At 39.1% G+C, this 44610-nt stretch carries 48 protein-coding genes and 1 riboswitch; of the genes, 32 read left to right on the top strand and 16 right to left on the bottom strand.

What is annotated here, in order from left to right:
* Window positions 1-219 precede the first annotated feature (219 nt).
* The 4 genes from ACE198_RS25910 to ACE198_RS25895 are packed head-to-tail and all read left to right on the top strand — an operon-like array spanning window position 220 to window position 3091.
* Window positions 220-882 carry a sensor histidine kinase gene (locus ACE198_RS25910; protein WP_375377549.1) on the top strand — a complete coding sequence of 221 codons (663 nt, stop codon included), beginning with the start codon at window positions 220-222 and terminating at the stop codon, window positions 880-882.
* Between the two features lie 13 nt (window positions 883-895).
* Window positions 896-1549 carry a response regulator gene (locus ACE198_RS25905; RefSeq protein ID WP_375377548.1) on the top strand — a complete coding sequence of 218 codons (654 nt, stop codon included), beginning with the start codon at window positions 896-898 and terminating at the stop codon, window positions 1547-1549.
* Between the two features lie 14 nt (window positions 1550-1563).
* Window positions 1564-2013: a GAF domain-containing protein gene (locus ACE198_RS25900; RefSeq protein ID WP_375377547.1), complete on the top strand. Its 450-nt coding sequence runs from the start codon at window positions 1564-1566 to the stop codon at window positions 2011-2013.
* 19 nt (window positions 2014-2032) lie between these two features.
* A complete protein-coding gene (locus ACE198_RS25895) occupies window positions 2033-3091 on the top strand; it encodes a PAS domain-containing sensor histidine kinase (protein ID WP_375377546.1) in 1059 nt (352 codons plus the stop codon).
* 50 nt (window positions 3092-3141) lie between these two features.
* Here ACE198_RS25895 and ACE198_RS25890 read toward each other — a convergent pair whose 3' ends face one another.
* Complete coding sequence (locus ACE198_RS25890) at window positions 3142-3282, bottom strand: hypothetical protein (protein ID WP_375377545.1); 141 nt, start codon at window positions 3280-3282, stop codon at window positions 3142-3144.
* A gap of 16 nt (window positions 3283-3298) precedes the next feature.
* Window positions 3299-4954 (bottom strand): glutamine--tRNA ligase/YqeY domain fusion protein, encoded by a 1656-nt coding sequence (locus ACE198_RS25885; RefSeq protein WP_375377544.1) that lies wholly within the window; start codon window positions 4952-4954, stop codon window positions 3299-3301.
* A gap of 203 nt (window positions 4955-5157) precedes the next feature.
* On the opposite strand from ACE198_RS25885, the gene ACE198_RS25880 reads away from it, so the two are divergent.
* From ACE198_RS25880 to kynB, 4 genes are all read left to right on the top strand, one after another.
* Window positions 5158-6144 (top strand): Gfo/Idh/MocA family protein, encoded by a 987-nt coding sequence (locus ACE198_RS25880; RefSeq protein WP_375377543.1) that lies wholly within the window; start codon window positions 5158-5160, stop codon window positions 6142-6144.
* 187 nt (window positions 6145-6331) lie between these two features.
* On the top strand, window positions 6332-7345 hold the full coding sequence (locus ACE198_RS25875) for a 4Fe-4S binding protein (protein ID WP_375377542.1): 1014 nt from the start codon (window positions 6332-6334) through the stop codon (window positions 7343-7345).
* A 166-nt stretch (window positions 7346-7511) separates the two neighbouring features.
* Entirely contained in the window at window positions 7512-9491 is a 1980-nt protein-coding gene (locus ACE198_RS25870; RefSeq protein WP_375377541.1) for a WG repeat-containing protein, read from the top strand.
* 111 nt (window positions 9492-9602) lie between these two features.
* A complete protein-coding gene (kynB, locus tag ACE198_RS25865; protein ID WP_098575727.1) occupies window positions 9603-10220 on the top strand; it encodes an arylformamidase in 618 nt (205 codons plus the stop codon).
* Between the two features lie 72 nt (window positions 10221-10292).
* Here kynB and ACE198_RS25860 read toward each other — a convergent pair whose 3' ends face one another.
* A complete protein-coding gene (locus tag ACE198_RS25860) occupies window positions 10293-10643 on the bottom strand; it encodes a hypothetical protein (protein ID WP_375377540.1) in 351 nt (116 codons plus the stop codon).
* 281 nt (window positions 10644-10924) lie between these two features.
* Here ACE198_RS25860 and ACE198_RS25855 point away from each other — a divergent pair, with 281 nt between their 5' ends.
* Complete coding sequence (locus ACE198_RS25855) at window positions 10925-11176, top strand: amino acid decarboxylase (protein WP_098575725.1); 252 nt, start codon at window positions 10925-10927, stop codon at window positions 11174-11176.
* Here ACE198_RS25855 and ACE198_RS25850 read toward each other — a convergent pair.
* Window positions 11169-11873, bottom strand: coding sequence for a Crp/Fnr family transcriptional regulator (locus tag ACE198_RS25850; protein ID WP_098575724.1), 705 nt, complete (start codon window positions 11871-11873; stop codon window positions 11169-11171). The genes ACE198_RS25855 and ACE198_RS25850 overlap by 8 nt on opposite strands.
* Before the next feature lie 164 nt (window positions 11874-12037).
* Between ACE198_RS25850 and ACE198_RS25845 the strand changes: the two genes are divergently transcribed.
* The 6 genes from ACE198_RS25845 to ACE198_RS25820 all read left to right on the top strand — a co-directional run bounded on the left by ACE198_RS25845 (window position 12038) and on the right by ACE198_RS25820 (window position 16727).
* Window positions 12038-12247 (top strand): hypothetical protein, encoded by a 210-nt coding sequence (locus tag ACE198_RS25845; protein WP_098575723.1) that lies wholly within the window; start codon window positions 12038-12040, stop codon window positions 12245-12247.
* Between the two features lie 160 nt (window positions 12248-12407).
* On the top strand, window positions 12408-13256 hold the full coding sequence (locus ACE198_RS25840) for an MBL fold metallo-hydrolase (protein ID WP_375377539.1): 849 nt from the start codon (window positions 12408-12410) through the stop codon (window positions 13254-13256).
* Between the two features lie 152 nt (window positions 13257-13408).
* Window positions 13409-13708: a DUF5658 family protein gene (locus ACE198_RS25835; RefSeq protein ID WP_375377538.1), complete on the top strand. Its 300-nt coding sequence runs from the start codon at window positions 13409-13411 to the stop codon at window positions 13706-13708.
* A gap of 105 nt (window positions 13709-13813) precedes the next feature.
* Entirely contained in the window at window positions 13814-14959 is a 1146-nt protein-coding gene (locus ACE198_RS25830; RefSeq protein ID WP_375377537.1) for a DEAD/DEAH box helicase, read from the top strand.
* A gap of 108 nt (window positions 14960-15067) precedes the next feature.
* The gene (locus tag ACE198_RS25825) at window positions 15068-16537 is read left to right on the top strand and encodes an amidase family protein (protein ID WP_375377536.1); all 1470 of its coding nucleotides are present in this window, start codon (window positions 15068-15070) and stop codon (window positions 16535-16537) included.
* Window positions 16538-16592: 55 nt separating this feature from the next.
* Entirely contained in the window at window positions 16593-16727 is a 135-nt protein-coding gene (locus ACE198_RS25820) for a hypothetical protein (protein ID WP_257148580.1), read from the top strand.
* A 135-nt stretch (window positions 16728-16862) separates the two neighbouring features.
* Here the strand turns inward: ACE198_RS25820 and ACE198_RS25815 are convergent, their stop codons facing one another.
* The 4 genes from ACE198_RS25815 to ACE198_RS25800 form a co-directional block, all read right to left on the bottom strand.
* Entirely contained in the window at window positions 16863-18392 is a 1530-nt protein-coding gene (locus ACE198_RS25815; RefSeq protein WP_375377535.1) for an FAD-dependent oxidoreductase, read from the bottom strand.
* A 69-nt stretch (window positions 18393-18461) separates the two neighbouring features.
* The gene (locus ACE198_RS25810) at window positions 18462-18668 is read right to left on the bottom strand and encodes a hypothetical protein (RefSeq protein ID WP_251459245.1); all 207 of its coding nucleotides are present in this window, start codon (window positions 18666-18668) and stop codon (window positions 18462-18464) included.
* A 37-nt stretch (window positions 18669-18705) separates the two neighbouring features.
* Window positions 18706-18852: a hypothetical protein gene (locus ACE198_RS25805; protein ID WP_251459243.1), complete on the bottom strand. Its 147-nt coding sequence runs from the start codon at window positions 18850-18852 to the stop codon at window positions 18706-18708.
* A 94-nt stretch (window positions 18853-18946) separates the two neighbouring features.
* On the bottom strand, window positions 18947-19321 hold the full coding sequence (locus ACE198_RS25800) for a DUF1360 domain-containing protein (RefSeq protein WP_098575717.1): 375 nt from the start codon (window positions 19319-19321) through the stop codon (window positions 18947-18949).
* Window positions 19322-19438: 117 nt separating this feature from the next.
* Between ACE198_RS25800 and safA the strand changes: the two genes are divergently transcribed.
* The 12 genes from safA (at window position 19439) to ACE198_RS25740 (ending at window position 31673) form a co-directional block, all read left to right on the top strand.
* Entirely contained in the window at window positions 19439-20053 is a 615-nt protein-coding gene (gene safA / locus ACE198_RS25795) for a SafA/ExsA family spore coat assembly protein (RefSeq protein ID WP_375377534.1), read from the top strand.
* 150 nt (window positions 20054-20203) lie between these two features.
* The gene (locus ACE198_RS25790) at window positions 20204-20551 is read left to right on the top strand and encodes a lmo0954 family membrane protein (protein ID WP_098575715.1); all 348 of its coding nucleotides are present in this window, start codon (window positions 20204-20206) and stop codon (window positions 20549-20551) included.
* 21 nt (window positions 20552-20572) lie between these two features.
* Entirely contained in the window at window positions 20573-21217 is a 645-nt protein-coding gene (locus ACE198_RS25785; RefSeq protein ID WP_375377533.1) for a PspA/IM30 family protein, read from the top strand.
* Window positions 21218-21355: 138 nt separating this feature from the next.
* A complete protein-coding gene (liaF, locus tag ACE198_RS25780; protein WP_098575713.1) occupies window positions 21356-22090 on the top strand; it encodes a cell wall-active antibiotics response protein LiaF in 735 nt (244 codons plus the stop codon).
* On the top strand, window positions 22087-23142 hold the full coding sequence (locus ACE198_RS25775; RefSeq protein WP_375377532.1) for a sensor histidine kinase: 1056 nt from the start codon (window positions 22087-22089) through the stop codon (window positions 23140-23142). The genes liaF and ACE198_RS25775 overlap by 4 nt, the downstream gene beginning before the upstream one ends.
* A complete protein-coding gene (locus ACE198_RS25770) occupies window positions 23135-23767 on the top strand; it encodes a response regulator transcription factor (protein ID WP_098575711.1) in 633 nt (210 codons plus the stop codon). Before ACE198_RS25775 ends, ACE198_RS25770 begins: the two co-directional genes overlap by 8 nt.
* A 142-nt stretch (window positions 23768-23909) precedes the next feature.
* Entirely contained in the window at window positions 23910-24761 is an 852-nt protein-coding gene (gene efeO / locus ACE198_RS25765) for an iron uptake system protein EfeO (RefSeq protein WP_375377531.1), read from the top strand.
* Window positions 24762-26054 (top strand): iron uptake transporter deferrochelatase/peroxidase subunit, encoded by a 1293-nt coding sequence (efeB, locus tag ACE198_RS25760; RefSeq protein WP_375377530.1) that lies wholly within the window; start codon window positions 24762-24764, stop codon window positions 26052-26054.
* A gap of 30 nt (window positions 26055-26084) precedes the next feature.
* Window positions 26085-27839: an FTR1 family iron permease gene (locus ACE198_RS25755; protein ID WP_375377529.1), complete on the top strand. Its 1755-nt coding sequence runs from the start codon at window positions 26085-26087 to the stop codon at window positions 27837-27839.
* Between the two features lie 105 nt (window positions 27840-27944).
* Window positions 27945-29279 carry a polysaccharide biosynthesis protein gene (locus ACE198_RS25750; RefSeq protein WP_375377528.1) on the top strand — a complete coding sequence of 445 codons (1335 nt, stop codon included), beginning with the start codon at window positions 27945-27947 and terminating at the stop codon, window positions 29277-29279.
* Window positions 29280-29373: 94 nt separating this feature from the next.
* On the top strand, window positions 29374-29892 hold the full coding sequence (locus ACE198_RS25745) for an RNA polymerase sigma factor (RefSeq protein WP_251459237.1): 519 nt from the start codon (window positions 29374-29376) through the stop codon (window positions 29890-29892).
* Window positions 29893-29930: 38 nt separating this feature from the next.
* Window positions 29931-31673 (top strand): aromatic amino acid hydroxylase, encoded by a 1743-nt coding sequence (locus ACE198_RS25740; protein WP_375377527.1) that lies wholly within the window; start codon window positions 29931-29933, stop codon window positions 31671-31673.
* Between the two features lie 71 nt (window positions 31674-31744).
* Here ACE198_RS25740 and ACE198_RS25735 read toward each other — a convergent pair whose 3' ends face one another.
* From ACE198_RS25735 to ACE198_RS25715, 5 genes are all read right to left on the bottom strand, one after another.
* Window positions 31745-32380 carry a Bax inhibitor-1/YccA family protein gene (locus tag ACE198_RS25735; protein ID WP_251459233.1) on the bottom strand — a complete coding sequence of 212 codons (636 nt, stop codon included), beginning with the start codon at window positions 32378-32380 and terminating at the stop codon, window positions 31745-31747.
* 49 nt (window positions 32381-32429) lie between these two features.
* Window positions 32430-32819, bottom strand: coding sequence for a large-conductance mechanosensitive channel protein MscL (mscL, locus tag ACE198_RS25730; RefSeq protein ID WP_098575703.1), 390 nt, complete (start codon window positions 32817-32819; stop codon window positions 32430-32432).
* 144 nt (window positions 32820-32963) lie between these two features.
* The gene (locus ACE198_RS25725) at window positions 32964-34196 is read right to left on the bottom strand and encodes an aminopeptidase (protein ID WP_375377526.1); all 1233 of its coding nucleotides are present in this window, start codon (window positions 34194-34196) and stop codon (window positions 32964-32966) included.
* Window positions 34197-34534: 338 nt separating this feature from the next.
* Window positions 34535-35803 (bottom strand): MDR family MFS transporter, encoded by a 1269-nt coding sequence (locus ACE198_RS25720; protein WP_375377525.1) that lies wholly within the window; start codon window positions 35801-35803, stop codon window positions 34535-34537.
* A gap of 106 nt (window positions 35804-35909) precedes the next feature.
* Entirely contained in the window at window positions 35910-37997 is a 2088-nt protein-coding gene (locus ACE198_RS25715; RefSeq protein ID WP_375377524.1) for a DNA topoisomerase III, read from the bottom strand.
* Between the two features lie 323 nt (window positions 37998-38320).
* Between ACE198_RS25715 and hutH the strand changes: the two genes are divergently transcribed.
* Window positions 38321-39847, top strand: a complete 1527-nt coding sequence (hutH, locus tag ACE198_RS25710; protein ID WP_375377523.1) for a histidine ammonia-lyase — start codon at window positions 38321-38323, stop codon at window positions 39845-39847.
* 233 nt (window positions 39848-40080) lie between these two features.
* On the opposite strand, the gene ACE198_RS25705 is transcribed toward hutH, so the two are convergent.
* Entirely contained in the window at window positions 40081-40284 is a 204-nt protein-coding gene (locus ACE198_RS25705; RefSeq protein WP_098575698.1) for a hypothetical protein, read from the bottom strand.
* Window positions 40285-40900: 616 nt separating this feature from the next.
* A riboswitch (cyclic di-GMP riboswitch) is annotated at window positions 40901-40988 on the top strand.
* A gap of 30 nt (window positions 40989-41018) precedes the next feature.
* Between ACE198_RS25705 and ACE198_RS25700 the strand changes: the two genes are divergently transcribed.
* Window positions 41019-41141, top strand: a complete 123-nt coding sequence (locus tag ACE198_RS25700) for an anti-repressor SinI family protein (protein ID WP_098575697.1) — start codon at window positions 41019-41021, stop codon at window positions 41139-41141.
* A gap of 89 nt (window positions 41142-41230) precedes the next feature.
* On the opposite strand, the gene ACE198_RS25695 is transcribed toward ACE198_RS25700, so the two are convergent.
* Window positions 41231-41557 (bottom strand): helix-turn-helix domain-containing protein, encoded by a 327-nt coding sequence (locus ACE198_RS25695; RefSeq protein WP_026564443.1) that lies wholly within the window; start codon window positions 41555-41557, stop codon window positions 41231-41233.
* Window positions 41558-41827: 270 nt separating this feature from the next.
* Here ACE198_RS25695 and map point away from each other — a divergent pair, with 270 nt between their 5' ends.
* Window positions 41828-42577, top strand: coding sequence for a type I methionyl aminopeptidase (gene map, locus ACE198_RS25690; protein WP_375377522.1), 750 nt, complete (start codon window positions 41828-41830; stop codon window positions 42575-42577).
* A gap of 39 nt (window positions 42578-42616) precedes the next feature.
* Here map and ACE198_RS25685 read toward each other — a convergent pair whose 3' ends face one another.
* The gene (locus ACE198_RS25685; protein ID WP_098575695.1) at window positions 42617-42841 is read right to left on the bottom strand and encodes a DUF1128 domain-containing protein; all 225 of its coding nucleotides are present in this window, start codon (window positions 42839-42841) and stop codon (window positions 42617-42619) included.
* Window positions 42842-43034: 193 nt separating this feature from the next.
* On the opposite strand from ACE198_RS25685, the gene ACE198_RS25680 reads away from it, so the two are divergent.
* Together ACE198_RS25680 and ACE198_RS25675 are read left to right on the top strand one after the other, a co-directional pair.
* The gene (locus ACE198_RS25680; protein WP_375377521.1) at window positions 43035-43406 is read left to right on the top strand and encodes a YtxH domain-containing protein; all 372 of its coding nucleotides are present in this window, start codon (window positions 43035-43037) and stop codon (window positions 43404-43406) included.
* Between the two features lie 13 nt (window positions 43407-43419).
* Window positions 43420-44256, top strand: a complete 837-nt coding sequence (locus tag ACE198_RS25675) for a YihY/virulence factor BrkB family protein (protein ID WP_375377520.1) — start codon at window positions 43420-43422, stop codon at window positions 44254-44256.
* Window positions 44257-44610: the final 354 nt, after the last annotated feature.

The raw sequence follows: 44610 nt of genomic DNA, 5'->3' as shown, positions 1-44610 counted from the left end.
TACCTATCTAACCAAGTAAGCGAAGAAGCGAAAATAGCTTCTCTTCTTAGAGTTGGTCAAAAATAAACCAAAACCGAGTTTAAGTAGGGAGCCTTGACAGTTTCGTTCATATCAGGAGGCTCCCCGGACCGCCCGCGAACCGCACGCGCCTGGAGCGGAGATCAACAGGCCAGGTTTACAGAGCCTTTATATAAATTAATAAAATATTGGAGGGGCAATATGGATGAATTAAATTCAAAACAGCAGATTAGCTCTTATATAATTCATTCCCAAGAAGAAGAGATCAAACGGATTGCCCTAGAACTTCATGAAGGTGTCGGACAAAATCTTTATAGTATATTAACAGGCTTACAGTTTATTGAATCAGGCGCTAAAGAACCACACATGAAACATTATGTTCGCGAAATGTCGGAGTTGATTGAAAAGACCATTCAAGAAATTAGGCTCCTATCTGTTGAATTACATCCGCCTACACTGACAACCCTTGGTTTACTTCCAGCCATGAGGAGTTATATTAACTTATATACATCAACGTTTGGAATCCTGGTAGATTTAGAAACAACGGGTGACGAAAAATGGATACCTGAAAAACATAGTATTACCGTATTTCGTGTCTGCCAGGAGGCACTTGCCAATATTGCCAAGTATGCGGATACTTCCAACATCTCTATTCATTTTAATTGGACGGAGGAAGAATTGACCATTACCATTTATGATTTTGGCAAAGGATTTCAACCAGAGGAATACAATAACCTTAATCCACTATCAGGGCTTGCCGCAATGAAAGAACGAATGCTTCTGACTGGCGGTCAGTGCAAGATTTCCTCTAAAATAGGGGAAGGAACTTCCATAGAAATATCTCTTCCGTTAAACCGGGATTAAAGGAGAGTTAAGAGTGATAAAAATCCTTTTGGTCGATGACCATGCAGTGGTTAGAATGGGACTTAAAATGCTGTTAAACACAAATCCAGAAATGGAGGTAATTGGTGAAGCATCGGAAGGAAATGAAGGAATTAAACAAGCGTTAAAGTTAAAACCTGATGTTGTGGTTATGGATCTAAGCATGCCGCATGGAAAAGACGGTCTATCCGCTACAGTGGAATTGAAAAAGTTAATGCCTCAAGTGAATATCTTAATCCTAACGATGCATGATGATGAGGAGTACCTTTTTCGTGCCATTCAAGGGGGAGCATCTGGCTGTATCTTAAAAAGTGCCCCACATGCTGAATTAATGTCAGCGATCGAATCAGTGGCGGTAGGAGATGCCTATTTACATCCCTCTGCACAGAAGCGATTGATGGAAGAATATTTGAGCAGCGTAAAACAAGACGGGAATGATACGTACAATCTTTTATCTGATCGGGAAAAAGAAGTGCTGACACTTATTGCTAAAGGGTATTCCAATAAGGAAATTGCTGAACAACTAGTCCTTAGTGTTAAAACCGTCGAAACCCATAAAGGTAAGTTGATGGAGAAACTACAGATGAAAACCAGACCTGAGTTGGTGGAATATGCCGTAAGAAAAGGGTTATTGGGTTATGGTATTTAAGGAGAAATTCTTAGATGAAAGAGATTAAGGAATGCCCTGTAGTAATGGAGGTTTGCGACAGTCTATTGACAGTAGTTGATTGCGAATTTGTTGCCTTGGCTCTGCAAAATGAATTGGGCCCGGATGTTAAGTGGCATTATGCTGCTGGTAATTTAAATGACAAATACAAAAGAATAACTGTCCGTTTCGGAAAAGGCATCGCAGGAAAAATAATCTCAAGTGGAAGTCCAATGATGCTCACTGATTTTCCAAACGGAATTATCGGAAAAGTTACGGATCATCCAATTATGCTTGCTGAAAAACTTGTTTCGACATATGCTGTCCCTTTATTTTTTCATAGTGTACCTAAAGGGGTATTACTTATTGGTAATCGGAAAATCAAAGCGTACACAGAAAAGGATCAGCAGTATGTAATGAAAGCTGCTAAAGACTTAGAAAAAATATTGACGGAACAGATACTTTGATAGATTCAGGGAGGAGCTAATGGACAAGGAAATGGACCAGCCTGCAAAATTCGCGAATCTTGAGTTAGAATTAAAAAAGTCAATGCAGGAATTAGTAGATATAAAGTTTGCGCTTGATGAATCTTCAATTGTAGCCATCACCGATTCTCGGGGCGCGATTACATATGTGAATGATCAATTTTGCCATATTTCGAAATACTCCAGAGAGGAACTCCTAGGGCAAGATCATCGAATTATCAACTCCCAGTACCATTCAAAAGAATTTTTTCGGAAAATGTGGAAAACAATCGGTTCCGGTGAGGTTTGGAAGGGGGAAATCTGCAATAGGGCAAAAGATGGGACCCTTTATTGGATGGATACAACGATTGTTCCTTTTTTAAATGAAAAGGGAAAACCGTATCAATACTTAGCGATTCGTTATGAAATTACCGAGCGAAAGCGAGTCGAACGAGAGCTTCAAAAAATGATGACTACTATCATTAATGTTCAAGAAGAGGAACGAAAACGCTTGTCACGTAATTTACACGATGGGATTGGACAAAACCTCTATAGTCATTTGATTACGATTAATCGTCTCTTAGCCGAAATGGACCATCCTCTACTGCAGCAGATGCAAACCGAGGCAACCGAATTGATTGAAGAAATCCGCGAGATCTCATGGGAACTTCGGCCCTCCGTACTTGATGATTTAGGATTAGTGCCAGCTATTCGTTCGTTTCTATCCCGTTACTCTGACCATTACAATATTGATGTCTTTTTTGAATGCGTGTTAAATCGGCGCTTGGACATCAGCATTGAACTAACAATTTACCGGATAATTCAGGAAGCACTCACGAATATACGGAAATATGCAGAAGTTAATGAAGCGACGGTTTCAGTTAGAGAAATAGAGGATGTTATTCGAGTGATGATTGAGGATAAAGGAAAGGGATTTGATGTGAAGAATCAAACCTTTGGTGTTGGTTTGTTTAGTATGGATGAGCGAGCACGTTCGGTGGGCGGAGAGTTATTAATCAGCTCTTCACCTGGGAAGGGGACTAAACTGATTTTAGAAGTACCGAGTTCTATTGTGGAATAGCAAAGAACCAGGCGACGTAATGCGCCTGGTTCTTTCTTTTAAAATTTTGGTTAAACTTCTGTTGATTTCCGTTCCAGGCACTTCGCTTTCCGCGGGCGTGCCGGGGAGCCTCCTCGTCGCTTTGCTCCTGCGGGGTCTCCCCTGCCCCGTACTCCCGCAGGAGTCTTCGTGCCTTCCACTCCAATCAACATTAACCTTTAACACAGCCTAAATTTTAAATGAACTTTTCAGAGAAACAATTCGATTAAATACGAGCTTTTCGACTGTGGTATGTTTAGGGTCGACGTTAAAGTATCCATGTCTAAAGAATTGGAATTTCTCCTGCGGTCTGCTTTCCTTCATGTTAGGCTCGACAAAGCCTTGTAACACCTGAATTGAATTTGGATTAACATTGTCCAAGAATGTCTTTTCTGTACCGCTGTTATCGTCTGTCTCGTCCAAAATCAGTGGTTCATAAAGACGGAATTCAGCAGGAACGGCATGGGCTGCTTCCACCCAATGGATTGTTCCCTTCACTTTTCTACCTGTAAACCCTGTGCCGCTTTTCGTCTCTGGGTCGTAAGTACAGTGCAGTTCAACTACTTTACCGGTTGAATCTTTTATCACTTCTTCACATTTAATGAAATAGGCATTTTTGAGACGGACCTCATTACCGGGGAACAGACGGAAATACTTTTTAGGCGGCTCTTCCATAAAGTCGTCTTGTTCAATATAAATTTCCCGCGAGAATGGAATTTTTCTCGTGCCCATTTCTGGATTCTCAGGATTGATTTCAGCATCTAGCAATTCAATTTGCCCTTCTGGATAATTCGTAATAACAACCTTTAAGGGATCGATGACACCCATTGTTCGTGGTGCTTTTAATTTTAAATCCTCACGGACGAAGTGTTCAAGCATTTGTGAATCAACTGCTCCAGAACCTTTGTGAATGCCAGTTTCTCGGACAAACGAAACAATCGATTCTGGCGTGAATCCTTTTCTTCTCATCCCGGAAATGGTTGGCATACGAGGATCATCCCAGCCATCCACAAATCCTTCATCTACTAATTGCTTCAGCTTCCGTTTACTCATGACCGTATTCGTTACATTTAGGCGGCCAAATTCTATTTGCTGTGGAGTGCTCTCCATTTCACAATGTTCGACAACCCAATTATAGAGGGGACGTTGGTCTTCAAATTCTATCGTACAAATGGAATGGGTTACTCCTTCAATTGCATCCTCAAGCGGATGAGCAAAAGCATACATCGGATATATGCACCATTTGTCACCGGTATTATGATGGGATGCATGGGCAATCCGGTAGATAACAGGGTCACGTAAGTTTATATTCGGTGATGACATATCAATTTTCGCTCGAAGGACCTTTTGGCCGTTTTCATAGACACCTTCCCGCATCTTTTCAAATAACTCAAGGTTCTCTTCAATCGAACGGGTCCGGTAAGGGCTATCCTTTCCAGGTTCCGTTAGTGTCCCACGGTACTGGCGGATTTCGTCAGCTGATAAGTCATCAACATAGGCTAATCCTTTATTAATCAATAGCACCGCACGTTTATACATTTCCTCAAAGTAATTGGAAGCAAATAATAAGTTATCCCATTCAAAGCCTAACCACTTTACATCTTCTTTGATTGAGTTTACATATTCGATATCTTCTTTTAACGGATTGGTATCGTCAAAGCGTAAATTGGTCAGCCCGTTAAACTCGTCGGCTAAGCCGAAGTTGATGACAATCGATTTTGCATGTCCAATATGTAAATAACCGTTAGGCTCTGGCGGGAATCGAGTGACGATTTTATTGTGCTTTCCAGATTCAAGATCTTTAATCATAATATCCTTAATAAAATTAGATGTGTTATTGTCCACCCTTTTCAACCTCTTTCATTCTTAACTCTACATTATAAATAACATAAATACAGATATTTTTCCATTGTTCCCAACAATTCATGTATAAAACACTCGGGAAATGGAAAATTTATTTATTTTTTAAGCATTCTGGAATTGGCAAGTGTGTATGAAAAAGACTACAATAGTTTCTTGAAGTAATATAAAGGAAGGGGAACTACAAATTGATTAACTTTGGAACAGTCGGAACAGGATGGATCACTGAATCCTTTATCAAAGCTGCAGAGCTCAGCGGTCAATTGCAATTAACAAGTGTCTATTCCAGAACAGAGGATAAAGCGAAACAATTAGCCGATACATATAACGCTCCATATTTTTACACTGACATTGAGGAGATGGCAAAGAGTTCAGAAATACAAGCGGTATATATTGCATCACCGAATTCTGTCCATTTTGAACAAACACTTACATTTTTGAAAAATAAGAAACATGTTATCTGTGAAAAACCGATTTTCTCAACGAGTGCGGAATTACATACAGCCTATCAGACAGCTGAGGAAAATGGCGTATATCTGTTTGAAGCGATTCGTAATATCCATACCCCCAATTTTAAAATACTAAAAGACAACCTCCAACGGGCTGGGAAGCTTCGTAGTACCATATTGCCTTATATCCAATATTCCTCTCGCTATGATTTATTTTTAAAAGGGGAGGAGCCCAATATTTTCTCGGCTCAATATTCTGGTGGCGCGCTTGTTGATTTAGGTGTCTATCCGCTCTATTTAGCAGTCGGATTGTTTGGTGCTCCTAAGCAGGTCAACTATCATCCAGTGGTTCTTCGGAGCGGTGTGGATGGAAGTGGAACCTTGGTGTTAACGTATGATGATTTTATTTGTACGATCCTTTGTTCAAAAATTTCTCATTCCGAATTACCGTGTGAAATTCACGGGGAAGGTGGAACATTTTTCCTTGAAGATGCAGCCCCGATTTCAACTATTACCTTCGTGGACAACCGAGGAAAAGAGAGAGAAACCATTAGCGTCACCCAAGAAGAAGAAAATATGGTATATGAATGTGAAAACATTGCTAAGATTATTGAGACGAAAAATGATCAAGAATATTTGCGGTTAAAAAATTGGAGTGAAATCGTACTCCAAATTACCGAAGAAGCTAGGAAACAGAATAAGATCTTATTTGCAGCAGAAAAATAAAACAAGGCCAGGAGGATACGTTCTCCTGGCTTTATTTCATGAGGTTATCTTCCCAAAAAAAGCTTATTTAACATTTTATGAAGGGGTATGTGAATTCTTTATGAATTCAATATTCTCAATGACTTTTATCACATGCCGTGTTTTGTAAGTTCATTATAGTTGAGGGAGTAAGATGGGAGGAAACCTTATGAAATCAAAAGCTTGGTACCAGAAACAGTTGAAACGTAAACCTGTCCAAATTACAAGATATACTGTTCAGGGTTTGTTTTTGTTGTTTTTACTATATGTTGGTCTGCAGTTTTATCAATTCTATTTGCATTTTGAAACACTCGGAAAATCCCCTTTTGTTGACCGTCCCTCTGCTGTTGAAGGTTTTTTGCCAATCAGCGGTTTGGTCGCCTTAAAAGTATGGCTTACAAGTGGCGAATTTGATGTCATTCATCCGGCCGGCCTCGTTTTGCTTGCATTTTTTGTAGGTGCAGGAATTATTTTACGTAAATCATTCTGCAGTTGGATTTGTCCTGTTGGAACAGTTAGTGAGTTGATTGGGTGGCTGGGCAGGAAAATTTTTAAGAGGAATTTTGAAATTCCGCGATGGTCGACCTGGATTTTAACACCAATAAAATACTTATTGATGTTATTTTTTGTTCTTATGGTTGTACAAATGCCCGTGTTTACGGCGAAAAGTTTTCTCGAGGAACCGTATAATAAAGTATCCGATGTAAAAATGCTCCTTTTATTTATCAATCTTGGCGGCTTTGCCTTGAAGTTTATCATTGTCATCTTTATCCTGTCCTTATTCTTTAGAAACTTTTGGTGCCGCTTCTTGTGTCCATATGGTGCACTGATCGGACTAGGCAGTATCTTTAGAATTACAAAGATTGAGAGAAATGAAAATACGTGTACAAACTGCGAAATGTGCACAAAGGTTTGTCCGCAAAGATTAAAGGTACATAAAGTTGAGACAGTAAATTCCCTTAATTGTTCAGCCTGTCTGTCCTGTGTAGAGGCATGTCCCGTGAAAGACACGCTAAACATGACGGTAGCTCGGAAAAAGGTAAATAAATGGTTTGTTCCAGTTACCTTCTTCGTGCTGTTCTTCGTGGTTATTACGATTGCAAAAATAACCGGCCACTGGGATACCATCATTTCCTATGAGGAATGGAAACAGCTTATCCCGGAAGTAGAAAATATAAAATAAAGAAGAGCAGAAGCAAAAAATATAAGATTAATGAACAGTTGTAATATATAAAACTATAAAAACACTGCTATTTGGGTTATCCGCAATAGTGGTGTTTTTCGTTTCGAGTGTTAACACATAGCCCACTTTTCATCATATAAATATAAAAAACTAAAATGGGTGAGTTATGATGGTTGGTAATAGCAGAGAATTAATAACTTGGGTATTGCCATATCTCCCAATGGGAGCAGAGCTGGAATACCGAAATCAACAAGCAATCCTTCAATCTATGGATATCGATGGTGATGGAATCCAGGAAATCTTTGGGGTATACCGTCTTAACCGACAGCCCTATTTATTTGTTCTTAAGCAGTACTTTGGTCAATTTAAATATTATTATCCGCTTCCCTCTGAGGTGAAGCAAGAAGTCATCCGAATGCTGTCCATTTCCAGAGAGTCAAGGGCGGTTTACCTTTTTCCTGTTGTGAGGAAGGAAATTGGCGGAAACAGTTGGGGCTATATGGATACAAAAGGTAAATGGGTTCTTCCGGCAAACTACGATCATGCAGAGGATTTCCAGGAGAATGGTTTGGCCATTGTTGGTTTAATGGACAAATCAGGTGTCATAAATTCTAGCGGTTATTATATCGTGCGGCCGAAATACGATACAATAACCCCTTTTTCTGAAGGCCGGGCCGTTGTCAATGATGCCCAGGGATTCAAGGTAATTAATGAGAATGGCAAGGAAATCACGGAAAAGGCGTATTCTATCATTGTTGGAGAGTATAAAGAGGGACGCGTTCGTGCTGTTGAAATAGATGCGAATGGGGAGTATTTATATGGGTATCTCAATAAAAGAGGGAAAGAAGTAATTCCATTAATTTATAAAACGGCAAGTGATTTTGAACAGGGGAAAGCAATTGTTAAAACTAAGGAAGGTAGGTTTCAACTTATTGATCTTACCGGAAAGGTTTTACAATCGTATCCTTATGCTTACGTCGCTAATTACGGTCAAGGATTGCTTGCATTTCGGAAGAGGAACGACGGGAAGTTGGGTTATATTAATGAACTGGGGAAAACAATCATAGAGCCGCTATTTTCGAATGGAGAGTCATTTAATGAAGGCCGGGCGATTGTCAGTTTGTCAGAGAATAATAGAGAAAACTTTGGCGTTATTGATCGGCAAGGTCATTTTGTAATTAAGCCAAACTTTAATCAAATCTTAGATTTAGGTGAAGGTCGCTTTGCTATAGGAAAGGAGATTGACCCGAAACAGCCTTGTATGCGATCCATCTATGCCTTAGCTGATTCGGATGGTCATATCCTCACAGGATTTCATTTTACAGTGATTACGAAATTTGAGGATGGTCTTGCGTCTGTCACAGATGATCAGCATACTTATTTTATTGATAAACATGGAAGGCGAAAGGAACATCTGCCAATGGTTAGTGGCTCAGGCTGGCTTAGTTTTGAGAAAACACTAATTAAGGGTCATATTGACGACCATCTTATCTATTTTAATCAAATGGGAGAGTTACTCTGGAAGCAAGCCACTATTCTCCCGCTAAATAACCAATATTCGGTGGTGGAGCATAAATATAAACCTAATAAGGATTATTTAGTCTATTATCCACAAATTGCAGGGATGAAAAATCCAGAAAGTGTAAATCGAACTTTAAAGGAGATAGCGGGCGTAAAACCCGTACCAGCACACACTCAACTGGAATCGAACTATACGGGTAATTATGAAATTCCTTATTTTAGGGAAAATTTGCTGGTCATCAACATTGTGGGCTACGACTACCCGTTTTGTGCGGCGCACGGAATGCCGGTGCAAAAATACGCTCATATTAACCTAAAAACTGGGTCGATGTACCAATTGAAAGACCTTTTTAAGCCTGACAGCCCTTATGTAAAAGTAATTAGCAATCTGATTCTTGAACAAATAAAAGGTAATAACCAATACTCATCTTACTTATTTCCTGATGATTACCATGGGATAAAGGCAGATCAACCATTTTTTATCAGTGAGGCTGGTCTGAATATCTACTTTCAACCCTATGAAATTGCAGCATTTGCAGCCGGTTTCCCTACCTTTATCATTCCTTTTGATGACATAAAAGAGCTTATTAATAGGAACAGCGAATTTTGGAAATCGTTTCACTAAGGAAGGCAGGAATTAATCCTGTCTTTTGTTTATGTAAACTAATGAAAAACTACATAGAAATATGAAATAATGGTGGTAAGTGATAAATTATTATCGAAGGAGTGCATGGCTATGAAGATTTATGATATTTCTAGAAAATTAATAAATGGGATGCCTGTTTGGCCAGGGGATACGGCCTTTCATTACGAGGTCGCATGGCCAATGGAGGAAAGTGGATCCGTTAATGTGGGTAAACTTGAATTGAGCACCCATACAGGAACACATGTGGACGCTCCCTTTCATTTTGATAACAAAGGAAAACGAATCATCGAGTTGAACCTCGACCTATACATTGGTCCGGCGAGAGTTATTGATATGCAAGGTAAGGAAAGCATTGGTGCAGCTGATTTAGAAAAGATTAATCTTGATGGATGCAAACGGGTGCTATTCCGAACCCTTTCCTGGGAAAACTCTGATGTTTTCCCTGAAAAGATTCCACATATTGAGCCAAACTTAGCTCCTTTTTTAGGAAGTAAGGGAGTTCAACTGATTGGCTTGGATATCCCATCTGTCGATCCAATTGACAGTAAAGAACTGCCTGCCCATCATAGCTTGAATGAGCATGGTATTCACATCCTAGAGTCACTGATGCTTGATGAAATCGAACCTGGAGATTACGAACTGATTGCCCTTCCATTACCACTATCAGAAGGAGACGGAAGTCCGGTTCGAGCAGTCCTGAGAAAGTAGAAGAATTTGGTGTCAGGCACCAAAAAGCGTGAATCCATTGGACTCACGCTTTTTTATCTTACTAAGGAAAAGTCACTGTTCCTTTGTCTGACTTGTATATTTTTGGCGATAAATTAACCAATAACCTCCAAAGCCAATGATAATAAGTAACCCCACCAAACCTGGAACAACATAACTTTTTAATGTTGGCTGGGCAGGCGCCAATTGTTTTTGAGCCAATTTGGCCTGTTCATTTTCTGTTGCGGTGCTTTTATTGGCTGAAACAATTTTATTATTATCTGAGGTTAACGCAGCCATTTGAGCTGTTTGGCTAACTACTGAATTATTTTGAGGAGAAGAAACTTCTATTCGAGAATCGGCAAAGACAATCGTTCCTACTAGAAAAAACAACAGTGATGTGATAAGAGCAATCTTATTAAACATCATATTCAACTCCGCTATATTGTAATCTTTCTGTTGTTTATTCTATCATCGTTAGTTGCAGGAAATATCACTTTTTCCGCAAAGTTCACAAAGCTTTCGAAATTTAAATCCTCTTAAAATTAACAAAAATTCTTCCCAAACATAGGAATCTCAGTGCACGGGGGGCTATTTCTCATCGGAAATCTTCCAAATCCAAACTTGATATAAATCAATTTCAAATGAAGAGAAGGGTGATAAACTGAAGCATAAACTTATACTCTTAACAAAGGGGAGCGAGAATTATGTTTGAAATCGTTGATAAGAAAGCAGTAATGGATATTCGGGAACGTATTGCAAAGGGCGAACATCCACGCCGCGAAATATTGAATTTTGTTAGAGAAGCACCAGTCGGTACCATTTTTGAAATTCACTTGCCACATCGAGGGGAGCCTCTAATCGCCAGTTTACAATCGTTAGGCATGAATGTAATTGTTAATGAAGTAGAGCCTATGCATTTTAGACTAATGGCCATCAAGCTTGATGAAATTAACTAATACCTGATACTTGTTTTAGTTGATCCAACTCTAGAATCTGTATTTGTCGGCGCCCGTCCATGCTAATAAGTTTCTGCGACATGAACGAAACCAGCTTCCGGCTTACCGATTCTGGGGTTGTTCCAATATAGCTGGCTAAATCCTTTTTAGTAATTGGCAAGGTAAAAGTTCCATTTTTTGCATTCATTTTATCATGGAATAGAATGAGTGCTCTTGCCAGGCGTTGTTCTACTTCCATAAAACTTAGAAAACCAACTGACTCATCAGATTCGAATAGCCGGTCGTTGACAGTTAGTAAGAACCGGTAGGATAACCCTGCGTTCCCTTCCATCGTGTTAAGAAAATCCTTTTTCTCGATATAACAAATAACCGTTGAGGTCCCCACGGTTTCTGCATTCAAATAATGATTTTCATTTCTTAATAATGAAAATAAGCCGAAGAAATCCCCTGGGAACAGCAATCTGATAATTTGTTCTTTCCCCTCTGGGGACATTTTTGTTAACTTGATCAGTCCTTCATTCACCACGAATAATGTCTCCGAACGTTCGCCATCTCGAAAAATATATTCTCCCTTACTAAAACGTTTGCTTCTGGTTACCTTTTGTAGCTGTTGAAGATCCTCTTCATTCATCCCTTTAAAAACTGGTACGGATGTAATGCATGATGATTCATGAGAGCAGCAATGGTCACAGCACATTCTTAAGTCACTCCTCCGCAGTTCTTATAACTTTATAGTATCTTCTTTGAACCTTCTTTGTAGTGATTTACATCAATTCTGTTTTTCTTGATATAAATCAATGTTAACTAGAACGATTCGCATTACAATCAAAGTATAACAAGCAGTGAAGGGGTGCTATTTAAGTGAGTATCATGGAATTAGCATTAAATGAAGTTGCCTGCTCAGGATGTATCGGAAAAATTAAAAGAGAAATGCAAAGAACATATGGAATTGAAAAAGTTAAAATCCTAACAGGTAGTGGGAAGATTCAAATAAACTTTAATGAAAGCTTTATACACTCCGAGGAAATAAATCGGAATCTTTATAAAATGGCATTGCGAATATTTGATTAATGGCTGCTCATAGTGGGCAGTTTTTTTTTTGAACATTACATCTTTATTAAGAACATAAAGTTCGTTATAATGTTGTATGTGTTACGACTGAACTCGAATAAGCGACGGTAATAATTTTCTCTTCCAGGTTAAATAATAAACAAAAATGGGAGGGATTTTTTTGGAGCATAATCAGGATAGTAAGTTTGAAGAAACTTTTCTTCCAATGACCTCGGTTGGCAATGGCGTGGGGATGGCTGTTTTACCCGATGTATATTGTTATACCGACAAAATCGTGAACCTCGTACTTGTTGGAGATCCGAATAAATCGGGGGAATTTGTGCTCATTGATACAGGTATGCCTAAGTCCGCAGAAAAAATAATGGAAATGATACAAGAACATTTTGGTGAGCGGGCCATTCCAAAAGCGATCGTTTTAACACATGGACATTTTGATCATGTCGGATCAGTGGCTGAATTGTTGGAAGAGTGGAAGATTCCGGTTTATGCTCATGAACTAGAACTTCCCTTTTTAACTGGCCAATGTGACTACCCACCTGGTGACCCAAATGTTGATAGTGGACTTGTTGCAAAATTGTCACCGATGTTCCCAAACCATGGAATTAATATAAGTGACTATGTTCATGTCCTACCTGCCGATGGGACTATTCCAAATATGCCAAATTGGAAATGGGTACATACACCAGGTCATACACCAGGACATATCAGTTTATTCCGTGAACATGATCGGGTGCTCATTGCCGGTGATGCGTTTGTGACCGTAAAACAAGAATCACTCTATAAAGTAATGACGCAAACACAGGAGATTAGCGGGCCGCCTAAATATTACACAACTGACTGGGAAGCGGCATTTGAATCCGTGAAGAAGCTAGAGGCACTCAAGCCTCAAGTAGTGGTGACCGGTCATGGGCTTCCAATGGGCGGTGAAGAACTAGCAGAAAGCCTTTGGTATTTAGTGGAGCATTTTGATGAGATTGGCCGTCCTAAGAGTGGAAGATATGTGAATTAAATATCCTGAAAAAACTTGAGCTGCCAACGCATGCAGCTCTTTTATTTGAGCATAATGTTCTCCTTTGAGAACGAATGAAAGAATTCATAGATTTCAGCATAGATACTACAAAAATAATGGAAACTAATCGAACAATTTATGAGGTGGTAATAATGAAACTCTGTATTTTCCTGCTAATTGCGGGTCTATTGGATGCTGTTCTGACACATGTTGGGATTGCCTCAGGTATCGTTTCTGAAGGGAACCCGATGATGAAACTGGTCATTGAAAAAAGCTGGTCTTATTTCTACATTATTAAAATCTTTTTGCCCCTAACCTTGCTTGGGTTGTTTTACCTGCGCCCATTAAAAGGCTGGATTCGGACGCTCTTGGTTTCTACTTGCGTTCTTTACTTCTCAGTACTGATTTATCATATGGTTTGGGTTGCCCTTTATTTTAATTCTGTATCATGACTCTACACTATTCCTAACTAGACACTCCGAGATTATTACGTTAGTATCAATACGATATGTAAAGACAAATAATAAGAAAAATGATTTTATATAAAGGAGTACACTATGTTAAATAATTTAAAACCATACTTGCAGGCAGCATGGGAAAAGTCAGGATTTCAACAGCCGACTTCCATTCAAGAAGCGGCCATTCCGATGATTCTCGAAGGCAAGGATTTAATTGCCGAGTCACCGACCGGTACTGGTAAGACGCTTGCTTATCTTCTGCCATTATTACATAAAATGGACCCTAGTCTACAATCCCTCCAAGCTATTGTATTAGCTTCTTCACAAGAGTTGGTGATGCAGGTTTATCAAGAATTTCAAAAGTGGTCTGAAGGCAGTGGAATCAGAGGCACTTCCATCATTGGCGGAGCCAATATGAAACGGCAGCTTGAGAAATTAAAGAAACGCCCTCATATCATATTTGCTACACCTGGCCGTTTACTAGAACTAATCAAACAGAAAAAAGTGAAAATGCATGAAGTAAAAATAATCGTTCTCGATGAAGGAGATCAATTACTCATTCACGAACATCTTAGTACTGTTCAAAATATTGTGAGATCAACTATGAGCGACCGCCAAGTGGTCTTGTTTTCAGCAACAATGAAACCGGCGACAGAGAAATTAGCCAAAGAAATGACGAAGGACCCAGAAGTTCTTCGCATTGAAAAGGATGAACTTGCGTCTTCTGGGGAAGTGGAGCATATTTATTTTTCCTGTGAGCCAAGAGACAAGATTAAGCTTCTTGAAAAAATCACACGTTTAGAAAATAGTAAATCGCTTGCTTTTATTAATGATATTGGCGAAATTGAAGTATTTAAAGAAAAATTACATTTTAAAGAGCTATCCATTGGAATCTTGCATAGCGACATGAAGAAGCTCGAACGACAAGCTGCATTAAAGTCTTTCCGTGATGGAAAAATGAGCATGTTGATTGCAACGGATGTAGCGGCAAGAGGACTTGATATCCAAGGAGTTACTCACGTGGTTAATATCGATTCTCCAAAGGATATCTCACAGTATGTGCACCGAGCGGGACGAACAGGCAGAATGGGTGCGAATGGGATTGTTATCTCGCTTGTTACCGAGAGGGAAGAACGAGAATTGAAACAGTATTGCCGTGAATTAAAGGTCCCGGTTAATAAGAGAGTTTTTTACAAAGGACTTATCGCTGAAGAGGGACAAAGGGAACACAAACTAAGAAGATGATAGTCGGCAATGACAGTGGAGTAAAATCCACTGTCATTTTTTTATAAGAAAGGACTTTCAATTCTATTGCTTGAATAGTTAAGAAGAAGAAACGGAGGAGAACAACCCATGGAAAATCCGAAATTAAAAAAAATGGCTGAAGAGTGGCTTGAAGAAGCAACTATCACACAGATCCAAGAAAAATTTGCGCAAGGGGAGCTTACATCGAAAGAGCTTGTCTTGATGTATCTAGATAGAATCGCTAAGTATGACAAACATTTGCATTCCATCCTTGAAGTGAATCCTGATGCATTGCAGATAGCTGAAGCGCTCGATAGCGAACGAAACGAAAAAGGACCTCGCAGTCCATTGCATGGAATTCCGATCTTACTAAAAGATAACATTGATACTCACGATAAAATGCATACAAGCGCGGGGTCTCTTGCCTTAAAAGATTCAATTGCCCTCCATGATTCATTTGTGACAGAACAATTACGCAGAGCTGGAGCAGTCATTCTTGGTAAGACAAATATGACTGAATGGGCAAATTTCATGGCAATCGGGATGAAAAGCGGGTATAGTTCACGAGGCGGACAGGTTTTAAATCCATATGGACCAAGCAAGTTTGATGTAGGTGGTTCTAGCTCAGGTTCAGGAGCAGCCGTTGCCGCTAACTTTGCCACAGTAGCGGTTGGAACGGAAACATCTGGATCCATCTTAAATCCTGCTTGTCAAAATTCCTTGGTAGGAATCAAGCCGACAGTGGGTCTTATCAGCAGACGAGGGATTATTCCAATTGCACACTCCCAGGACACAGCTGGTCCAATGGCTAGAACAGTGGAAGATGCTGCAATTCTTCTAACGGCACTATGTGGAAGCGATAAGAAAGATCCCATTACCACAACAAATCCATTTGCTCAAAAAGACTTTTCCAAACATCTATTGACGCATGGACTAAGCGGGAAAAGAATAGGCATAGCCCTAGAAGGCTTTATTGAGTTATTAAGTGAAGAAAAACAAAAGGTGATTCTTGCAGCGGTTGATAAATTAAAAACCACTGGTGCTATCGTGATTGATAACATTGAAATTCCATCTGCCAAAGCCGCTTGGAAGTATGATGTTTTAACCTATGAATTTAAACCAGATCTTAATGCGTATTTAAACAGCCTCCATCCATTGATACCTATTAGAAATATAACAGACCTTATTGATTTTAATAAGAACAATGAGGAGAAAATGCTCAAATACGGTCAGGCAGTCCTGATCGAGTCTGAAGAAACAAGCGGCTCGTTAACAGAAGCTGCTTATGTTAACGCATTGGAGTTTGACCTTTATCATTCGAAAAACCAGGGAATTGATTTTGCCTTAGAAACATCCAACCTTGATGTGATTGTTTTCCCAAGTGAAGAAGGCTCTCATATTAGTGCAAAAGCGGGTTATCCATCCATTGCTGTTCCAGCTGGTTATACAGCAGAAGGGGAGCCAGTCGGGATTACATTTGCAGGAACGGCCTACAGTGAGCCTCTTTTAATCGAAGTCGCTTATGCATTTGAACAAATGGCTAAATTTAGAAAAGCGCCGATCCTTGAAAAAGAATAAGACTATTTAGTTTCACTCATACTATCAATGTATTTCTCAAAAAGGAGCTGGTAGTATGGGAAGACAGAAGCTAGGTAATCAAAATGCACAACGAAATAATAATCGCAAAAAGCAAATGAGAGATAGTGAAGAGCTGGTTGAATTCACAACTGGTGAAGAAGTAAAACACAATCGTCCAAATAGTAAGTAATAAACGGCGCCTCCTTCACATGAGAAGAGAGGCGCTTTTTTGTTTGATAAGAAAGTGTAAGTTTTTGAACTTAGATTAAGATCTAGCTCCAGGTCATACGCCACTGTACAGGGGCTTGTGCTTTCTTAGATAAACTCACTCTTCAGCAAGTAATTTTAGTGCTTTTTTCGCAGGTCCCTCGATCACGTCGCCTGAATATGCATACCGTGAACCGTGACAAGGACAATCCCATGTTTTTTCCGCATGGTTCCATTCACATTCACAGCCAAGATGGGTGCAGGTAGTATCAACAATATAAAGTTTACCTTTTTCGTCCTTATAGGCACCCGCTCTTTTTCCGTTATACATCACAACAGAACCTTCGCCATCCGACAGATCGTCCGGATCTCCTGGAACAATTTCAAGCTTGCCCTTAATTAGATGTTTGGCAACGTCGATATTAGTGGTGGCAATACTTTTTAAATCCGGGTCAGCATGGAATCGGGACGGTGAATAAAGCTCTTTGTACGGATTCTCGTTGTTTAACACATAATCAGCTAATAAACGGCCAGCCATGGTTCCTGTTGTCATCCCCCATTTTTTAAAACCAGTTGCCACTAAAATATGCTCACGCTCAGAAGTTATCGGACCAATATATGGAAGCTTGTCCAATGTAACTAAATCCTGTGCAGACCAGCGGTAATCATATTCCTTAATTCCAAAAACCTCTTCTGCAAATGCTTCAAGATTTTCAAAATGAGCAATCGTATCAATACCTTGGCCGGTTTTATGGTTTTCACCGCCAATAATAATGAGGTTTTCTCCATTAACTGGTGTATACCGAATCGAACGGGTTGGACTGTCCGCGCTAATATACATGCCGCCAGGATATTCTTTGTCGGTTTTAATTCCAATCGCATAAGACCGGTCGGCATACATTCGTGCAAAATAAAGACCTGGCAAATCGTAAAATGGGAAATGAGAGGCAATAATCACTTTAATGCAATTTACCCTGAAACCAGATTTGGTAACAACCCTTGACTGTTGTTCATCATCTTCAATGTCAGTAGCGGTTGTATTTTCAAACACCATACATCCGGCTTTCACGGCTTCATCCAAGAGGACTTTTAAATATTTTAGCGGATGAAACTGGGCCTGATTTTGCATCATCAAGGCTGCTTTTACTTCGATATTGAATGGAATCGTATCTTTTAATGCTCCATCAATACCAAGGCGTCTATATGCTTCCCACTCCGTGACCAGCTTTTCTTTATATTCATCGGTGACTGCATAAATATAAGCATCTTGTTTGCTAAAATCACAATCAATTCCTTTTTCGTTTACATTATTTTCAACAAATTTTATAGCGTTCATATGTGATTCGAAATATAGCCTGGCCTTTTCTTCTCCGAAATGGTTAATAAATTCGTCATAAATTAAATCATGTTGGGCGGTAATCTTTGCAGTTGTATGACCAGTTGTACCATTCAAAACACTGCCGGCCTCTAATAATGCGACCTTGACGCCTTCCTTTGCAAGTAAATAAGCAGCTGTAATCCCTGTAATCCCCGCTCCAACAATGGCCACATCGGCAGATATATCTTCAGTTAAATTCTTAAAAGTTGGTAATTCTATTTCACGCCAATACGTTTTTGGGAATTGTGGAATTTTTTCAGATGAACTCATATATATACTCCTCCAGCCTAAAAAATGACATCATAATTAATTTTCCCAAAGGAGTTAAAATACATGTAATCAAGGAAAGATTTTCTTAAAATAAGGCTGTGTTAAACTTGTCTGTTGATTTCCGTTCCAGGCGCTTCGCTTTCCGCGGGCGTTGCGGGGAGCCTCCTCGGCGCTTTCAGCACCTGCGGGGTCTCCCCAGCCCCGTACTCCCGCAGGAGTCTTCGCGCCCTCCACTCCAATCAACAGTGTGCCAAAATTAACATTATCCTTTAACACAGACTTACATAAAAAGAACCCAGCGTATGCAGGGTTCCTATTCCTCTTTGTCAAATTCCAATGGATCAATTCGGGTAGAGTCTTCGGTATTTAATGAACTTCTAAGGAAGTAGAAGAATGTACCTCCTATACAACCAAGTAATATAAATAAACCAATCGTTGTGACCCACCAAATTGCTGCCATTGTATTCCCCCTTTGAAAAGCGAAAGAGATGATTGTCTTAAGCTTTTCTAAAAATATATGCAAAAGGGGGGAGGATTTTTCCAACGAATTTCACTTAGTCTTTTTTCTTAAGTGAAGCATAATAGTCCACTTTTTTGATATTTACACCGACAAAGGTTTCAATAATCGACTGGCCGCCGGCAATCGATAAAATTAAGATGACCACAAAGGTAATCCGGGGAAAGAGTAAATAGGCTCCCCCAAGTAAAATGGCACTCCAAACACCTGCACACCAATAACATTTCAATAAATAACCGAACATCGATGTCGGAACTTCCTTTGTTTCTACACCGGCATCTGTTTCCACCTTGATTTTTTTAACAAAAGGTTTACGGATAAATTCGGTAATCTTATCAAAGACAATTAAATGGGTTAAACGATAACTAGCTAAAATTAACATGATATATGTCATCCATGAAATTTCCTTCACTTTTAATCCTCCATAATGTAGACCAAATTTTAAATGAATCAATGTTAATAAAATTTTTTAATCCATTGTATATTTTGAGCTTGAAATCAAGATTATATATTCGGAGGAGGCGAAAAAATGAAAAAATCTTTTTGGTTTAGTTTACTGTTTTTATTATCGCTATTTTGTCTTCCAAGTGTGTCGTTTGCCCAGCAAATATACACCGTTCAGCCGGGAGACACACTTTGGAAGATTGCTGTAAGATATCAAGTTGGAATTTCCGAGATTATTTCAGCGAATCGACAATTTACAAATCCAAATTTAATCTATCCAGGTCAAAAGGTGACCATTCCAAATTTCGATGCAGTCAAAAACATTGAGAGTCAGGTCATACAGTTAACCAATCAGGAACGTTCGAAAAATGGATTAAAAGCGTTAACCCCAGATTGGGAACTGTCAAGGGTGGCTCGCTACAAAGCCAATGATATGAGAGATAAGAACTATTTCAGTCATACCAGTCCAACATATGGCAGTCCATTTGATATGATGAAAAACTTTGGAATTTCCTATCGTTCAGCTGCTGAAAACATTGCAGCAGGGCAAACAACACCTGCATCAGTTGTCCAAGCATGGATGAACAGCTCTGGTCATAGAGCCAATATATTAAGTACGAAATCAACCTATATTGGAGTTGGCTACGCTCAAGGCGGCTCTTCAAGACACTATTGGGTTCAGATGTTTATCTCTAAATAAGCTTAAAAGGGTCAGTATCTTAAGCATTTCGCTTAAGGACTGACCCTTTCTACGTCTTAGGACCGAGATAAAAATCAAGCTAAGGCGCAATTATGACAAACAATGAAAAGAGGTAAGATGATATCAAGATAAAGAAAGGAGAAAAATAAAATGAAAAAATTTGGTTTATTGTTAGCAGGTGGAATTTCAGCAGTGATCTTGCTTTCAACCATTGGTCCAATGCTGGGGTTACTCGTAAGCTTGGTACTCCTCTACTTCATATTCAAACAGTTCTTAAAAGCAAAATCTACAGGTGGAAAAATCGGGCTTGGCATGATCGGCCTCATCGTTCTATTGGCCTCTATTCATAATGCCCCAGCCCTCATAGGAGTGGCTGCAGCTTATGTATTATACCTTGTTTATAAAAAATGGAACCAAAATAAGGAAACTGCCGTGAAGGAAGAGTCTGACCCATTTGTTAATTTTGAAAAACAATGGAATGAACTGAAAAATTATTAAGATTAAAAGGAGAGAATACAAATGACAAACTTATTTACAAGAATTAAAAATACGATTACAGCAGATTTACACGAGGCACTTGATCAAAAAGATAAAAAAAATCCGATTGCATTATTGAATCAATACCTGCGACAATGTGAACAAGAAACGGAGAAAGTTAGAAAGTTGTTAGAACGTCAATATACATTGAAGGATGAATTTACGAGAGAATACCAGCAGGCAGCCCAGTTAGCTGAAAAAAGAAAATACCAGGCGGATGTAGCTTCTAAGGCTGGGGAAACAGAGCTTTATCAGTTTGCCTCTTCAGAGTTTGAGCAATATGCGGACCGTGCAACACGATTAAGTGTATCGCTTGAACAAGTAAAAGGGCAACTAGTAGACTTAGAAAGAAAATATGAAGAAATGAAGCACAAAATCAAGGATATGCACCTAAGAAGGATGGAATTAATGGGCCGTGAAAATGTGACACGTGCGAACCACCAAATCAACCAAGTGCTTGATGCAAATACTTATTCAGATAAATCCTATTCAAAGTTTAAAGAGATTGAGAACTATCTTGACCGTTTGGAACATCAAGTGAATAGTTCGTTTTATCGTAATACCTTTGATGCTCGGATCGCTCAGTTAGAAAAAGAAATGAAATTAGAAGAAAGCAAGTCCATTTAATTACAAATATGGTATGCTAAAAGAAAAGCGGAGGCGCGCTGCACATGGGCGCAAGGATAAAAGGCGTAGGCTTTCTGCGCCTTTTGTCCATACATTAAATTAAATGATGAGCTAGATATTTATAAGGGAGGGTGGGCCATGTTTAAAAATACCAAAAATGATTATTTAGGCTGGATGTTCATCATTGGTGCAATCATTCTAGTCATGGAAATATTATTTTTCAACAGCGGGCTTATTTTTTCCCTTATCATATCTGGCGGCATGATTTTTCTCGGCCGCAAGCGTGCTGGGAAAAAAAGAGGAAAGTTTCTTTTTATCGGCGGAATTATCTTTTTTGTAATTAGTATCTTTCACATGATAACGTTTAGGTTCTTTTTGCTTGCCATATTACTTCATTTTTTAATTCAGTTTATTAATTCAAAAAAACATCCTAAAAAGATTACACCGGAAATCATCCAGGAGGAAGAAACCACGGAACAAGAAACTCTGATTAAAACAGAGCCATTATTTGAAAATATTGTTCTTGGTCAACAGAAGACCCCTACTGGTGCTTATAAATGGAATGATGTAAACATCCAGGCAGGAATTGGCGATACCATCATTGATCTTAGTTTTACGATGCTTCCAAAAGGGGAAACCGTTATCTTTATACGAAATCTCGTCGGGAATATTCAAATCCTTGTTCCTTATGATATTGAAGTAAGTATCCATCACTCCTGCATAGTAGGTTCAACAAGTGTTTTCGAGCATCATGACTCGAAACTTTTCAATCGGGTCTTACACGTAAAGACACCTGGATATGAGGCAGCCGAGCACAAAGTAAAAATATTTACCTCGCTCGTTGCCGGAAATTTAGAGGTGAGCCGGATATGAGCACAACCCAGCGCCAAATTTTCTGGAGTGTCGGCTTTTCCTTTTTTATTGCGATCATTATCGGTGCCATTTTTATTTTTGTTTTTCCATTGGGCAGTTGGGCAGAATTGTGGAGTAAACAGTTCATGAATATTCCCTTTGTTATCTTTATCCCTGCTTTTAGTATTGCGGTCGGAATACTTTTAGGTGCGTTCTCTGGGATGTATTGGAGAAAACAGTTTCTCTCGGTTGAACATTCCTTGCATTTATTAGAGGAAGGGAAACAGATAGAAGTGAAGGAGAAGTCAGTGATCTCGGAAATGCAACTGATTGCCAACCGAATAGACAAAATCGGTAAACAGATGTCAGAGCAGGCTAAACTTTCTCAGCGCTTAGCCACCGAGAAGGTAGAGGACTTAGAAGGAAGAATACAAGAAATAATTGAACAAGAACGGAACCGTCTTGCCCGTGAGCTTCACGATTCTGTCAGTCAGCAATTATTTGCTGCTTCGATGATGATGTCAGCCATCAACGAAACCAAGCAGCAATCACCACTAGAAAATGACCGTGAAGCAAAGCAATTGAAAATTGTAGAGGAAATGATTCACCAATCACAGTTAGAAATGCGGGCCCTTCTTTTACATTTGCGTCCTGTTGCCTTGAAGAATAAAACACTCCAAGAAGGAATTGAAGAGCTGTTAATCGAATTATCTCAAAAGGTTGAAATGGATATTAAATGGAAAACGGAGGCCTTTCCCTTGGATAAAGGTGTGGAAGATCATCTTTTCCGAATTCTGCAAGAATCTATATCAAATACGTTAAGACATTCGAAAGCAAGCTCGCTCGAAGTTCTAATGGTTAAAAGGGATGATTTAGTCATCCTAAGAATTGTAGATGATGGAATTGGTTTTGATGTTAATGAGATGAAGGCAGGCTCCTATGGAATGCAAAATATGCATGAGCGTGCTGTTGAAGTAGGCGGTACGTTAAAAGTAGTTAGTGTAAAAAATCAAGGAACAAGGCTGGAAGTAAAGATTCCGGTGATGATTAATGGAGATGGTGCCAATGATTAGAGTAGTATTTGTTGATGATCATGAGATGGTAAGAATCGGGGTTTCTTCTTATTTATCTGCACAGCCAGATATTGAGGTAGTAGGAGAAGCGGACGATGGAACAAAAGGTGTAGAACTTGCCCTCGAACTTCGCCCTGATATTATCTTAATGGATTTAGTTATGAAGGAAATGGACGGGATTGAAGCAACGAGGCGAATCATTGAAAAATGGCCTGAAGCAAAAATCATCATCGTAACCAGTTTCTTGGATGATGAAAAAGTATATCCTGCACTAGAGGCTGGAGCCACAAGCTATATGCTTAAGACATCTAAAGCTGGTGAAATAGCCAATGCAGTCCGCGCTACATACCACGGGCAATCGGTCCTTGAGCCGGAAGTTACTGGTAAAATGATGGTGAAAATGCGTCAAAAAAATACTCATCTGCCACACGAAGACCTTACCTCTCGTGAAATTGAAATATTATTATTAATGGCCGAAGGCAAAACCAATCAAGATATTGCGGATGAATTGTTTATTGCCCTCAAAACTGTCAAAACCCATGTCAGCAATATTTTGAGCAAGCTCAACGTACAGGACCGAACGCAAGCAGTCATCTATGCATTTAAGCATTCATTAATTAAATAAATCCCGAAGGCTTTCCGAAATGGAAGGTCTTTTTTTTTATAAAAATGCAAAAATTTAATTGAAAAGGTTTCTCATTTATTGTTATGATATAAATGCAAATGAAAATGATTATCATTATTATAGATACCGGAGGATTACATACATGAAACTATTAAAAGTGTCAGGCACCCTAATTTTATCTAGCAGTCTTCTATTTGGATGTTCAAACAATACAGAGGAAACTTCAACAAAAGAAAAGGTAAAGGAAAAAGCTGTTACAAGTGAGGCTTCGCTTTCTGGGGTCACTGATGATTACAGGGCATATGCCATAGGGGAAATTGAAGAATTTGTTAAGGCAACAGATGCCTTTACAGCCGCTGTTAAAAAGGGAGAAATCGAACAAGCGAAAGCTCTGTATGGACCAGCGCGGATGCACTATGAGCGCGCTGAACCAATTGCGGAAGTGTTCGGTGACCTTGACCCGAAAATTGATGCACGAGAAGGCGATGTTCCTGAAGCGGAATGGGGCGGATACCACCGGATTGAAAAAGGTCTTTGGATCGATAAAACCACTAAAGGATATGAGCAGTACGCGGAGCAGTTAATGAAAGATGTTAATCTCCTGCGTGCCAAGGTAGATACCGTTGAAGTGACACCAGAATTATTGATAACTGGCGCTGTTGACCTATTAAATGAGGTATCCACTTCAAAAGTAACAGGCGAAGAGGATCGTTATTCCCATACTGATTTATATGATTTTGCTGCCAATGTGGAGGGAGCAGAAAAGATTTATCAATTGCTTAATCCAGAATTAACGAAAAAAGATGCGGACGTTTCAAAAGAAATTCAAGCCCGGTTTGATGATGTGTACAGTTTATTGAACCAGCACAAAAAGGGAGATGGCTACAAACTCTACACAGAACTATCAAAGGACCAAGTAAAAGAACTAAGTCAGGCGATTGATGCACTAGCAGAACCACTCTCACAAATAGGACTTGTTACGGAGGCGTCTTAATTGGCAAAGAATACAAACATCATCGATGAATCTTCAGTAATCGGAAAAAAGATTTCGCGAAGAAATATCCTTAAAACGGCCGGTGTTGGTGGTGTCGGAGTGATACTGGGTGCATCTGGATTAGGAGGTTTGCTTTCTATTTCGGAAAGCAAAGCTACCACTAAAGAAGCCCACGATATCGTTCCCTTTTATGGAAAACATCAAAGTGGAATCACTACTAAAACCCAAAATCATGTGTATTTTGTTTCCTTGGATGTAACCACCTCGAAAAAAGAAGAGCTGGTTCAATTATTCAAGGATTGGACAAAGGCTGCTGCCCTATTAACTGAAGGAAAAGCAGTCGGAGATCTATCGAGTAATGAGTTTCTCCCGCCAAAAGATACAGGGGAGGCTGCTGGGTTATCTGCTTCTAATTTAACTGTTACATTTGGAGTTGGTCCTAGTTTGTTTGTAAAGGACAATCAAGACAGATTCGGCCTTAAACATAAGCAGCCAAAAGAATTAGTGGATCTGCCTAAATTTCCGCTTGATGCGTTGGAAGACGAATGGACTGGTGGGGACCTGTGTATTCAAGCATGTGCAGATGATTTGCAAGTTGCCTTTCACGCAGTGAGGAATTTGATTCGAATTGCAAGAGGAAAGGCGATCTTACGATGGGCGCAAACAGGGTTTCAACGCACGAAACAAGCAGATCCAAAAAATGAAACACCAAGGAACTTGTTTGGCTTTAAAGATGGCACAGCCAATCCTGATGTAAACAATGAAGAACAGATGAACCAACAGGTTTGGGTTCAGCCTGGGGATGGCCCAAATTGGTTGGCGAATGGAAGTTATCTTGTCGTCCGAAGAATTCAAATGTTTATTGAAGTGTGGGATCGTACCACATTAAAAGATCAAGAGAATACCTTTGGACGCTACCGTGAAAATGGTGCACCAATTGGGCAAAAAACTGAATTTGAAAAACTTGATTTGAAGCAAAAAAATGAAAAAGGTGAATATAGTATCCCAGCGGACTCGCATACACGTATATCCCATGGGGATGGTTCACAGCAAATTCTGCGCAGGGCATATTCCTATTCAGATGGAATGGACCTGAAGACCGGCAGTTTTGATGCAGGCTTGTTGTTCTTATGTTTCCAACGTGCTCCTAGTAAACAATTTATTCCGATACAAAATAGGTTGGCCATGATGGATAAATTAAATGAATATATTTCCCATAGAGGAAGTGCCATCTTTGCTTGTTTACCAGGAACGAAATCAGGTGGCTTTATAGGTGAAACACTTTTTAACTAGAGTTTTTCCTATTATAGAGGAGAGAGACACATGTTACGATTTAAAACAAAAAATATATCTATATTAATTCTCATGATGCTCTTCGTTTTTATTCAAACCGTTCATCCAGCGAAAGCGGAAGTAAATCATGATGAACTTTTCGTTCTTATTGGTGATAGTTTAATGAAAACCAAGGATGGAGACCAATCAACCGTTTCGACCAATATGGAACAGTTTGCAAACGAATGGAAAGCGATTAAGAACACGGATAGTGAACAGGCTAAAAAGGTTGAGCAAGCACTTCAAGAGGTTCAAAGCTTACTAACCGAAGGGAATCTAGAAAAGGACGTTCTGTCAAAAAGTCTTTCGTCTCTCTCAAGTGCGGTAGTTCTCTATGACCAAGAACAAAATCCACAAGATAAAGAAAAAGGAAAAGAACAAGTAAAACAGATGACACCGCTCATCGCCGCATTAAAGAAATCGATTGAGGACGGGAATCAAGCAGTATTGAAAACTCAATATCAAACCTTGCTAAATAAATGGAATAGTTCGGAAAAAATTGTCCATGATGAGAGCATTGCTACCTACGGCAGTATCGAGAAATACATGGCTTTAATTCGAATCGCGATCACCCAGAGTCCGGTCGATTTAGACAAGGCGAAAACAAATATCGAGAAGCTATCAAGTGAAGTGGAAAATTTCTTAGCAGGGAAGGTTTCTAAACAGGTTCAAAGTGATTATACACTATCGGATCTCTCTATATTATTAAGTAAGGCAGAATCACAGATTTCACAAAAAAACTATAATAGTGCTGCTGACCAGTTAAATGAAGTCCTAAACGTATGGCCAATGGTTGAAGGAGATGTTCAGACGAGGGATAGTAAACTGTATAGTGATCTTGAAACCAAAATACCTACAGCTATTAGTCTCTTAAGTTCTGCTAAAGTCGATGGTCTAAAAGCAGAGGAGATTGTAACAGAAATAAATTCACGTCTTGCACCGTTAATTAGTAAAACTGATTATTCTTTATGGGATGCGGCATTAATTTTGCTGCGCGAGGGGTTAGAAGGGCTATTAATCGTCGCTACATTGCTTGCCTTTTTGAAGAAAATGGGTCAGGGTGCAAAACAGAAATGGATCTGGGCGGGTGTTGGCGCAGGTATCCTAGCAAGTGCAGTATTAGCCATTATTATTAATATTGTATTTTCAAGTATCGTTGCAGCTTCCAGCCGAGAATATATAGAGGGAATTACTGGAGTTGTTGCTGTGATCATGATGTTAACAGTTGGAGCATGGCTCCATAATAAATCCAGTATTGGGAACTGGAACAAATACATCAATCAACAAATGGAACAAGCCATTGCCAAAGGAAGTTTAGTTTCTTTTGCTTTCATTAGTTTTCTATCTGTGTTCCGTGAAGGAGCAGAAACCATCATTTTCTATACAGGAATTACCCCATACATTAGTATGCAGCATTTGGTATTGGGTGTGATCCTGGCAGTGGGAATCCTGGCCATTGTTGGGTTCGCCATTATTTACTACAGTGTAAAAATACCGATTCGCTTTTTCTTTAAAGCAGCAACTATTCTTATTTATATTTTAGCCTTTAAAATTCTTGGTATTAGTATCCATGCGCTGCAGATTTCGGATGTGTTGTCAACAAGCACCGTGCAACAGCTTCCGTTTATTGATTGGATTGGTTTATATCCAACTTTGGAAACAACAATTACCCAGTTATTATTAGTCATCGTCATTGTGGGGTTAACTTGGATGATCAAAAAAAGAACAATCATTACTAACATTTAAAAGGGCCTTAGGTCCTTTTTTCGTTACTCTAAAAATTTTCTCCTACTAATCAAAGAACTTGTCTCATAAGTTTATAGAAGTGAGATTAGTATGGAGGAGAAAAAATTGAGGATTTATTATAAGGGTATATTCTTTTTAGCTGCCGCTGCTTTTTTAGGGGAAGGTATTGAAGTTTTAGTAAATATGATTCTTGCTCGAGAATTAGGACCACACGGGCTAGGACTGTATATGTCCATTTTGCCATCAATATTCTTCATTGTATTACTATCAAGCTTTGAGTTGCCTGTATCCATTTCAAAATTTATTGCAGAAAGGGAAGACCGTTATCACCGTAATATCCTTCATCATGCCATTTCGATTACGATTGTATTCTCTGCTGTCCTTTTTTTAGCAGCTACTGTGATTATTCCGTTTATTCCTGTGTTTGATAAATACCATCCATATGTTAGATGGCTTGTTTTGATCTTAATTCCAATCATTTCCTTCACGTCTGTCGCGAGGGGATATTTTATGGGCAAGCAACAAATGGGGAAAATAGCAGTCTCTAATTTTTTAAGGAAAACCATTCAACTCGCTGGGTTGTTTCTCCTCTTTCGTTTGTTTGCCTTTGATACGTCTGAGTCATTGTTAATCGCAATTGGCACATTTATTGGCAGCGAGATTGTTGTGTTCCTATATTTATTTTACATGTTTATTATCCAATTCCAACAATTGAAACGACAACCGTTTTCTAATATGAAGCGCAAGGTAGTCCAAAAGAATTTAATGGCAGTATCGATTCCAACCACGGGTCTTCGGTTGTTTTCAGCATTCACTGGTGCCATACAGCCCTTTATCATTAAGTCGGCGTTGGTCCGTTCTGGCATGAGCGAAACAGTAGCGACCGAGCAATTTGGGCTGCTGATGGGGGTAGCCATGTCAATTGGCTTTTTCCCTGCATTTATTGCCCATTCCCTTATGGTTGTTCTAATTCCGGCTGTATCCAAGACTTACTCTCAGGGTGATTATCAAAAGCTCCAAAAAATGCTTCAACAGGTGATGAAGCTCACCTTTGTATACGGGGTCGCAGCAGTAGCTATTTTCTACTTTTTTGCACCCGAGTTAACTTCGCTATTTTTTAAATCAGAAACACCAGCTGTATTTTTACAATTACTCTGGCCATTTTTCCTATTTCACTTCTTTATCATGCCAATGCAGGCCTTTTTATTTGGACTTAATCTACTTAAAGAGACCTTTATTCATATCATTTGGTCGACCATCATCTCCTTTGCACTCATTCTCCTGCTTGCCGCCATGCCGGAATGGAGAATGAACGGGGTTATTATTGGCATGAATACAGGCGCTGTTTTGTTAGCGCTTATGCATTATATAACCATTTGTAAAAAAATCGGGATCAGTTTATTTATGCAGAGGCTCATTCAAAATCCTACTGAAAGATAAATTTAGAGAAAATTACTTCAGAACTGTAGGGGTTCCACTTTCCACTCCGTCTATTAATATGAAAAGTTATTTTTCGACATGGAGGTTTAGGAAAATGAAAAATGAATGTACCCCATCATTTGAAAAAGTGGTCATGGAATACGGTAGAGCCATTTATAAATATATTTTATCATTGGTGAAGCATAAAGAACTTGCTGAAGACATCTATCAGGAGGTATTACTCTCTGCATATTTAGCATATCCTTCAATAAAGGAACAATCCAAATTTAAAGGATGGTTATTTACGATTGCCATCAATAAATGCCGTGACTATTGGCGGAAAGAAAATAAATCAAAGCAATTTTGGAGGGAAGAAGTTTATTCCTATTCAGCCTCACTCGAACCAACCGTTATCCCGGAAGAGGAAGTGTTACATAAATTCTCTGCAGCACAAATGGCTGAAAAGGTTAACCTTTTACCAGAAATCTATAGATATCCTATTTATTTATATTACTATAAAGATTTTTCTCTCGTCGAAATTGCGAAGAAAAGTAACCTTCCCATGTCTACGGTTAAAACAAGGATGAGAAGGGCGAAGGAAAGACTCCGGCCAAAAATGCAGTCACTGGCATGATACCAGTAAAATATTCTTTGAGAAGGAGAATGTTCATCATGACTGGAAAAGGGGCAAAAAGAGGCCAGGCGCACTTGCAGCCATATATTTCAAAACAGTATTACCATCGCTATACCCCCATTGATCATGCGGTGTGGCGGTTTGTCATGAAGCAAAATCATTACTTTTTAAAGGATATTGCCCATCCCGCTTATGTAAATGGCCTGAGAGATTCAGGTATTAAAACCGAATCCATTCCAAAGGTCGATGATATGAATAGGAGCCTAGCCAAAGTTGGATGGGGGGCTGTAACGATTGATGGTCTAATTCCTGGTTCTGTCTTTTATGGCTTTCTCGCAAGTGGCCTTTTACCGATTGCAACAGAAATAAGAAATATCCAAAACATTGCTTATACCCCTGCACCGGATATGATTCATGAGGCGGCCGGACATGCGCCAATTTTATTGGATAAATCTTATCGGGAATTTGTAAGGAAAATTGGTGAGATGGGGGCAAAAGCACTCGCTAGTAAAGAAAAACTGGAGGTATTTAAAGCCGTCCGCCATTTAACGATTGTTGCAGAAGATCCTCATTCGACCCCTGAAAAAGTGAAAGAGGCAGAAAGGCTTGTGGCAGAAGCGAGGAAAAAGGTGAAGGGACTATCTGAATCAGATATGGTTTCAAGGCTTTTCTGGTGGACGGTAGAATATGGCTTGGTAGGTGACCTGAACAATCCGAAGATCTACGGAGCTGGTTTGCTTTCATCTGTTGGTGAGAGTCAAAGCTGTCTAGCCGATGATGTGAAGAAGATTCCATTTTCAGTTGAAGAATGCATTAAGACACCATATGATGTCACGAAGCCGCAGCCGCAATTATTTGTCTGTAAAGATTTTGATGAATTAGCAGCGGCAATTGATCATTTTGCTTCGACGATGGCCTTTAAGAAAGGCGGGACGGAAAGCCTTGATAAAGCCTTGCAATCTGATAATCTTGCAACATTTGTTTTCTCTTCTGGCTTGCAAGTGACTGGTACCTTGGCAACAATATGGAAGGATGACAAGGGAGAGGCTGTTTATATCAGAACCAAAGGGCCGACTGCACTATCTTTTGACCATAACGAATTAAATGGTCATGGCAAAGATACACATCATAAAGGCTTTGGAACACCAATAGGAGTTCTGGAAGGAAAGATAGCATTAGAGAATTGTTCGCTGTCTCAATTAAAGGATTTAGGTATAATTGAGGGAAGCGAAGCCGTATTGAAATTTGAAAGCGGTGTCAATGTGAAGGGGATTGTGAAGTCAATTTTGATGTCAGCAGGAAATCCTATCTTAATCTCTTTTCAGGATTGCCAAGTAACTTATCAGGGGCAAATTCTTTTTGAGCCATCATGGGGGACATATGATATGGCGGTTGGCGCAGCAATAACGTCTGTGTATGCAGGTGCAGCAGATCCAGATAAATTCTTTGAATGGCCAATAAATGATACAGATAGTCTGGTAGATGCAGAAGTTCAACGACTGAATGAACTTGAAAGCCTTTATGCAGAAATTCGCAGTCTCCGTGAGGGAACGGAATGGAATGAACAGTGTTGGACCAGATTGGAAAAAGTAATAGAGACCCTAGATCAAAAATATCCAAATGAGTGGTTATTGAGACTCGAAATACTCGAAATCTATAAGTTGCAAAATAGCAGCCATCCTAACGTTAAAATTATTTCGGAACTATTAGGAAACAAAAATTGGGGAAAATCAGTTAATCAGGTGATTCAACGCGGGTTCACTTTAATCAATAATAGTTAAAGGAAAAGGAGCTTGGGAATCCAAGCTCCTTTCTTATGCTGTCTAGCTCCAGCTCTCTTGCGCTTTTCTATTTAGTCCTTGCTGGAAAGAATTCCAAAAATGCGCAGGATGCTTATAAATAGGTTAATAAAGTTCAAGTACAAGTTTAATGCCATCAATGGTACTTCTTCCGGTCTGACCCCATAATGCTTCATGCGATTGAAGTCAAACAGAACATACCCGCTAAATACGATTACTCCGATGATGGAGAATGCAAGCATTGCGGTTGAGCCTAATGGGAAGAAAATATTATAAATGGAAATAACCACTAAGGCGAGTAAAGCAGCAAGAAGGAATCCGCCTAAGAAGGAAAAGTTCTGTTTTGATTTTGTTGCATAAATAGCAACACCAGTAAAAACTACGGTTGTACTAGCAAATGCCATGACAACAATATTTGCTCCTGCAGCAGCTGTGTAATAGGCTACGATAGGGAAAAGCGTAATTCCAGATATAAACGTAAAGAGATATAGGAAGGAATAAGAAATAGCCTTCTTACGTCTGAAAAAGAATGCAATCATGAGCATGACAAATTCTAGTATCGCTAGCGGCATAAATAAACTATCTGGAACAAAAACACCTGCCATTGTGCCCAAGAAAGCAATCGCAAGGGAAAGGGCAAACGTTCGTATAACAGAAGGTAAAAATTCAGTAGATGTTTGTGAATACAATTTTTTCACCTCGAAAATTATTTGTTACTTAACATATACGATAAATGGGTCAAGATGTTTCATTTTTTCTGAAAAAATCTTTATCTTCTTTTAGAAGATCGCGAATCTCTGCTAACAATTCTACAGTTGGGTCCGCTTTTACTACAACTTCAGCTGGTTCTTCTTTCTTTTTAAAGCGGTTGATAAATTTCACAAATAGGAAAATTGAAAACGAGATAATTAAGAAATCGACTACTGTTTGAATAAATTTTCCATACGCTAACGTGCCATAGGCAAGCTTAGAAAAATCGACTACTCCGATGATTAATCCAACTAAGGGCATAATAATATCGGCGACAAGAGATGAGACAATTTTTCCAAACGCCCCGCCGATAATAACACCCACAGCTAAATCAATAACATTGCCTTTCATGGCAAATTGTTTAAATTCATTCCACATAAGATCGTCCTCCTACCAGTTTTTTGATAATTATCTATTCTACAACTTAATCATCGATAATGGCAATTTCGAGTTCGACATGTCCGAGTAATCTAGGCAATCGGAAATATAAAAAAGAGCAGGTGATCCTGCTCTTACGCTTTATTAGAATGCCCAATTTCCGCCTCTAAACACAGGTTCTGTTTTGCCATCTGCGGTGATTCCATCGATGTCCATCTCAGTGGAGCCAATCATGAAATCGACGTGGGTGATACTTTCATTCAGACCGTGCTCTTTCAATTCTTCAGAAGACATTTTCTTACCGCCCTCGATACAGAAAGCATAGGCACTGCCGATTGCTAAATGGTTTGAGGCATTCTCATCAAATAATGTATTAAAGAAAAGGACATTTGATAGGGAAATTGGTGAATTATATGGTACAAGTGCAACCTCACCAAGGTAATGGGAGCCCTCATCGGTATCAACAAGGCGCTTAAGAATCTCTTCACCTTCTTCTGCTTTTACGCCAACAATTTTTCCATTTTCAAACGTAATCGAAAAACGGTCAATAATATTGCCACCATAGCTTAAAGGTTTTGTACTGGCAACTGTACCATTCACACCTGTTCGATAAGGGACAGTGAACACTTCCTCGGTCGGCATGTTTGCCATAAACTCGAAGCCATTTTCGTTAATACTGCCTGCGCCCACCCAGATGTGTTTTTCAGGAAGCTCAATCGTTAAGTCCGTACCAGGCGCTGTGTAATGAAGCTTTTGGTATCGTTTTTCATTTAAATAATGAACTTTTTCATGAAGAGTTTCATCATGTTTCTTCCAAGCTTCTACTGGATTTTCAACATCTGCACGTACTGCTTTAAAAATCGCATCCCAAAGCTTTTTGACTTGGTTTTCAACAGGCTCATCAGGGAATACTTTTGCAGCCCATTCAGGGGACGCAGCGGCGATAACCGTCCAACTCACCTTATCGGATTGTACGGCTTTCCGATAATTTGCCAAGGCTGTTCCGGCCGCTTTATTAAAGTTAGAAATTCGTTCTGGATTCACACCTTTTAACAAATCTGGGCTAGTAGAAATAACTGACATAAAGGCTGCACCCTTAGCTGCTAGGTCTTCCATTTCTTTGGCACGCCAAACAGGATACTCAAGGAATGCATCATCTGGAGCCAAGTCATATTTTGTTCTCGTCACAGTATCGTCGTTCCAGTTGACGATGACATTTTGTGCACCTGTTTCGTAGGCCTTTTTAACAATTAGACGAACAAAATTCGCTGCATCTAATGTAGCATTAACGACTAGAGTTTGACCTTTCTGAACATTTACCCCAACCTTAACAGCTAGTTCAGCATATTTTTCAAGTGTTTTTTGAAATTCACTCATATGTACGTCTCCCTTTTTTCTGAATCTTCCTATATTGTAGCGTTTTTAATTTGAAAAAGAAACTATTACCAATTAAGCAAATGGGCACCTAAAAAAAACAGTAAAGATTTTCATCCTTACTGCATTTTGCTGCCGTATACTTTTATATTAAAATAAACACCTGCGGAAAATAGTACTAAGAATGTAATAATACCTGATAATGATGTTGGAGCCATGAACTGGGATAATTCCATTGTTTCCACCGCCCTTATATTAATTATCTTTATAAGTTAATTATAATACAAATTGGGCAAATGTGAACAATTTAGTACAAATATTAAGAGATTATTGACCAGTATTTATATATGTGATTTAATATTTTGTTTTTCAAATGAATGGAACATGACCCAATACATCCCAGCACTTAACAAGGCAAGGAAAACCAACACGAAAAACGTCCAGCTATAGCCAAGTAATACCGTCATTGGAATGGCAAGTGGGGCAATGGTTCGGCTTATGGTAAATCGCAGGCTTGCAGCGGCGAAGTATTGACCGCGCATATTCTCAGGAGCAAGTCGCGATACAAAGCTTTGCTGGAGTCCAGCTCCCATTAACTCAGCAAACGTGAAAATCGACATCGCGATTATTAACCCCCAAATCCAAGTGGTTTGGCTAAATAGAATCATTGAAATGGCGTATACGACTGACGAGAGAACAAATACATTTCTTTCATAATAACTACTCATCCACTTTGTGACAATTACTGTCAGAAGTGCAACAAGGAAGCCATTTTCTGCGAGCACCAAACCAAAAGCCTGCTCACCATTGACAGAAAATGACCAATTTCCTATTGAAAATAGACTTTGAGCTTGGTAGACATCCTTTATATAAACTGGAATCAACAAGTCCAATTGCATAAATGTTTGTCCAGCTAATACACCTGCAAGGATAAAAAGCAGGAAAGTTCTATCCTTAACAATGAGAGAATAATCCTTTAGTTGATTTTTTAAAAAGTCATACCATTTCCCTTCAGACGAAAGAGAATTATGTGTAACGGGGACTGTCTCACGGGTCCATTTGGCCAGAATAAGTCCTAAGGAAATACAAATTAACCCAGCCACAAGTAATAGTTGGAAACGGTAATGAACATAAAAAATCGCTCCTAAAATCGGGCCAATCACAACCGCAATATTAATAGATGTATAAAAAATGGCAAACACATTACTTCTGTCCTTTTCATCTACTACATCTGCAACCATCGCTTGGCTTGCCGGCCAATAAAAGGAACCGAACACACCGGCTACTGCGAAAGCGATAAAGCCCATCCACGGGGATTCAAACCAGGGTGAGCTAGCGAAGCCAAATGCGATAAACGAAAGGCCTTGACCGATTGCTGATAGAACCATCATTCGTTTGCGCCCGAACCGGTCAGCACAGTATCCGCCCATAAGGTTAGCAAGTACAGAAAAAACCTGTGAAAAAACTAATAATAATCCTGCTTTACTTTTACCGAACTCTTCTGCGAAGTAAATCGTTAAGAACGGAAAAAACATCCAAAATGTGATATTCATCATTGCTTCGCTAAATAAGCGAACTTTTAAATTAGGATCCCAATCTCTAATCCTCATAGATTGTCCTCGTTTCTAAAATTATGACCAACCATAATACTACTAGCCGAATCGAAAAACTTACAACATAAATGGTAAGCACATCCTAAGTGCTTACCATTTATGATTATTCCTGATTGTTTAAGGCTTGTTTAAGTAAATCACCTAAGCTGGTTCCGAAATCTTCTTTTTGTGTGTATTTCTGGACGAGCTTTTGTGCTTCTTTTTTATTGACTGCTTTTTTCTTGTCCTCTGCTTTTTCAACGACATTACATCGGCGGCATTGGAAGTACGCACCTGCTTTTCCATTATGAATTTCCATTTTTTTATGGCATTGCGGGCACCGTCGGTTGGAGAGCTTTGGATCCTTACGTTTTCGGAAGGAACACTCTGGACTCGAGCAAACGAGAATTTTGCCTTCCTTTGTATTCCGCTCCTTTAGGAATTCGTTACATTCAGGACATCTTGAACCGGTTAAATTGTGGGCACGATAGGATTTCTCACTTTTTTTAATTTCAGAAACCAACTGCTCCGTTTGACGGCGAATCTTTTGTAAAAAGGCTTTCGGGTCCGCCTTTCCCTTGGAGATTTTCTCAAGTTCCTGTTCCCATTTTGCCGTTAGTTCCGGTGACTTTAATTCATCATTAACAAGATCAATGAGCTGCTTGCCTTTTTTAGTTGAGTGGAAGCGTCCATTCTGTCGCTCAACGACTTCCGTTTCTACAAGTCTTTCAATAATTTCTGCTCTGGTTGCTGGTGTCCCTAGTCCGAATTTCTCCATTTGTGAGAGAACATCAGCTTCGGAATAGCGTTGCGGCGGCTCCGTCCATTTTTGGCTGATTGAACAATCTTTTACCTCAAACGAGTGACCTTGAGCTAATTTTTGCAGCCCAGTTAATTGTTCCGCACCTTCTCTTCCTAACACCTTTTTAAAGCCCAATTCAATTACATTTGTTTCTTTGGCGATAAAGGTTTCGCCTTCCACTTTAAATGTTGCCTGTATGGTTTCAAATTCATAAGCAGGTAAAAACAGTGCTAAGAAACGTCTTGCAATGATGTCATAAAGTTTTTTTTCATCTGAATCAAGTTCATTAAGATTAAGTCTTTGTTCCGTTGGGATGATCGCATGATGGTCTGTTACCTTTTCATTGTTAAAGACGCGTTTGGCGAGCACAATCCCCTTGTTTGCTAGCAGTGGACGAACTTCTTCTTTATACCCAGAAGCCATACCATGCAAGCGGTCTATCATTGTGTTCATCATATCAGTGGTTAAATAGCGTGAATCAGTTCTAGGATATGTGACCAATTTGTATTGCTCATAAAGACGTTGTAAAACAGAAGATGTTTTTTTCGCAGAGAAACCAAATCGCTTGTTTGCATCCCGCTGTAATTCAGTTAAATCGTAAGGCAGGGGCTGGGGCTCTGATTTTTTCTTGCGATCAATTTTATCAAGTACAGCTTTCTTACCGTTTACTTTTGATTGGATCGCTTCAGCTTTTGCTTTATCGAAGATGCGCTTTTCATTGTCCCGTTCCCAATCTGTTGAAAGTGGGCCAATATCGGCTCGAATTGTCCAATATTCTTTTGGAACAAAGGATTGAATCTGCTGTTCTCGTTCCAAAACTAGAGCAAGAGTGGGGGTCTGAACCCGTCCTGCCGATAGGGGGTCTTTATATTTTGTTGTTAGTGCTCTTGTTACATTCAATCCGATTAACCAATCAGCTTCCGCCCGGCAAACGGCCGAATGGTAAAGGTCTTCAAATTGTTTACCAGGCTTTAATTGCTTGAACCCATCTTTAATGGCTTTATCTGTTTGCGAAGAAATCCATAATCTTTTTAAGGGTTTGTTCCAGCGAATCTTTTCAAGAATCCAGCGCGCAACTAGTTCACCTTCACGACCAGCATCTGTGGCAATGATACATTCGTTAATGTCTTTCCGTTTTGCTAAGGCTTCAATCGCACGGAATTGATGGTTGGTTTGCTTCATGACCATTAAGCCCATTTTTTGTGGAATAATCGGCAAATCCTCTAAATTCCAGGTTTTATATTTTGTGTCATAGTGTTCTGGCATTTTTAATTCAATTAAATGGCCGAGTGCCCATGTGACAATATATTGATTGCCTTCCATATAACTTTTATGTTTTTGATTGCAGCCAAGTACACGGGCAAGTTCCCTAGCCACACTTGGCTTTTCAGCAAGTACAAGAGATTTCATAGTTACTCCTTTCAGGTACATCCATTTTAACCTGTATATAGTATAACGGAATCTCAAGATATTTTGTAACCTAAGCATTTTTCCTTTCATTTATTATCTCGCTAAAGTATTATCGTCGTAAAATTCTGGAAATTAAATTGACAAATATGCTTAGCACACCATACAATATTATCACTAAGTTAAATAAAGAATGGAATGATACCCATGAGGCATCTGAAAAAATTCAATCAATTCATCATAAAAGAGGCTGGACTCCCAATCTATTAGATTCGGAATCCAGCCTCTTTCTTTATTATACTACAGTGGTAGAGGAGAGAGACGATATGATAACACTGACAGGTGGAAGTTTAACATTAGAGCAGATGAAAGATGTTTTATATCGAAAACAAAAGATCATGGCTTCAAGTGAGAGCCTGGAAGCAGTTAAGAAGAGTCGAGAAGCAGTTGAAAGAATTGTTTCTGAATCAAAAGTAGTTTATGGAATTACGACAGGATTTGGAAAGTTCAGCGACGTCCTTATTGATAAAAACGATGTTCAGGACCTCCAACTTAATTTAATTCGCTCCCATGCATGCGGGGTTGGTGAACCTTTTCCAGAATTAGTTTCCAAAGCAATGGTACTTCTACGAGCTAACGCTCTCCTCAAGGGTTTTTCAGGAGTCAGACCTGTTGTCATTGAAAAATTATTAGAGTTAGTAAATCAGGATATCATTCCTGTTATCCCACAGCAAGGTTCTCTGGGGGCAAGCGGTGATTTAGCCCCGCTTTCTCATCTTGCACTGGTTTTAATTGGCGAGGGAGAGGTATTTTACAAAGGGAAGCAAATGGCGGCTTTTGAAGCACTCCAACAAGAGGGAATTTTGCCTTTAACCTTGGGGGCCAAAGAAGGTCTAGCCCTTATTAACGGGACACAGGCGATGACAGCTATGGGTGTGATCGGGTATTTGGAGGCTGAACAACTAGCACATGAAAGTGAGCTAATTGCAGCTATGACAATGGAAGGGTTAAATGGAATTATTGATGCATTTGCGGAAGAAGTTCATGTTGCTAGGGGTTATAAACAACAAATTGATACAGCCGCAAGAATCCGTGGTTATTTAAGTGATAGTTTATTAACTACACAGCAGGGCGAGTTACGAGTTCAAGATGCTTATTCTCTCCGCTGCATTCCACAGGTTCATGGTGCATCGTGGCAAGCTCTGGATTATGTGAAAGAAAAATTAGAAATTGAAATGAACGCGGCAACGGATAATCCATTAATCTTTGATAATGGGGAAAAGGTGATTTCTGGGGGGAATTTTCATGGACAGCCGATTGCTTTTGCAATGGATTTTATGAAAATTGCCGTGGCTGAACTGGCGAATATTTCAGAAAGACGGATTGAAAGATTGGTTAATCCGCAGTTGAATGATTTACCAGCATTCCTTAGTCCTCAACCTGGTTTGCAATCTGGGGCAATGATCATGCAATATGCGGCAGCGGCACTGGTATCAGAGAATAAAACACTTGCCCATCCAGCCAGTGTTGATTCCATCCCATCCTCTGCTAATCAGGAGGACCATGTAAGTATGGGTACAATTGCGTCAAGGCATGCCTATCAAATTATCCAGAATGCACGAAGAGTTGTGGCAATTGAACTGATTTGTGCGATGCAGGCGGTGGAGATTCGCGGGATTGATAAAATGGCTGCAAATACTAGATTGTTTTACGACAAGGCACGCGAACAGGTAGCATCCATTAAACAAGATAGGGTATTCTCAAAGGATATTGAAAAAGCTGCTTATTGGCTTAAGTCAATCGATTTTTCACCATTTATTAGAAACTTAAGGATTGAAAAGGGACAATTCTAATAATGAATTCTTAAAAAATAAGAAAGATAAGTTTTTGAACTTAGATTACTGTCTAGCTCCAGCGCCCTAGCGGCTAGTGTCCTTCGCTCTCCGCCCTACGATAAGTCAACATCGAATCGCCTCCGGCTCTTCGTGTTTCCTTTATCTCAGTTGGAGTGCTCCAGGCCATACGCCGCTGACCAGGGCGCTTGCGCTTTTCTTAATAAAAAAAAGGCGTGAGATGCTCACGCCTTTTATTCTGTCTGATCATTTAGTAATCGGGCAGTATCTCCTCGATACTCATCCTCGTTTTCTACACGATTTTTAAACGCTTCACGTACAACTAGGAATTCTTCGTCACCAACTGCTTCTTTCGCATGTTTTTCTGTTAAACTGCCTTCCGGGAAGTTTCCTGGATGGTTTTTCTTTTTATGTTCAAAATGTTCTCCACGTGCCAATTACAACACTCCTTTCGTCTACGCAAGTATCATTCCCGAAACAGAGTGAAATAATTACTTTTTTAATTCCTTCCACAAAAAAGAAAAAGCTGAATGACAGTGGAATCCTTTTAATAGATTCAATCTTCACCAACTTTTTGTTTGGTGGAGTCTGGCTTGCATATGCGATCCAAAAAATACCCTGCAAACACAATAAATGCAATCGGAATTGAAAAATTCAACACATGGATAAAGGTCATTGTATGAAATCACCACCTACTCTAGAATATTAATAATATTCAGAAAATAATTTCGTTGTTTACATTATATGCCAATTTTCACAGCTTAGACAAATATTTAAGTTATATGTTGGAAAAGTATTCTGGTTTTGGCTAACGAAAGGAGTAAACAACAAGGTTTTTTCCAAAAACTAACTATTTTGACAGATGGTGTTTAGATTAAAAGTCTTAATTGGGATATTTTTGTAGAAATATGGTATAATTTGTTATAAATAATTGTGTGAAAATTTAATCAATACGACAAATTACAACAACCAACTAAAATAGGACTAGATATAATATCAATAACGATTAAGTAAATTGTCCTATCGAATTCAGTGACTTAAGTTTTATTAAATGTCAGAAAAAGGCAAACCTGTTGAAAAGCAGGGACGCAAAGCCGAGGGTCTAAGGCAGGTTTTTTGCTAGGATGGCCGGGCTACCTGGAATACATTCTGTATTTTAGGAGTGAGTATAGTGGTTATTACGAAAAATGAATTTGAAGTAATCGATCAGGAATGGATTGCACTCATATTGGAAGCAAAGGACTTAGGGTTATCCATAGAAGCAGTTCGTGATTTCTTGGTCACAGAGAGATGATAAGACACATGGAAGTACAAAAAAAGCATTCTACACAAAAATAACTTTTTTGTAGAATGCTTTTCTTTTTCAATAAGATTGTTTTATTTCTACTTATCATTTTGATTAATTCGCCATTTGTTAAATTCAAGGAAATCTCGAAATTGTTCCTTAGAAACGCCCGAATTCATTGCGTCCTTGACTAGATTCATCCAATCAATATCTAGTTCCTCTTTATTAATCTCTTCATGTATCAAGTGATCTACAGGAATATTTAAAACAACAGCGATTTTTTCTAGAAACTTTATAGAAGGATTCTCTTGTTTGTTATTTTCAAGGTTACTTAAATAAGATTTAGCCACACCTGCTTGAGCAGCAAGTTCGGAAAGTGACATCTTTCTATCTAAGCGAAATTTTTTTACGCGATCACCAATCATTTGTCTCACACCCAATTATTATTCACTCTACATTAATTCTATCAAAAAGAATAAGAAAGCACCATATTAAGAACAAATTAATAAGGAAAATATGTACTTTATGAAATAATATAGATAAAGTATTTTTGAAAAAATATCAGGATAGAGTTATATTAAAAGTGTTGCCTATTGCGGCATGTTTTATAATTTATTAGTGGTATGTTTTTAGTCGAATAACAATTTTGATTTGCATACATAAAAATAAATAAAAAGGAAGGGGACCCTACAATAATGATTGTCCTTAAATCACAACGTGAAATAGATGCAATGAAAAAGGCAGGGGAAATTCTAGCTGCCTGTCATAAAGAAATAGCTAAATTGATTAAACCAGGTATTACCACTTGGGAAATTGATGCCTTTGTGGAAGAATTTCTTAAGAAAAAAGGTGCGACTCCAGAACAAAAAGGCTATAAGGGCTATGAATATGCGACATGTGCAAGTATAAATGACGAAATATGCCACGGCTTTCCAAGGAAAGAACCTTTAAACGAAGGGGATATTGTGACGGTAGACATGGTTGTTAATTACAACGGTGCGCTAGCGGATTCTGCCTGGTCCTATGCAGTTGGAGACGTATCAGAGGAAACGGAGCGTTTATTAAAAGTAACAAAAGAAGCGCTGTATAAAGGGATCGAACAGGCCGTTGTCGGTAATCGAATCGGAGACATTGGGCACGCAATTCAAAAATATGTTGAAAGCGAAGGGTTTTCGGTTGTAAGAGATTTTATTGGCCACGGAATTGGCGCTGTAATTCATGAGAAACCGGATGTTCCTCATTATGGACTGCCAGGCAAAGGGGCAAGAATCAAAGAAGGGATGGTCTTTACAATCGAGCCCATGGTTAATGTAGGACGATATCAAACAAAAATGGATCTCAATGGCTGGACGGCAAGAACTATTGATGGAAAGTATTCAGCGCAATACGAACATACCCTTGCCATTACCAAAGATGGGACCGTCATCTTAACTGAACAAGATTAACAACAAACAAACCCGTTATGTGCATAACGGGTTTTCGCTTTATTTCTTTCGAAGGCTTCCAAGCTCTTCTACTAATGCTTGCATTTCATTAGGACTAAACGAATTTTTTCTTTGGACCATATCATAAATCTCTTTCAGTTCCTCGTACATTTCTTCATCAAAATGTGAAGGTTTAATCGCACCAAGGTTCAAGACTTTTAACTTTTCCTTTATTTGTTCAATCATAAATTCAACATTTTCAATCGACTTTTCAGATAAATTCATTTCGGTCATCCTTTCCGAATAATTATTAAGTTCATCTTTTCATGTAAGAAATTATATGTCAATAAAAAAATCATTAAAAGAGAATATGGACTTGCATGCACTCCGTCTATCTAGGAAAATAAAAATATGCAGGTTTTGGTATTTTTTACATGGGGTACTATTGATAATAACAAGGATTAAAGGAGACGTTAACATGACACAGAAAAATCAATTTTGGCGCGGAATGATACTCGGGGCCATTGCTGGCGGGGCCATTAGCCTTTTAGATAAACAAACACGTGAAGTGATGAAAGCAAACGTACAAAAAAACACATCAAGACTTACCTATGTTTTTAGAAATCCTGGTGAAATTGCGGAGAAAGTTAAGGAAACAGCTGAAAAAGTCAAGACAACCGTAAAGCAGGTTAATGAAGATATCTCCTTTATCACAGATAAGGTAGAAGAATTACGCGAATTAACACCTCAGGTAACTGACATGATAAAAGAAACGAAGGATACTTTCTCGAAGGATGATGAGGCGCTTCTTTTAGAGGAAGTGGCAGTCGAGGAAGATAAAATTGATTAAAAGGAGGATGTAGATGGAAAAGGGAGGAAATGTCCGCTCGTCTCTACTACGATTACTTTGGCATCGGATCGATGAAGATGACTTGCCAGGCTTAAGTGCGCAGTTGGCCTATTATTTTCTATTATCCTTATTTCCGCTCCTGATTGTTTTATTTACACTTCTTCCTTATTTTCCGATTCCACATCAGGATATGCTCGGAATAGTAAGAGATTTTGCCCCAAGCGAGGCCATGGATTTAATTGAGAAAAATGTTCATGATATCATGAACCATCGGAATGGGAGTTTGCTTTCGTTCGGGATCATTGGAACCATTTGGTCGGCATCGAACGGAATAAATGCGATCGTTAAGGCATTTAATAAGGCATATAATGTCAAGGAAAGCCGTTCATTTATTGTTTCAAGGGGAATGGCTATTTTATTAACATTTGGGATGATCCTGGTATTAATTCTTGCGATTGTTCTCCCAGTATTTGGTAGAGAAATAGGTATTTTTTTATTCTCTCAATTGGGCTACACCACAGAATTTATTAAGCTCTGGAATGCATTAAGTTGGCTTGTTAGTGCAATTATTTTGTTCCTTATTTTTACAGGGCTGTATTGGATTGCGCCAAATGTAAAATTAAAATGCCGAAGCGCCTTTCCAGGTGCCGCGTTTGCAACAGTCGGCTGGATTGTTTCCTCAATCGGATTAACATTTTACGTAGGAAATATCAGTAATTATTCGCTAACCTACGGCAGTATTGGGGCAATCATTGTCTTAATGATTTGGTTGTATATATCGGCATTTATTATTATTTTAGGTGGAGAAATCAATGCCTTTTATAGTGAAAAAAATCGTAAGAATTGCTAATAGTTACCTTCATGAAACTTGCCTATCTGTTCAAACTAAGGAGGCAGGATACTTTCACCAAGGAGGTTCTTATTATGACAAAGAAAACAAAAAAAGATGGCGGTACAAAGCAAAAGGGTAAAGGAAGCAAAGGAAATAAAACTTCCGGTTCAGCAAACGGTTCTAATGGTTATCACTAATGGGCTTTTCTTCATATAAACAAAAAGACCGGATGAATGTTCATCCGGTCAGACTGTCGACAAATCCGAAGGATTTCGGGTTTTAAATCGACAGTCTTTTTTGTTTGGCTCATTAAACTAGTCTGTTGATTTCCGTTCCAGGCGGCTTCGCTTTCCGCGGGCGGTTCGGGGAGCC

Origin of the sequence: Neobacillus sp. KR4-4 (assembly GCF_042136325.1) — a bacterium.
In the GTDB taxonomy this organism is placed as follows: Bacteria; Bacillota; Bacilli; order Bacillales; family Cytobacillaceae; genus Neobacillus.
The sequence above is the reverse complement of the archived record's forward strand: the minus strand, read 5'-3'. Positions and strand labels throughout refer to the sequence as shown.

Excerpts from the sequence above, each read along its gene's own strand:
- safA (WP_375377534.1), top strand. The coding sequence starts at position 19,439 with ATGAAAAAATCTTTTTGGTTTAGTTTACTGTTTTTATTATCGCTATTT.
- ACE198_RS25770 (WP_098575711.1), top strand. The coding sequence starts at position 23,135 with ATGATTAGAGTAGTATTTGTTGATGATCATGAGATGGTAAGAATCGGG.
- ACE198_RS25875 (WP_375377542.1), top strand. The coding sequence starts at position 6,332 with ATGAAATCAAAAGCTTGGTACCAGAAACAGTTGAAACGTAAACCTGTC.
- ACE198_RS25755 (WP_375377529.1), top strand. The coding sequence starts at position 26,085 with ATGTTACGATTTAAAACAAAAAATATATCTATATTAATTCTCATGATG.
- map (WP_375377522.1), top strand. The coding sequence starts at position 41,828 with ATGATTGTCCTTAAATCACAACGTGAAATAGATGCAATGAAAAAGGCA.
- ACE198_RS25895 (WP_375377546.1), top strand. The coding sequence starts at position 2,033 with ATGGACAAGGAAATGGACCAGCCTGCAAAATTCGCGAATCTTGAGTTA.
- ACE198_RS25910 (WP_375377549.1), top strand. The coding sequence starts at position 220 with ATGGATGAATTAAATTCAAAACAGCAGATTAGCTCTTATATAATTCAT.
- ACE198_RS25720 (WP_375377525.1), bottom strand. The coding sequence starts at position 35,803 with ATGAGGATTAGAGATTGGGATCCTAATTTAAAAGTTCGCTTATTTAGC.
- ACE198_RS25685 (WP_098575695.1), bottom strand. The coding sequence starts at position 42,841 with ATGAATTTATCTGAAAAGTCGATTGAAAATGTTGAATTTATGATTGAA.
- ACE198_RS25870 (WP_375377541.1), top strand. The coding sequence starts at position 7,512 with ATGATGGTTGGTAATAGCAGAGAATTAATAACTTGGGTATTGCCATAT.
- ACE198_RS25790 (WP_098575715.1), top strand. The coding sequence starts at position 20,204 with ATGAAAAAATTTGGTTTATTGTTAGCAGGTGGAATTTCAGCAGTGATC.
- ACE198_RS25825 (WP_375377536.1), top strand. The coding sequence starts at position 15,068 with ATGGAAAATCCGAAATTAAAAAAAATGGCTGAAGAGTGGCTTGAAGAA.
- ACE198_RS25860 (WP_375377540.1), bottom strand. The coding sequence starts at position 10,643 with ATGTTTAATAAGATTGCTCTTATCACATCACTGTTGTTTTTTCTAGTA.
- ACE198_RS25820 (WP_257148580.1), top strand. The coding sequence starts at position 16,593 with ATGGGAAGACAGAAGCTAGGTAATCAAAATGCACAACGAAATAATAAT.
- ACE198_RS25805 (WP_251459243.1), bottom strand. The coding sequence starts at position 18,852 with ATGGCAGCAATTTGGTGGGTCACAACGATTGGTTTATTTATATTACTT.
- kynB (WP_098575727.1), top strand. The coding sequence starts at position 9,603 with ATGAAGATTTATGATATTTCTAGAAAATTAATAAATGGGATGCCTGTT.
- efeO (WP_375377531.1), top strand. The coding sequence starts at position 23,910 with ATGAAACTATTAAAAGTGTCAGGCACCCTAATTTTATCTAGCAGTCTT.
- ACE198_RS25675 (WP_375377520.1), top strand. The coding sequence starts at position 43,420 with ATGGAAAAGGGAGGAAATGTCCGCTCGTCTCTACTACGATTACTTTGG.
- mscL (WP_098575703.1), bottom strand. The coding sequence starts at position 32,819 with ATGTGGAATGAATTTAAACAATTTGCCATGAAAGGCAATGTTATTGAT.
- ACE198_RS25725 (WP_375377526.1), bottom strand. The coding sequence starts at position 34,196 with ATGAGTGAATTTCAAAAAACACTTGAAAAATATGCTGAACTAGCTGTT.
- liaF (WP_098575713.1), top strand. The coding sequence starts at position 21,356 with ATGTTTAAAAATACCAAAAATGATTATTTAGGCTGGATGTTCATCATT.
- ACE198_RS25830 (WP_375377537.1), top strand. The coding sequence starts at position 13,814 with ATGTTAAATAATTTAAAACCATACTTGCAGGCAGCATGGGAAAAGTCA.
- ACE198_RS25715 (WP_375377524.1), bottom strand. The coding sequence starts at position 37,997 with ATGAAATCTCTTGTACTTGCTGAAAAGCCAAGTGTGGCTAGGGAACTT.
- ACE198_RS25900 (WP_375377547.1), top strand. The coding sequence starts at position 1,564 with ATGAAAGAGATTAAGGAATGCCCTGTAGTAATGGAGGTTTGCGACAGT.
- hutH (WP_375377523.1), top strand. The coding sequence starts at position 38,321 with ATGATAACACTGACAGGTGGAAGTTTAACATTAGAGCAGATGAAAGAT.
- ACE198_RS25775 (WP_375377532.1), top strand. The coding sequence starts at position 22,087 with ATGAGCACAACCCAGCGCCAAATTTTCTGGAGTGTCGGCTTTTCCTTT.
- ACE198_RS25815 (WP_375377535.1), bottom strand. The coding sequence starts at position 18,392 with ATGAGTTCATCTGAAAAAATTCCACAATTCCCAAAAACGTATTGGCGT.
- ACE198_RS25850 (WP_098575724.1), bottom strand. The coding sequence starts at position 11,873 with ATGTGCTGTGACCATTGCTGCTCTCATGAATCATCATGCATTACATCC.
- ACE198_RS25740 (WP_375377527.1), top strand. The coding sequence starts at position 29,931 with ATGACTGGAAAAGGGGCAAAAAGAGGCCAGGCGCACTTGCAGCCATAT.
- ACE198_RS25785 (WP_375377533.1), top strand. The coding sequence starts at position 20,573 with ATGACAAACTTATTTACAAGAATTAAAAATACGATTACAGCAGATTTA.
- ACE198_RS25855 (WP_098575725.1), top strand. The coding sequence starts at position 10,925 with ATGTTTGAAATCGTTGATAAGAAAGCAGTAATGGATATTCGGGAACGT.
- ACE198_RS25680 (WP_375377521.1), top strand. The coding sequence starts at position 43,035 with ATGACACAGAAAAATCAATTTTGGCGCGGAATGATACTCGGGGCCATT.
- ACE198_RS25890 (WP_375377545.1), bottom strand. The coding sequence starts at position 3,282 with ATGTTGATTGGAGTGGAAGGCACGAAGACTCCTGCGGGAGTACGGGGC.
- ACE198_RS25745 (WP_251459237.1), top strand. The coding sequence starts at position 29,374 with ATGAAAAATGAATGTACCCCATCATTTGAAAAAGTGGTCATGGAATAC.
- ACE198_RS25835 (WP_375377538.1), top strand. The coding sequence starts at position 13,409 with ATGAAACTCTGTATTTTCCTGCTAATTGCGGGTCTATTGGATGCTGTT.
- ACE198_RS25695 (WP_026564443.1), bottom strand. The coding sequence starts at position 41,557 with ATGATTGGTGATCGCGTAAAAAAATTTCGCTTAGATAGAAAGATGTCA.